Below are 50,580 nucleotides of genomic sequence, written 5' to 3'. Positions count from 1 at the left end.
CGACGCCGTGCGAGCGCTGGGCTGGTATCGGCAGTTCCGTGAAATTGTCCTGATGTTCGCCATCATCAACATAGAACCACTGTGTGAACCGCTGTAACCGTGACTCAGCATCTATTCAACAGAGCAGGACGAACGGGCGTCGACAGTGGCTGTTTTCGGCACCCGTCCCCAACGATGCGATCGGCTACTTTCTGAATCGGCTCTCGGAGACCGGTGTCGACCCCGAATCCTACACCGTGATCGGAAGCCTCGAAAGCGCGATGACGCCCGGTGGCAAGGCGCTCCAAACTCGGTTTGCGGGCGATTTCGACCCGCTCACCACGCCCGAACTCCTCTCGAAGGTGACCGACATGAGCCAGGATCCGAGTTCGTTTCTGTCGATGATCTTTTTGAGTGCGGTTATCGCCGCCGCCGGACTGCTCATGAGTTCGCCGGCGGTCGTCGTCGGCTCGATGGTGATTGCACCCATCGTCGGACCCGTACTGACCGCGACCGTCGGTGGCGCACTCGGCGACCGTCGGATGGTGCTCGACAGCCTCCGTCTCCAGGCGCTCGGGCTCGTGGTCGCCGTTGTCGGGTCGACGCTGTTTTCGGCTGCACTGGTTCTCGGTGGGTTTCTGCCCGATCGGTTGGCGATCACGAGTCTCGATCTGATCACTATCCGACTCGCCCCGGGGGTTCTCTCGGCGGCCATCGGCCTCGCGGCGGGCGCGGCCGGCGCCTTTGGACTGACGACCAAGGGGCCGACCTCGCTGATCGGTGTGATGATCGCCGCCGCGTTGATTCCGGCGGCCGCAACCACCGGCATCGCGATCGTCTGGTGGGAGCCTCGGGTCGCTGTTGGCTCGGCACTGTTGTTGGTGATCACGATGGTGCTGATCAATCTCGGTGCGTTCGTTGTGTTGTTGGCGATGGGCTACCGACCCGACGAGTCGGGGTGGCTGTTCGCGTCGGCCTCGCGTCGACAAAAACTCGCCGTCATCACGACGGTGGTTGCTCTCGTACTGGTTGTCGGCACTGCCGGGGCTGCGACCGCCCAGCAGATCAGCCTCGATAGGGAGATATCCGACGAGGTCAACGCGCTCACGACCGAACCAGAGTACCGTTCGCTCGATACTGTCTCGGTTCGTACGGAGTACGGCGGTGACGCGCTGTTCAGCGAGCCCGAAACCGTGACGGTCCGGTTTTCGTACACCGGGAGCGGGTCACCACCCGTCGTAGCCGACTCGCTCGAAGCCCGAATTGACGAGGTGACCGGCGAGCAGGTGACAGTCCGCATCGTGTTCACCGAGTACAGCTCGTCGGCTAACTCGACCAATGCAACGGCGAATCAGTCGACGCCGGTGGTCTCGTCGGCTGCTGGGCAGCCACTGGTTCACGCTGACAGGTAGGCGCATGCGAACAACAACCAGCCCGTCGACCCCATCGAAACCGTTTTGATGAAACCTTGCGGACAGTCAGTATGCCGACGGAACCCACCACGGGATATGACCCCACACTGGGGCGGAAGTTCATTTTTGTAACGGGAGGTGTAATGTCCGGGCTCGGAAAGGGAATTACGGCCGCGAGTACGGGCCGACTACTGGCCAACGCGGGCTTCGATGTCACTGCGGTCAAAGTCGACCCCTACCTCAACGTCGACGCCGGGACGATGAATCCCTACGAGCACGGCGAAGTGTACGTCCTCAAGGACGGCGGCGAGGTCGACCTGGATCTGGGGAACTACGAGCGGTTCCTCGGGATCGACATGACCTCCGACCACAACGTCACGACGGGCAAAACCTACCAGAGCGTGATCGACGCCGAGCGCGCGGGCGACTATCTGGGTAAAACGGTCCAAATCATCCCCCACGTAACGGATGACATCAAACGGCGCATCCGTGAGGCCGCCGAAGGAACGGATGTCTGTATCGTCGAGATCGGCGGCACCGTCGGCGACATCGAGTCGATGCCCTTCTTGGAGTCGCTCCGCCAGTTCGCCAGCGAGGAGGACGACGAGGACCTACTGTTCATGCACGTTACTTTGGTCCCCTACTCGATGAACGGCGAGCAGAAGACCAAACCCACCCAACACAGCGTCAAGGAGCTCCGCTCGATCGGCCTCCAACCCGACATCCTCGTGGGGCGCTCCGAGGACAAACTCGATCCGGCAACGAAAACCAAGATCGCCCGTTTCTGCGATGTCTCTACCGATGCGGTGTTCTCCAACCCCGATGTCCCGGATGTCTACCACGTCCCGCTGATGGTCGAAGACGAAGGCCTCGACGAGTACGTGATGGACCGACTCGGCATCGCCGAGGGCGCGCTTCCGAAAGCCGAGCGTTCCCAGCGTTGGCGGGAACTCGTCACGCGAGAACGCGAGGGAACGGTCACCGTCGCACTCGTCGGCAAATACGGCCTCGAAGACGCCTATATGTCGATCCACGAGGCACTGAAACACGCCGGGATCGAACAGGAAGTCGACGTTGATGTTCTGTGGGTCGACTCCGACCAGATGCACGACGAACACACCGAGCGGCTCGAAGCCGCAGACGGGATCATCGTCCCCGGTGGGTTCGGCTCCCGTGGGACCGACGGCAAGATCGAAGCCGTCCGCTACGCCCGCGAGAACGATATCCCCTTCCTTGGGCTCTGTCTCGGGTTCCAGATGGCGGTCATCGAACAGGCCCGCAACGTGCTGGGTCTCGACGGTGCCAACTCCGCAGAAATCGACGACGAGACGCCCCATCCCGTCATCGATATTCTGCCCGAACAAAAGGAGATCGACGACATGGGCGGGACGATGCGGCTCGGCGCACACGAAACCCAAATCGAGTCCGGCACGCTCGCCGAAGCGGTCTACGAGACGGATTCCTGCACTGAGCGCCACCGCCACCGGTACGAGGTCAACCCCGAGTATATTGATCAGCTTGAGTCCGGACACCTACAGTTTTCGGGCAAAGCGGGCCGACGGATGGAGATTCTCGAACTCGAGGACCATCCATTCTTCTTCGGCACGCAGTTCCACCCCGAGTTCCGCTCGCGGCCCGACCGCGCGAGCCCGCCCTTTGTCGGCTTTCTGAAGGCCGTCATCGACCGTAGCGACTCTGATTCCACCCCCGAAACGAAATCTGAAGACGAGGTGACTATTTAAATGGTAAACCCGACCGAATTCATCGACGAGGCAGTCGAATCGATTCGAGACCAGATCGGCGACGAAAACGCGATTATCGCCCTTTCGGGTGGTGTCGACTCCTCTGTCGCCGCCACCCTCGCGTACCGAGCCATCGGCGACCAACTGACACCAGTGTACGTCGACACCGGCCTTATGCGCAAGGGCGAAACCGACCAGCTTCGAGAGACCTTCTCGTTCATGGACAGCCTCGAAATCGTCGACGCCAGCGAGCGCTTTTTCGAGGGACTTGCAGGCATCACCGACCCCGAAGAGAAACGAAAGGCCATCGGCGAGCAGTTCATCCGCGAGTTCGAACGCGAGGCCAAAGAGACGGACGCCCAGTATCTCGTCCAGGGGACCATCTATCCCGACCGAATCGAGTCCGAAGGAAACATCAAATCCCACCACAACGTCGGTGGCCTGCCCGAGCGCGTCGACTTCGAGGGAATCGTCGAACCGGTCCGCGACCTCTACAAGGACGAGGTCCGCGAGGTCGCCCGCGCGCTCGACCTCGAAGAGATCATCTCCGAGCGAATGCCGTTTCCTGGCCCTGGGCTTGCCGTCCGCGTCATCGGCGAGGTCACACCGGAGAAAGTCGCGGTCGCCCGCGAATCCTGTCACGTCGTCGAAGAAGAGTTGGAGGAGTACGAGCCGTGGCAGGCGTTTGCTGCGGTCATCGGCAAGGCCACGGGCGTGAAAGGCGACAACCGGGTTCACGGCTGGGTCGTCGCCGTGCGGTCGGTCGAAAGCCGTGACGGGATGACCGCCCGCGCCCAGGAGATCGACTGGTCGACCCTCCAGCGCATCCAGAGCCGGATCACTGGTGAAAACGAGAACGTCGCCCGCGTCGTCTACGACGTTACACACAAGCCCCCAGCGACCATCGAGTACGAGTAATGAGCGAGATCGCAATCGTCGCCGGAGCCGACCCCGAGGGACTCGGCGACGCACTCGAAGCTGAGGGTGTCGACGTCGTGCGGATCACCGGCGTCGTCTCCTTGAAGACGCTCAGAGAGGCCGGGATCGACGAGGTCGACTTGCTGGTTCTCACTGATGTCGGCGAGGCGAGCGGGATTCCGGTCGCCAAGGAACGCCACCCCGACGTGCGGGTGGTCGTCTACAGCCGCGAGTCGCTGCCGGAGTTCGCCAAAGGCCAGACCGATCTGGCGGTCGACCCCGCGCTCTTGGATGTGAGCGTCGTCGCCGAGGAACTGGCTACTGAGAACTAGTCGAAGCGGGTATTCGACATACTAGACTGTTTACGTTTCAATCGTCGAGTGGTGTGTCTCCCAAAAATAGCGAGTCTCTCGGCCACCGAACGTTGCTTGCCCAGCATCGCGGAACGCTTTGCTTCCCCCTCCGTCCTACTGACGCGGTCGGCGTATTCGGCAGTCGAAACTCGACTTACCACGGGTCGACCGAAGAGTTATCAGAAAATACTGCCGGAGACTACTCTGAGTATATAAAAGCATCGACGTTTTCGGATGCAATCCAGCGCAAACCGGCTCCACTACTGTTCCGATTGATGTAGTATCCACCAGTATGATAGCTCGTAATGAACAGACGTACGATCACGATACTTGTCCTGATGGGTTGTTTGCTCATGGCGATTCCCGCCATGGCAACGACTGTCGGGGCACAGACAGCAGACGACACCGACTCCGACGACGAGCCGTTCGCATTCGATGCGACCCTCGACAACGAGACGGTGACCGTCTCAGTAACAGACAACGATACCGCCGTTGAGAACGCGTCGGTCGCCGTCAACGAAACTGACGCGGGCACGACCGACGACAACGGCACCCTCCAGTTCGATCTCGACAACCGCTCGGCGGTCGAGATCGGGGTTACAGTCGACAACACCACTCAATCGGCGACCTACGACGTCGTCGACGGTGAACTCGTCGCACAGGACGACAGCGACGAGAACGAAACCACCGAACCCGACTTCGAGTCCGATGCGACACTCGACAACGAGACGGTGACCGTCTCAGTAACAGACAACGATACCGCCGTTGAGAACGCGACGGTCGCGGTCAACGGAAGCGATGTGGGCACCACTGACGCAAACGGAACCCTCCAGTTCCCCCTCGAGAACCGGTCAGCAGTCGAGATTGCAGTGACAGTCGACGGCACTACACAGACGACGACCTACGAGGTTGTCGGCGGTGAGCTCGTCACCCAAGAGAGCACCGAGGACGCACAGGAGGTCCCCGACGAGGCGGCTGACCAGGTCTCGTCGATCCAGAAAATCATCTCAGCGTTCCGGAACGGCGAGTTCGAGAAGCTCGGTCCGACTGTCTCGGAGGCCGCTGGCGGCGGTCCGCCGGACAATGCGGGCAACGGCTCGGATAACGCACCGGACAACGCTGGTGAGGGGCAGGGCAATGCCTCAGCGGACGCCGGTAACGGCTCCGGCAACGCGCCGGACGATGCAGGCAACGGCTCGGATAACGCACCGGAGGACACGGGCAACGGGCAAGATGACGCGGACAACGAAGGAGACGATAGCGGGTCCAACAGTGACTCTGACCGCGGCGGAAACGGCGGCCAGGGTAACGGCGGCTCCGGTAGCAGTGGCGGCCAGGGCAACGGGCAGGGCGCTGGCGGCCGATAAGTAGTCTCGTTGATACACTGATACAGGATCATCGGGCAGTCAGACACGGCACCCCACGATTCGGTATCGTTTCGATACCGGTCGTATACGCTTTTTTCGTCTTCGTTGAATGGCTCGTTTCGAGGGAGTCGGGGCAACCGCCTCCCCAAGCCAAACAGCTAAGTGAATGACACACGTTATCACGAACCAGTATGGCCTCAGCACAGACCACTGACGACGAGTTGTTCGACCAGTTCCTTTCGGCGAACGGACACCAGACGGCACCGGCGGGCTGGGACCACTCGTATAACAAAAAACAGTGTCCCGAGTGTGGGGGGATTCACGACGACACCGCACAGCAGTGTAGCGTCTGTGGCTGGTTCCCGGATCGGTAGTCAAGCGAGAGTCGACCGCCTGGCAACTGACGACAGGTGGGCAGTTTTTTCCCATCGAGGGGCTCGCACCACTAGTTTTCGCGGCTGGAAGTCATGCGGTTTATGAGGTCGGGGCACATGGAAGTGGTACAATGAGTACCACGGATGTCGAGATCACCCGGCTGTTCGGCGGTCCCGGCAGCGGGAAGACGACGGCGCTGCTCGACCGCGTCGAGACCATTCTCGAAGACGACACTGTCGACACCCGCGACATTCTGGTCGTCTCCTACACCCGCGCTGCCGCGGCCGAGATCCGCGAACGGCTCGCCGAGCGACTCGATACGACCCCTCGCGAGCTCAAGGGCAACGTCTGTACGATGCACGCCAAGGCCTACGAGCTGCTCAACCTTTCGCGCGGCGACGTCGTCGGCGAAAACGACAAAGAGGAGTTCTGTGAGGAGTTCGGCCTTGAGTACGAAGACGAGTACCAAAGCGGCGGCCGCCGCACCGCGCGCTCGACGACAATCGGTAACAAGGTCATCTCGACGAGCCAGTGGCTCCAGCGCACCCGCCGCGAAGTCGCCGACTGGTACGACGTCCCCTTCCAGTGGAACGTCGAGGAGGTCCGACTCCCACCCGAAATCGATCCCAACGCCCAGGAAGGCAACAAGTACACCCCGACGTGGACCGCCGACGACGACCGCGTCGACATCCCCGAGGCGATCCGCGCGTGGCGCGCCTACAAGGGCGAACACGAGCTAGTGGGTTTCGCGGACATGCTCGAACGCGTCAAACAGCGTTCGCTGTTGCCGAGCGTCGACTATCTCGTGATCGACGAATTTCAGGATATCACGACCCTCCAGTACGACGTCTTCGAGGAGTGGAAACCACAGATGAAGCAGGTCCTCATCGCAGGCGACGACGACCAGGTCGTCTATGCGTGGCAGGGTGCGGACCCCAACCTCCTGCTCGACGCCGACCGAGACGAGGATGTCGTTTTGCCGAACTCCTACCGCCTGCCCTCCCGGATTCTAAACGTTGTCAACAAGGAGATACGCCACATCGAAAAACGGCAGGAAAAGGACCTCAAACCCCGCAAAGAGGGAGGTAACGTCGAAGGTGTCGAGAACGCCTCGATGCTCGAACTCGTCCGGAACGTCCGCTATACGATCCAAGAAGACGACGGCAGCGTGATGGTGCTGTTCCGCGCCAGATACCAACTGTTCCAGTTCATCGAGGAGTTCATCGACGAGGGGATTCCGTTTAAAGCTCTCACCGACCAGCGGCTGTGGACTGACCGGCTGGTCGACTACGTTCGGGCTATCGAGGCCTACAACGCCGACGAGGATCTCACCCTGCTGCAGGGTCGACGCTTGGCTGATATGCTCCAGACCTCGGCGTTCGGCTCGAACGACCGCGACGAGTTCTACGATTTCCTCGACGAGAAAGAAGAAGTCGCCGACACCGAAGACCTCACGCAAATACCGCTTTCGCCCGAGGAAGTCAAGAACTTCGCGCCGTTCATTCCCGGTCCCAACGCCGCCAGCGACATGGTTCGAAAGGTGACGAGCTTCCAGCGCAAATCGATTAACGCCTACTTCGGCGGCGACTACCACGGACAGGACCCGAACCTCGTCCGTGTCGGAACGATCCACTCGGCGAAGGGTCGTGAGGCCGACCATGTCTTCGTCGGCACCGATCTCACCGAGAAGGTCGTCGAGCAGATGGCCGCTACCGTCACCGGCCACGAGGAAACCGACATTGACGAAACGGCAGTCGACGACGAGGAGTTCACCAAGCGGACAAACCCGGTTCCCCTGCTCACCGACAACGAGCGCCGCGTGTTCTATGTCGGGATGAGCCGAGCCCGCGAGCGGCTCGTGCTGCTCGAAAACCTGATCGACGGCGCGCCTACAGTGCCGATCAGCGTTTTGCTCCACAACGAGATCCGGGAGGAACCCGTCGACGACCTGCTCGCGACGGCCCAAGAGGCCGACCCGGACGAGGCGCCCGAACCCGAGCCGTGACTGAACCGCCGCCCGTTGTCTCACCGCCGTCGGTCGTCTCTCCATCACCCGAATCGGCGTTCCCGTCGGGGCTGTCGAGGGTCTTGCACGCGGTCGAGGAGACGAGGGCGGTCGGTTTCGTCCACGTCGGCGATCGGAACGACGCCGACCGGCGGTATCTCACGCGCGTCGACGGTCCCGACCGCGAGACGGCGGTCGTGGTCCTGCCGGGCGACGAGGGGCGACCGCCGGAGGCCGTTTACTGCGTGCCGACCGACACCATCGAAGTGGCAGCCGCATTCGAACGTGAGTCGACCGATGGACTCGCTCGGGGCGTCGACGGCCGGGATCCGGCCACACCGGTCGGTCGACACGTTCAGACGGTTCTCGCTGAGCGAATTGGGAAGCCAGTAGAGGGTGGGACGCTTCTCGTCCCGCGGGATCTCCCACACGATACGGCCGTTTTCTGCGAGCAGGCAGGCTACGTACTATCGTCGACGCCCGCGGTCACGACCGCCCGCGCGGCCAAGACGCCAGCCGAACGCGACTGTCTCCGCGCGGTGCAGCGAGCAGCCACCGCCGGGATAGCCCGCGGCGAGGCCGTGTTGGCCGCCAGCCAGCCGACCGACGGCGCGCTGGTCGTCGACGGACGGCCGCTCACCGCCGACCGATTAGTCCGGCTGATAAACGCCGAACTCGCGTCGACCGGCGTCTCGGCCGCGGGAAACACACGCGTTGCGGTTGGTAGCGTCGAGAACAGTATCAAGCCGTCGACGCCGCTCGAAGCTGGCGAGCCGATCGTCCTCACCGTTCGACCGCGTGGGCCGCGCGGCTATCACGGCTTGCTCACGCGGACACTCGTCGTCGACGGCGAGGGGGGGTGGGAGCGACGCGCGTACATCGCGGCTGAAGCTGGGCTGGCGGCCGCCGAGCGCCACACCGAAGCCGGAGTCGACGTCTCGGCCGTCCGTGGTGAGGCGCTGGCCGAACTCGGTGCATATGGGTTCGCGGTTGCTCCGGATACTGAAGAGTCGACACGGGCGACCGCAAGGATTCACGGCACGGGGCTCGCGACCTACGAGCCACCGGCTCCCGGACGCGAAAAACTCCGGTCGGGGTCGACTATCGTCGTCGAGACAGGCGTCGATGACCCGTCGCGGGGGATGGTGCGGCTCGGAGCCGTCTTCGTGGTTACTGACGACGGCACCGAGCGCCTGGATTCGTATCCACTGTCGATGACGCCGGTCGACCGGCACGACGGATGAAAAGTCACTGATCGACCGCCGCGAACTGGAGGGCTTCGCGGATGTGGTATCTCGTCTGGCTGTTCTCGGCGGTCTTTAGAGCTTCATGGAGCTGTTTTTCGACCGGCGAGACGTCTCGCATTGGGGGACTCATCTACCGAAAACTTGTTATGGAAAAATAAATTTATTACGATTGTCAGATATAGGGGCCGGAGCGTTTTAGGGTTTCTCCGAGCGTGTCTGATCTCCATCGGCCGCTGCAGCGTTATCGCGAGACAGCCCCGGGAGCAGCCCGTTAAATGCTTTTTTCAGGTAAGTTTGCGGATCCATTAAATAGTGTGGCACTACGACCATAGCGACACCGACGCCGATCAAGGTGAGGCCCATTATAGGATCGCCGGCCAACAGCTTGCCAACGCCGAAGTTCGCTACAGGGAGGGCGAATATCAGCGTCGTTGCGAGGCTGATCATATCGATGATCCCGAGGCGCATTGACCGTCAGTATTTCATTACAACATAAAAACCCGACGTCACGAGTCACAACCGCTTTTTGTCCTGATCGTCTCTGTCAAGTATGTTCACGGGGATCGTTGAAACCACGGGTGCGGTGGTCGGCGTCGACAGCACCACCGAGGGCCGCAGGCTCCGTCTTCGGGCTGCGGGCCTTGCGGACCTCCACCACGGCCAGTCGATCAGTGTCAGCGGTGTCTGTCTCACCGTCGAAGCGTTCGGAACCGTCGAAGCCGACGACGATCGCTGGTTCGAGGTCTTTCTCGCCAGCGAGACCGTCGACAAAACCTATCTCGGTGATCTGTCGGTCGGCGACAGCGTCAACATCGAGCGCGCGATGGCCGCCGACGGCCGCTTCGACGGCCACGTCGTTCAGGGCCACGTCGATACGGTCACCGAACTCACTGCTGTCGAACAGGTGGGCGACGACTGGCGCTTTGGGTTCGAGCTTCCGGCGGGCTACGAGCAGTATATCGTCGACAAGGGCTCGATCTGTCTCGATGGCATCTCGCTGACGGTTGCCGCGCTCGACCGCGAGACAGGCACATTTGAGGTGGCGGTCATCCCGACGACCTACGACCTGACAACGCTCGGCGCGAAGGAAGTCGGCGATCCGGTTCACGTAGAGGTCGACGTGATCGCCAAGTACGTCGAGAATATGCTCGAGGGATACGTCGACTGAATCTGCATTCGGCCAGCCGACGTCTGACCGAGTGCGCGCTGACCGATGAATTGATTCTGCCCTCTGTCGGCCAATAAACCGGTCCAGTGATCTGACCGTGTTGGGTGTCGACCACGGAATACGTGCCCGGCATTCGTGTTTGGATACTATCATGTAGTGGTATGATCGATTCGATCGAATCCTTCTTTTATCGGTATATGTACGGGGAGTGGGAGTCGTTGACACGCTGTCTGTGGATCTCCATGCACGGCTCGATCCTGTTGACAACCGCGCTGGTCGGCTACAGTTTCGCTCGTGGCGAGTATCTGTTGACGGCGCTGTGTCTCCCGGTGCCGCTCGTCTACGTTTATAAGCGATACGAGAAGGCCAAGACGTATCGCGTCCAATCGGAAACCCGAGTCTAAGACAGCCTGTCGCACGGAACGGGCGCGTTAAGTTTCTGGACACCCATCGTCACGTATGTACCGGGCCGTCGCCTTCGAACCACTCGTTTCGCTCGCCTTCCATCGATCACAATGAGCAAGGAGTACATCACTGTCCGCGGCGCGGAGGAACACAACCTCAAAGACGTCGACGTCGAGATCCCACGAGAGGCCTTTACAGTCGTCACCGGCCTTTCTGGATCGGGCAAGTCCTCGCTCGCGTTCGACACCATCTACGCCGAAGGCCAGCGGCGCTACATCGAGTCATTGTCGGCGTACGCCCGCAATTTCTTAGGGCAGATGGACAAGCCGAAAGTCGAGGCTGTCGAGGGACTCTCGCCGGCGATCTCGATCGACCAGAAGAACGCGGCCAACAACCCGCGGTCGACGGTCGGGACGGTAACCGAACTCCACGACTACCTTCGGCTGCTGTACGCGCGGATCGGCACGCAGTACGATCCGATCACCGGCGAGGAGGTCGGCGAGCAGAGCGCCCAGCAGATGGTTAGCCAACTCCTCACGTTCCCCGAAGGCACGCGGGCGATGATCGCCGCACCGGTCGTTCGCGACCAGAAGGGCGCGTTCGAGGACCTGTTTGACGAACTGGTAGCCGACGGCTACTCCAGGGTCGAAGTCGACGGCGAGCAGTTCGATCTCACGGTCGAGAAACCCGAACTCGACAAGAACTTCGACCACACGATCGACGTGATCGTCGACCGCGTCAAACTCTCGGCCGACGCCCGCTCGCGGATCACCGACAGCGTCGAAACGGTCCTCGAAGAGGCCGACGGCGTCCTCAAGTTGATCGTCCCTGATCCGCCCGAAGACGCGCCGCTCGGCTCGAACTCACGGTCGACCGGCGATCTCGCTGGCGAGGGTGATGATCGGTTAGTCGTCGAACTCTCCGAGACCCTCGGCAATCCGAACAGTGACTTCCAGTTCTCTGAGATCGAAACCCGGTCGTTTTCGTTCAACAGTCCGCACGGAGCCTGCCCCGTCTGTGAGGGGATCGGCCAGGCCAAGGAGGTCGACGAAGACCTCATTATTCAGGATCCCTCCAAACCCCTGAAAGACGTCTTCGAGGCCTGGAGCTACAACCGCTCGTACTACCGAACACGAATCGACTCGGTTGTCGCACACTTCGGCGTCAGTGTCCAGACGCCGTGGGAAGAACTCGACGACGAGATTCAGCGACAGTTCCTCTACGGAACCGACCGACAGGTGGTCTTCGAGCGCACCACGCGAAACGGCACCCGCCGCAAACAAAAGCGGTTCGAGGGCGTCATTCCGAACCTCGACCGTCGACACGTCGAGACCGACTCGAAAGGCACGCGCGAGCACATCGAGAAGTACATGGCGGTCACCGAGTGTCCGGCCTGTGAGGGCACGCGGCTCAAAGAACAGTCCCGCCACGTGCTCGTCGACGGCACCTCGATCACCGAGGTCAACCGGCTGTCGATTGGGGATGCGCGTCGACACTTCGAAGGGCTCGAAGCGAACCTCTCGGAACGCGAACGGACGATTGCCACCGAGATTCTCAAAGAGATTAGGGCTCGCCTGGGTTTCATGGAGGAGGTCGGCCTCGAATACCTGACGCTCGACCGCGAGGCCGCCACCCTGTCGGGCGGCGAGAGCCAGCGAATCCGACTCGCAACGCAGGTCGGATCCGGGCTGGTAGGTGTTCTCTACGTCCTAGACGAGCCCTCGATCGGGCTTCACCAGCGCGATAACGACCGACTACTTAACACGCTTGAGGGGCTGCGCGACCTCGGCAATACGCTGATCGTCGTCGAACACGACGAGGAGACGATGCGTCGGGCCGACAACGTGATCGACATGGGGCCGGGGCCGGGCAAACGCGGCGGCGAGATCGTCGTCCAAGGCGAGTTCGACGAGATCTGCGCGGCTGACGACTCAATCACTGGCGACTATCTGTCAGGACGGACCGATATTCCTGTCCCCCAGGAGCGACGCGAGGCCGACGGCGAACTCGTGATCCGTGGCGCACGCCAGCACAACCTCGCAGACCTCGACGTGCCGATCCCACTGGGCGTCTTTACGGCTGTCACCGGGGTTTCGGGCTCTGGAAAGTCGACGCTGATGCACGACATTCTTTATAAATCGCTCGCGCGACAGATGAACGACAACACCAGCGTCGACCCTGGTGAGCACGACACGCTTGAGGGACTCGACAAGGTCGAAACCGTCCGACTGATCGACCAGAGCCCCATCGGCCGCACGCCGCGGTCGAACCCCGCGACCTACACGGGCGTCTTCGACTACATTCGGGAGCTGTTCGCCGAAACCAAACTCTCGAAACAGCGCGGCTACAAGAAGGGCCGTTTTTCATTTAACGTCAAAGGCGGCCGATGTGAGGCCTGTGGTGGACAGGGAACGGTCAAAATCGAGATGAACTTCCTGTCGGACGTGCACGTTCCTTGCGAGGAGTGTGGCGGCTCGCGATACAACGACGAAACGTTGGATGTGACCTACAAGGACAAGACGATTGCTGACGTCCTGGAGATGGAGGTCACCGAGGCCTACGACTTCTTCGAGGCCAACTCCCAGCTCCGTCGACGCCTGAAACTCCTGAAGGACGTGGGGCTGGGCTACATGTCGCTCGGCCAGCCGTCGACCACCCTTTCGGGCGGCGAGGCCCAACGTGTGAAGTTGGCCGAAGAGTTGGGCAAAAAACAGACTGGCGACACCCTCTACCTGCTCGACGAGCCGACAACTGGGCTCCACAAGGCCGACGAGCGCAAACTGATCGAGGTGCTCCAGCGGCTCGTGGATAACGGCAACAGCGTAGTGGTCGTCGAACACGAACTCGATCTCGTCAAAAACGCTGACCACATCATCGACCTCGGCCCCGAGGGCGGCGAGGGTGGCGGTCGAGTCGTCGCCAGCGGAACCCCCGAAGCGGTCGCCCGAACTGAGGAATCCTACACGGGTCGGTATCTCAGGGATTACCTGCCCGACGTCGACATTGAGGGGCCGCGATCGGATCGCCGCAAGCCCGCGAAAGTCATCAGCGACGACTGAAATCGCGACGTGCGTAAGGGGGAGGTTTTAGCCCCCCTATCCCGACTGTGTACGCGGCAATGGAGATGTTCTATCTGTCGACGGGACAGTCGGCTGAGATGATGTATACGTCCGTGGTGAGTGTGTCCGAGGCGCTCGTCGAGTCAGCGACCGGCTGGCCGGGAGTCGGGATCATCTTCGCCTACTCGTTTCTGATCGCGTTCGCGCTTCCGGGCCCGAGCGAGGTCGTTCTCGTCGCACCGTTAGATTTCGGGTTCGGGCCTGTCGGACAGATCACGAGTATCATGCTGATCAGTGCGAGCGGCAAGGCTGCTGGGAGTCTGTTTGCGTTCCATATCGGCCAGGAGGTCAAACAGTCGGGGCCGGTCACTCGTTGGCTACGACGCTCGCGGTGGAGCATCCTCGAATGGTCGGAAAAACGATCTATCCACATCGCCCAACAGTACGGCTACGCCGGTCTCGCCGTTGCGCTGTCGGTCCCCTTCTTTCCGGATACGATCTCGATCTACGCCTTTGCGGTTCTCGAACGCGACTACGTGAAGTTCGCCATTGCGACCTTTCTCGGCAGTATCGGTCGACTGGTCGTGACAGTCGGCCTTGTTGGCGGTTTTCTGTCGGTGTTGTAAGCGCCTCGCGGCTCGTGGTTGGACTGCCATGCAGTTTTTCTATACCACACGTCGAAGGCCTCGTATGGTCACCTGCTATCTCGCCATGCGCAAGACCCTCCTCGTCGTCGACGGCGGTGACTCCCCGACCCTCGACACCCACCTCACGGACCATCGCCTCAACTGCCTCGCGGTCGACGCTGATGCACCTGATCGTCTCTTCGTCGGCACGGCCGACGCCGGACTCCTCCGCAGCGTCGACGGCGGCACGACCTTCGAGCGCGTCGGAGTCGACGACATCGGCCCCGAACTGATCACCGCGGCGGCAATCGGCACCCGGAGCCCCGACGAAATCTGGATCGGCACTGAACCCAGCCGCGTCTATCGGTCGACCGACGCGGGCGAGACGTGGACGGAAAAACCAGGCCTCACCGACCTCCAGTCGGCCTCGGAGTGGTCGTTTCCGCCGCGGCCACACACCCATCACGTCCGGTGGATCGAACCCGACCCCTACGACCGCGGGCATCTCTACGTCAGCATTGAGGCGGGCGCACTCGTCCAGAGCCACGACGGCGGCGAGACCTGGGAGGACCGCCGACCCACTGCTCGGCGGGACGTCCACTCGATGACGACCCATCCCGAGGTACCGGGCTACGCGTGGGCCGCCGCTGGCGACGGCTACGCCGAGACGCGCGACGGCGGGTCGACGTGGGCCAAACCACAGGAGGGCCTCGATCATCGCTACTGCTGGGGCGTCGCCGTCGACGCCGACGATCCGGCCTGCGTCCTCGTTTCGGCGGCCCACGGTGCGCGGTCGGCCCACTCCCCCGAGGCGGCCGACTCGTACGTCTACCGTCGACGCGACGGCGGCCGGTGGCAACGGCTCGACGGCCGTGGCCTGCCGATGGGCGAGGGCGTCGTCCGGGCCGCGCTGGCCCGCGGTCACGCTGCTGGCGAGTTTTATGCGGCGACTAACCGCGGACTCTACCGGACCGCCGATCAGGGCAGTTCGTGGACCGCGGTCGACGTTCCGTGGGGCGACTCGCTGACTGACCAGCCGCCACAGGACATTGCGGTCGTCCAGCAGTAGGAACTGACAAACTATATACGAAATCGTCCGTATCTACGGGTATGTACGATTTCGTCGTCGTCGGGGTCGGCCCTGCCGGGGCGCGCTTTGCCCGCCGTGCGGCCGAATCCGGCTTCGATGTGCTCGCCCTCGAAAAGGGGACCGTCGGCGAGCCGCTGGCCTGCTCGGGCCACGTCAGCACCGACATCTGGAACTACGTCCCCGACGAGGCCCGCGACGACCTCTTTCAGAACCGCGTCTACGGCGCGAACTTCTACACCGGTGGCCCCGACAGCGACGCCCACCTGTTCTACAAGACCGAGGAGGTCTCGAACGTCATCGATCGCGTCGACCTCGACCGCACGCTCGCCGACTGCGCCCGCCGCGCCGGAGCCGACGTGCGGGAGGGTCACACCGTCACCGCGGTCGACGAACACCGCGACCACGTAACCGTCACCGCGAGCGTCGCGGGCCAGCAAGGAACCACCGAGTTCGAGGCGAAGATGGTTGCGGGCTGCGACGGCCCCGTCTCGCGGGTCCGGGGGGCGGTCGGCCTCCCCGAACCGGGCGAGAAACTCCACGGCGTGCTGGCGTTTACCGACGAGCCGGACCACGGCGACCACGTCGACGTCCACCTCACGGTCCCGCGATTTTTCGCGTGGCGCATTCCCCGCGGCGACGCTGGGGTGGAGTACGGCCTGGCCGCGCCGCCGGGCGACGACGTGACCGCGCTGTTCGACCGCCTCACTGCCCAGTACGGCGTCGAGACCGACCGGTTCTGCTCGGGGGCGATCCCCATCGGCCCGCCAGAGTCGGTGACGACCGACCGCGTCTTCCTCATCGGTGATGCGGCCGCCCAGACCAAACCGTTCACCGGCGGCGGGATCTTGTATGGGATGACCGCTGCGGACTGTGCGGCCCGCCATATCGATCCCGACCGGCCCGACTCGCTTTCGATCTACGAGTCGGCGTGGCGACAGCAGCTGTCGACCGAGATCAGAATGGGCCACCTCGTCCGGCGGGCCTACTCGCTGCCCGAGCCGATCCAGCGCGTCGGCCTCCGGGCGCTGTCGGGCGAAATCGGCGTCCACATGGATCGGCCCTCGTCGTTCTTCTCGAAGAGCCACCTCACGCGGTTGTTTTCCTGATCAGGACTCGGAGCCCGCCGACTCCGATACTGACGGCAGCCGAACGGTGACGATGCTGCCGCGGGGGTCGGCCTCCGCGTAGTCGAGATCGCCGCCAGCGGTGTCAACGGCCCAGCGGACGAGTCACAGCCCGATGCCGATCGCGTGGTCGGTCGGTGTCTCGGTCGTGTCGGCGAACGCCTGCCGTTCGGATTCCGGGATTCCGGGGCCATCGTCGACGATCTCGACTGCGATCTCGCCGTCGGACTTCTCGACTGTAACGCTGACCTCGGGCTCGGGCTGCTCGGAGTGGCTGACGGCGTTTTCAAGCAGTTCGGCCAGGGCGAACCGGACCGAACAGCCCGACTGCACGTCGACTTGACCCGGCAGGTCGCACGTGAAGACGGCCGCCGGGTAGTTTGCGGCGAGGTCGTCGACGCAGTCCCGAACGATGCCGACGAGATCGGCCCGTGTTCGCGTTCCGGCGTCATCGTCGAGTGCCGCCCGGAACCGCCGCGTTTTCTCGCTGACCGCCAGCAAGTCCTCGGCGGTCCGGCAGATCGTACTCGCATGGAGCGGGACGGCCTCGGTTGCGGCCCCTTCGACGAGCGTCTCAGCGTGGCCCAGAATGACGTTGAGCCGGTTGCGGAGGTTGTGCCGCAGCACGCGGTCGAGTACCGCAAGTTCGTTCTGCTGGACGCGTTCGGCGCTGACGTCACGCTGGAAGCCCAGAAAGTGGGTCAGCTCGCCGTCCTGGTGGACCGGCGAGATGTTGAGGGCGTTGTACCATTCGGTGCCGTCGGATCGTTGATTGATGAGTTCGACCGATATCGGCTCGCCCGCCGCGATCGCCTCGCGAATCTCGGCGACGGTGTCGGGATCGCTCCGAGGTGACTGGGCGAACCGCGGGTTCCGGCCGACCATCGATTCGAGATCCTGCCCGGTCATCCGCTCGAACTCCCGGTTGACGTAGACGAGGGGGTTGTCCACGGCTCTGGCGTCGGTGATCGTGATGCCGACGGTCGCCTCGTCCATCGCCGTCCGGTAGAGTTCGAGTTGCGCCTCGCGTTCGTTCCGCTCGGTCATATCCCGGCAGACGAGTTCGACCGACCCGTCGTCGCCAGTGACCGTCCCCGCGGCCTCGATTGCGCGCGCCTCGCCGTCGACCGCGAGTTCGAGGTCGACGAACCCGGCCGAGCCGAGCCACCGGGCCGTCTCGATGAGGTCGGCCGCGGCCACCCGATCGCTCGGCGTGACCCGATCGAGAAACGACTGGCCCAAAAGCGGGTAACCGGAGGCAAACAGGGCGCTGGCCGCGGAGTTCGCATACCGAATCTCGCCGTCACTTCCGACGACTACCACCGCCTCCGGCAGCAGTTCGAGCAGGCGTTCGTGGTGGGCTTTCGACCGTGCCAGCTGTTTCGACTGCCGCCGAATCCCAAACAGCACGTCTAATCGGCGGCCGAGTTCGGCTTTGCGGACCGGCGGCTCGATCACGTCGGTGACCAGCGGCCCCATGACCTCGGGCACCGCAGCACGGACCGCTGGCGAAGCCGAAAAAAGCAAACAGGGCAGCGACAGCGGCCGCTCGGCTGTGATGCGTTTGAGCAGCCCATCGCCGACGGCCTCCAGCGTCGACTGATCGATGATACAGCAGTCGAACGGTACCGTCAGTAGCTCCTCGGGGTCGACCGTCTCGACAGTCACACCATCGCGTGAGCCGAGCCAGTCGACTAGTAGCTCGCGGTCCCGATCCGCGCAGATCGAACAGACGACGTGGAGCCCGATCACGTCTTCGTCGCCTCCGTGGCTGCGGTAGCGGCTCGCTCCGGGAGCTTATCACTCATGGTCCGTTGGTGAGACGTCGGGGGCTCCCGAGAGGATGCTCCGCAGCCCGGTCAGTTTCTCGCCGACGGCGATGCCTTCGTGGGTGATCTCGAAGTGCCGGAGGCTGCGCTCGAAGTCGCTGGCCCGTTTTTTGAGCACGCCGACGGCCTTACGCAGCCCGCCGTCGACCTCGTCGGGTCGGTCACCGTCGAACAGCTCGCCGCCTGGCGTGAGATCGAGAAATTCGATGACCGAAACGTCGAACCCCAGCCGACCCGCGTTGTCGACGATCGTCTCGGGGTCCTCCTCGAAGCTGAGATACAACGCGGTTTCGTCGTCCTTGTTGCCCGCAAGCAGGTAGTGGAGGCCGAAGATGGTCTTGCCAGTGCCCGGACCGCCACAGAGGTGGTACGACCGCTCGCCGAGCACCCCGCCGTGGAGGACCGAATCCAACCCGGAAACCCTCAGCAAGAGCCGAGGTTCGTTGTCCATAGCCCCGCATAGACTACGATTATGTATTAACTTATCCCTAATCTGTCGTATTCGGTGCAGGATACGTCGGCCGCCGCAGCGAGTCAGCGCTTTTATTTATAAACGGAAGGTCGACCGCCTCGGCGTCGACTGTCTCGTCGGCCGTCCCCTCGGCCGGTTCGACGCCTAATCCGTCGAGTTCAGTATCGAACGTCACGAACGCGAGTGCGATGGGTTCGCCGAGCGAGGGACTGTCGACCGCTCGCGTTACGGTGCCGATCTCCTCGGCGTCGGCGGTGACAGTCGCCTCGGCGTCGACCAGCGATTCGGTCTGCAGGCCGACCAGCCGCGAACTTGGCCGCCCACGGTTGTCGACTTTCGAGACGACCTCCTGGCCGACGTAACAGCCTTTCTCGAAGTCGAGAGCGTGTCGGAGGCCGACGGTGTTCGGAACCTGTCCGCGGAGCTCGCTTTTAAATAGTGGCGTCCCCGCTTCGAGCGTCAGCGACTCGAAGGTTCGGTAGCCGAAGGGGGCGGCGTTGAGCCCGCGATTGAGCAGCGTATCCATCACGTTCTGGGCGTCGACGGCTCCACAGATCACCTCGTAGCCCTCCTCGCCAGTGGGATTGTCGCTGGCGATCACTGTCACACCCGAGTCAGCCATCGAGCCACGCTCGAAGGTGAGTTCGGGTTCGGGCGCGCCCGCGTGGTTCAGCACGGAGGCGATCTTCTCGGTCGCCATCGGCCCGTGGACGCCGAAGACGCCGAACGTCTCGCTTGCGTCGGTGATCTCGACATCTTGAATGAACACCTTCGACTGCCAATCGTCGACGATCGATGCGGCCTCGGTGGGCGGGGCGAAAAGAAGCAGGCGCTCGCCAGCGTTGTATATATACAGGTCCGACTGGATTCGGCCCTGTGGATCGAGCAGGAGGGCGTAACAGCCGTGGCCATCCGTCTCGGGAACTCGGTTCGAGACGATGTTGTCGACGTACGCCACGCGATCTTCGCCCTCAATGGCGACGATGCCGTACCCCATTTCGATCACGCCGACGCCGTTTCGCACGGCTCGGTGAGCAACCGCCGGTCGACCGTAGTGGTCGACGACCTCGCGGTTGCCGTCGGTGATGAACGTCGCCCCAAGGTCGGTGTGACTGTCTCCGACGAGTGTCATTACTGATTCAACGTTGCCGTTAAGTAAAACAGCGACGCCTCACGGTGTGGTCGAACTGGCTACAGCCCGAGCTTCTCGCGGAGAATATCGACGAGCGATCGGTCGTCGTCGGGGACGGGATCGGTGTCGACGACGTGGTCGGCCGGCTGGATGCGAACCGACCCGCCGTGGTTGTCGACCGAAATGAGTCCGTCGGCTTTGAGCGTCGACAGCGCGTGCTCGATCCGGTCGATATCGCGGTCGACGACCGCCCGGAGTTCGAGGACGGTCATTCCCTCGTCGGCACGCTCGACGAGCGCGTCGAGAACCTCGACCTCGACGGCAGGCCGATCCCGAAACTCGGGCTTGGCTCCCATGGGTACATGTAGAAACGGTACGGATTTACGTCTACCGGAGCCAGCGGTCAGGAGCGTCAGACGGACGGCAGACAGAGGGAGTAGCTTTTAGTCTCGTACATCGGAATGTGGCCTAATGGGATTCCGGTGTCTGCTCAGCCACGATTTCGGCGAGCCCGAACTCGAACGCGAACGCGAAGAACAAGGAAACGAAGTCGTCATCACGGTCAACGAGGTCAAAACCTGCATACGCTGCGGCGAACGGCGGATCGTCAGCGAGAACACGGAGGTCACCTCGATGGACCAACTCACCGCGACGGCGACCGCCGCCGAGCCATCCGGCAGCGCCGACAGGGCCGCGCCCGGCAGCGCACAAGCGACAGGTGTCGACGCCGACCAGCCAGCAACCGCCGCCAACGCGTCGTCGACCGCAGCCGACCAGTCAGCGAGCGCCGCTGGCTCAAGCGCCAGCGTGACTATCGACGACTCGGTAACGACGACCGACGATGCCGAACTGCTGACCGACGAGACCGATGAAGCCGACGGTACCAGCGAACCCGACACCGCCGAAACGCTCGGCGCGGCCCAGCCCGCCAACATGACCGTCGACGACGTGGAGGCCGCCGCGGCGACGCCGGCCGAGCCTGTCGAGGCCGCCGAAGACGACGGGCTGATTCTCCCGAACGAACCCAGAGACGAGCCGGATTCGAGTGATGCTGGGGCCACTGACGCCGACGAGTCGACCGACCGTGAGCCCGGCGAGTGGCCCGAATATGATGCCGAGGAGGTCGCTGACGAGGGAAGCGACCACTCGTGGCCATCGGTGCGAGACGACGATGACGAAGGGTTTGCGGCCGAAGAGCCCACCGAAGGCGGCCCTGACGATATGACGTTCGGCGGCGGCTTCACCCCGGAGATCACCAACACTGAGCGCTCGACAGCCAGCGGCGAGGAGGTCGAACTCTCGTTTACTCGTGCTGAACAACCCTCGGTCGACTTCGAGCCGACGGTCGACGATATCCAAACCGAGTTCTACTGCCCCGAATGCGGGCTTTCGCGGCAGGCTGGCAACTCCTCGATGCGGGCTGGCGACATCTGTCCGAACTGCAAACGAGGCTACATTTCCGAGCGCCCGATTTAACTGTTCAGCTACCTATCAGATCTAAACGACGAAACAGGTAAAGCATCGCCTCGCCAACCCCTGGGCGATGAAGGAGTACAAGATGCGTCGCGGCGAGCATCTCGACGACCGCGTCCCCGACCTCAAGTCGACGATCGAATCGTATTTTGGACCGGTAACCGGAACCGAAACCAGAGACGGCCACGAGCTGTACGCGATCGACGAACCCACCAACCCCGTGTTCGACCGGATTCTCGTTGGTGCGGCCGAATACAGTAGCAAGAAAGACCAGTTGATCGTTCACTTCGAAGAACGACCCGCTGAGGAGGTTATCGCAGCCGGTGAGGCCGATGCGGCCGCCGAAGCGGTCTCACTGAAAAACGAATTTCTGCTTGAGGCGACCGGACGCGATGCGAAGTCCCGCCGCAAGTCGATGAAACGTACTGTCGAAGACGACGCGCCCGACTACTGAACCGGTAGCTGTCGACCGTACCCTGTTGGCAGAGTGACGTATCAGTCACTGTTGTGCGAACACTATTCACTGGTGAGTAAAAGCGGCTCAATTAAGTGCTATCGCCCTCCCTATTTGCGTGATGGCCTACTACGTGGGCGTCGATCTCGGGGCAACGAACGTCCGAGCGGTCGTCGCGGATGAGTCGGCGACGATCCTCGGCGCTGCCCGCGGGTCGACGCCGCGCGGACCGACTGGCATTGCGATCACCGAAGCGATCCTGGATCTCATCCGTGAGGCGGCCGCCGAGGTCGGCATCGATCCCTCGGTGGCGACTGCCTGCGGCATCGGCTCGATCGGGCCGCTCGATTTGGCCGCGGGCGCGGTCGAAGACCCTGCCAACCTCCCCGATTCGATCGACCGGATCCCGCTGACCGGGCCGATCTCGAAACTGCTGGCGACCGACGAGGTCTACCTCCACAACGACACGATCGCGGGCGTCATCGGCGAGCGGTTCCACTCCGAGCGCAATCCCGACGACATGGTGTATCTGACGATGTCTTCGGGGATCGGCGCAGGCATCTGTGTCGACGGCCACGTCATCGGCGGCTGGGACGGCAACGCGGGCGAGGTCGGCCACATGACATTGGATCCGCAAGGAATCATGACCTGCGGCTGCGGCCACGACGGCCACTGGGAGGCCTACTGCTCGGGCAACAACATCCCCAAATACGCCACCCGCCTCCACGACGAGGACCCGATCAACACCGCCCTCTCACTCGAAGACCCGGAGTTTTCGGCGGTCGACGTGTTCGAACACGCTGGTGACGACACGTTTGCCGACCACGTAATCGAGCAGGTCACCCACTGGAACGCGATGGGCGTCGCCAACATCGTCCACGCCTACGCCCCCCTGGTGATCAGCGTCGGCGGGGCGGTCGCACTCAACAATCCCGAGCTGGTGGTCAAGCCACTGCGCGAGCGACTCGACGAAATGGTGATGTCGAACATCCCCGAGGTCAGGCTGACCGCCCACGGCGACGACGTCGTCGTCATGGGCGCGGTCGCCAGCGCACTCACCGATGGTACGGGTGATCGTTCGCGGCTCTGAGTTGGCGCGCCGCTGCGGCCGGTCGCGGTGCTAACGCGGATGATCGTTTGTGATCGATTCGCATACGAACCACAACTTTCCCATACTTGCGGCTCGAAGGATACCTAATGAGCGACGAGAGCCAACCGAACGGAGCAAGCCTGAAATCACGGGTCGAAAAATGGGTGGTCAAACAGATGCCGATCATCCAGATGCACGGCGGCACGAGCGTGGTTCGGGAGGCCGATCCCGAAAGCGGGCTCGTCGTCATCGAACTCGGCGGCACCTGTTCGGGCTGTGGGATCTCGAACATCACCGCACAGAACATCCAGCGGGACCTCTACTACGAGTTCGAAGAGATCGAAGACGTCCAGATCAAGGTCCCCTCGACCGGCGATACGGGCGCTGACACGGTCGAGGGCGGCCGCGGCGGCGATCTCCAGTTCTCCAACGAGTCGGCCGGTCACTTCTGAGGCCCGTCTCTCTGGGTCTCTATATTTTCGGCGTTGTTCGAACGGAAAACCCCTTGTCTCCGGCCCCCAGAGTCTGCGTATGAGCGCGACCTCACCCGAACAGACGGCCGCCGAGATCGTCGTCGTCGACTACGGCCTCGGCAACCTCCGCAGCGTCACCCGCGGCCTCGAACGCGCCGGCGCGGGCGTCACGATCTCCGAAGACCCTGAGACGTTCGCCGACGCCGACGGCATCGTTCTCCCCGGTGTCGGCGCGTTCCGCGAGGGGATGGACAACGCTGGCCCCTACCGCGAGGCACTGGCCGAGGCCGCCGAGCGCGGCCAGCCCATCTTCGGTATCTGTCTCGGCATGCAGATGTTGCTCGGTTCGAGCGAGGAGGCCGAACACGCCGGCGAGGGCGATGTAGAGGGGCTGAACTTCATTCCGGGAACCAACGTCCGGTTCGACGTCGACCGCAAGGTCCCGCACATGGGCTGGAACGAACTCGACGTCCAGCGCGACCACCCGATCGTCGAGGGCGTGGATGGCGAGTACGCCTATTTCGTTCACTCCTACTATGCCGATCCGGACGACGAAAACACGGTCGTCGCCACCGCCGACTACGGCGTCGACTTCCCGGCGGTCATTGCCAACGACGAGGGAACCGTCTTCGGCACGCAGTTCCACCCTGAAAAAAGCGGCGAGACCGGCCTGCGGATCCTGCGAAACTTCGTCGACCTCTGCGCCGAGTAGTCGCCTATATCCACCCCTAATACTCCTTTTTTCGCTACACTGTAGCAGTCAGTTTCTGGTACGTTCAGCAAACCGGCCACACGTCTCTTTATTAGGGCGGTCGACCCACTCCCATGGTCGACTCCCAGCAGACGACCACTACAGGTCACACGCCGAAAGCCGTACGTCGGCGCGGGCTGCTCGCGGCGGGCGTTTTCGGTTTCGGCTTCAGCGGCCTCGTCGACGTGCTCGTCCTCCACCACATCCTCCAGTGGCACCACCTCGTCTCCGGGATGTATCCGATGAATACACTCAACGGCCTCCGAATCAACGTCTTCGCCGACGGTCTGTTTTCGCTCGCTATGCTGCTCATCGCGGGCGTTGGTGCTGGTCTGCTGTGGCGCGCCGAGCGGCGGACGGCCGCGCCGCTGGCGGTTCGACCCGTCGCTGGAGCGGCCGTGATCGGTCTCGGCGTTTTTGATCTCTTCGACGCCGTCGTCGACCACGCGCTGTTGGGTCTCCACCAACCGGTTGGCCCCGGCGGCGAGCCGTTCTCGCTTGGCGGCCAGTACAACCCCCACTGGATCGTGATCAGTCTGCTGTTCATCATCGCTGGCTACTACCTCTACAGCACGGCAGTTACGCGTCGACAGACCGATCCGGACGAACGGGTCTGATCACCACGATGGTTCTTTCACACGCCAGCGTTGCTGTCGGGTTGGTGGGTTCCACGCTCGCGCTACACGAAGCCTCAGCAGCACAGCCCGTCCCACACTGGGTCGTACTCCTCGCGGTCGTTCCAGCCCTCTGGCTCTGTATCGGTGGGGCCGTGGTCGCGGTCGACCGACTGCTCGACTGGATCGAACACGACACAAGTGATGAATCAGCCGCAGAAACGCGTTAGTCGAAGCGGACGCCCAGATCGTGCAGGCCGCTGTTGTTCATCGCGACGTTGATAAGCAGTGGCGTCACCGACTCGACCTCGGCGGCATTGGCGACCCCGCCCGCGTCCAGCGCGCGCAGGCCGTCAATGTCCTCGGCGAGCGATTTGACCGTCGACTTCGCCGACTCGTCGTCGCTTATCAGCAGGGTGTCGATCCGTAACTCCGCATCGAGATCGGTCAGCCGTCCGGCCGCGAGGTTGTGGAACGCGCCGACCACGGGGACGCCGTCGGGCGCGGCGTCGACCGCGAGTTTCGTCACGCTGCCCGCGCCGGGGCGGTGGTAGTGAAAGCCGTCCTCGTCGCGTTTCATCCCCGTCGCGGGGGTGATGAGGATGTCACCCTCCGCAAGCGACCCCTCGACCGCCTCGATGGTGTCGGCGATGTGGTAGGCCGGAACCGCCAGCACGACCACGTCGGCCCGGTCGGCGGCCATCGCGTTTTCGAACCCCGTGATCTTGATGTCGACGCCGCGGCTCTCGATTTCGGCCTCGTACTCGTCGGCTTTCGCGCGTGCCTTTTCTGGGTCACGCGAGCCGATCACGATGTCGTGGTCGCTGTGGAACGCCCATCGGAGCGCAAGTCCTTCGCCGATGTCGCCAGTGCCGCCAAGGAGTGCGATTCGCATAGAAAACAGTGGGGATGGTTCAGCCCTAAGACTTGCGTGTGCGGCGAACCGACCCGGTATCGATGGGGGCGGTAGTCGGTGACTAATTCAAATACTCCGGCAGTTCGTTGATCGATTCGAGCACCGCCGTAGCCCCAGCTTTGTGGAACTTCTCGCGTCCCGACTCGCCGGTCAGTCCGCCGGTCAACACGCCGATCCCGTCGTACGTCGACCCATCGTCTTCGGCGTCGGCGTTGACAGCCGTCTCGATGTCGTCCAGTGTGTCGCCGACGAACACGACGGCCTCGGAATCGAAGCGCTCAGCGAGCGTCATGAGTGCGTGGGGGTGTGGCTTGCCCTGCTCCCAGTTGTCCATGGTAAACCGATGGGCGTCGTCGACCGCCAATCCAACCCGATCGAGCGCGATCGTCGCCTCGGCGGCCGGTCGACCCGTCACCACACCCACCTCGTAGCGCTCGGTCAGCACATTGAGTGTTTCGGGGTCGACGATCACCGGCTCGTCGTGGATGTAACCCGGCGTCTCGAACGGTGGTTCTTCGCCTTCGAGTTCGCCGTAGAGGTCGGCACCGAGGTAGAGCGCCTGAAACACCCGGCGGAGTTCGTCGGGGTCCCACTCGTCGACGACCTGCTCGAACGCCGCGTTGGGGAGGTCGGCCGCCAGCGTGGCCTCTGCGCCCTCCAACCCGCCGCCGTGGTGGGCGATATCCTCGGCGAACGTCTCGAACGACCCGTTGTAGCCCGCCTGCTTCGCAAGGACGTAGAGCGCGACCGCGTCGGTCACGAGCCAGTCGTTGTTGAAGCCGCCGGCGTCCTTCAGCGCCTGGATGGCTTCGCGGTCGACCGTCTTGCCGTACATCCGGTCGACCGATTCGATCACTGCCCGGCGGTAGGAGTCGGCGACGTCGACCAGCACTCCGTCGATATCGAGTACGACCGTATCTACGTCCATCACTGACCTCGAAACGGGGCACTGAAAAAAACGTACCGAGTCGGTGGTGTTCGTCGGGGGTCGACAATCGCGAGACGGAACGCTTGTCCGGCGTGAGACTTAATAATAGCCCCTTCATATCGGATGCTATGCTCGTCGATATCGTGCCGATAGGGGATGTTCCCGCGCAAGTAAAGCGGGAGTCCTCGGCCGGCCTGCGCTCGGTCTACGGCTGTGACGTGCGGGTCCAAGACAGCCAGCCGATCCCCGACGGCGCGTTCGACCCCAACCGGAACCAACACCGCGCGGAGGACCTCATCGAACTCGTCAGCCGGGTTGGAACCGGAGAGAAAAACATCGGCATCACCGCCAATGACCTCTACTACCGCCGCCGCAACTACGTCTTTGGACTGGCCTATCTGAACGGAAACGGCTCGGTGATCTCGACGTACCGCCTCCAGACCTCCTCGGACGGCGGCATCTCGACCAAGCCCGCAACCGAAGTGTTCGCCGACCGCGTCCGCAAAGAGGTCGTCCACGAGATCGGCCACACCATCGGCCTCGAACACTGCGACAACTCCAAATGCGTCATGAGTTTTTCGCCCACCGTTCGCGAAGTCGACGTCAAAGAGGAGAACCTCTGTGGCACCTGTAGTCGACTCGTTCACTGAGCATCGTCACTTAGTTTTTTGAGCGTTGTTACCCGGTTCGGTTTCGGTCACGCTCCGTGTGTGTTCGATCACATGCTCTCGATCCCCCGATACCTAACCATGTAGGGTAACCACTCTTATTCATAGACTACCTGCCTACAGATACAGGGAGCATCACCGGTGTTCGTCCCCCTCACTGTTGGTGATCTCTTTGCTCCCCTTACCACGTCGGTACCCCCTGCCGGTGTGGTCCGCGGTTTTCGAAACCGAACGGCACTCTCGTGTCCTCTGATCGCTGATCTCATGTCTCCAGTGAACTACCCCGCCCTGCTCGGCCTGACGGCCTCGCTGAGGACGGGGCTTCCTGTTTCCACGACGCGCTTTGCAGGAACCGAATTGGTTCCCGTAGGGAGCGCAGTCTCCACAGGCATTGAATCGGGGTGAACCACTCCTACTTGATCGAGTCCGCGTGAAAGGATGTTGTAGGCGGCGTTGAGGTCGCGATCCGCTTCGAACCCGCATGAAGGACACGAGTGTTCGCGGACCCACAGCGGCTTGTCGGTCGAAACACCGCACTTCGAACACTTTTTCGTCGTTCCTCGCGGATCGACGGCGGCGAAGTGCGTGCCTTCGCGTTCGCACTTGTACTCCACCATCCGCAGGAACGTTCCCCACGCCGCCCCCGCTCGGTTCCGACTGTTGGACGGCAGTTCCATCAACCCCTTGGCGTCGAGGTCTTCGACCGCTACAAGGTCGTATTCCCGAGCGTAGTACGCCGAGAGCTTGTGAAGGAAGTCCCGACGCTTTCGCTTCAAGTCAGCTTGGCGTTGGGCCACTACGCGCTGTTGCTTCTCGTAGTTCGCCGATCCGTGTTCCTTCCGCGAGAGGTCGCGTTGTCCACGCTCCAACCGCTCGCGTTCCTCGGAGAGGTCGGGACCTTTAACGGCAGTTCCGTCGCTGTCGTGGGCGTACTTCAGGATACCCACGTCGATCCCGACGCATTTCTCGGGGTTCTCGGGCTTCGGTGGCGCGTCGTTCTCGGTTTCGATGCCGAGGACGGCGAACCATTCGCCCGTTGACTCCTGTTTGACAACGACCTCCTTGATCATGGCATCGTCGGGAACCTTGCGGTGGTAGACTATCGGAATGTCACCGATCTTAGAAAGAGAGAGTACAGGCCGACCGCTCGTGTTGTTGAGCTTGAAGCCGGTTTGACTGTACGTGATCGAGCGATATTCCTGCGGAGCCTTCCACCGTAGTTCGCCGACACGGTAGCCGTTGTCTTTCCGCCCCTTCAGCGTCGAGAGATTGTCGTACAACCGCTGAACGACTTTCTGAAGCACCTTCGAGTGAACGTCCTTTAGATCGGACCACTCGCGTTTGAGGTCGGGAAGGAGAGACTGTTCGGAGTAGGCGGAGGTTCCGTCTACTCGGTTGAGTCGGTGAAGGAAGTGGTTGTAGACCTGTCGGCAGGTATCGACGTCCACGCCAACCGCTCGTGGAGTTTGTCGGACGGTTTGAGCCGATACCTGTAGTTGTAGCGCATACCTACTCATCGGATGGATCGGTGACGCGAACGACCTTGACGGTCGCACCGGCCCACGCTTTCGGGACGTAGACGTGCGCGCCGTTGCCGGATCGTTTGGCTTCTGTTTCGAGGACTTCGTGTCCTTCGACCTCGTACCGATCCATTAAGAGTATCTACCTCGTAGATACACAAAAAGCTACTGATAGCGTGGGCCTGTGGGCCAGCAGTATCGCATTGATGAAAGACGATGACGGCGCTGTATCCCCTCCCTACGACCTCGCTTCGCTCCGTCGTTGAGGAAGGGGCCTTAGCGCCTGCGGTTAGGTAACCCAGCAGCCGTTCTTTCTTCTTTATATACTTCCTCTCTCCTCTGACGGGCGTGTTGACACCACGTTCAGGGACTGGCGGTCGAAGGGAGGTCGACGTTCGGTCGAACTCCGGTCGACGTCACTCCGTAATTAGGCCGTTGTGGAGCCGAAGGGTTCGTTCAATCAGGGTTTCGGCATCGGTGGCGACCAGAATCACGCTGGGCTGTCGACCATCGCCTTCGTGGTCGATCATGGCCACTGGCCGGGATTCTGTCTCGCTGTCGACAGCCACGACTGGTCCTTCCAGCGTCGACAGCGCGGATTCGATGCTCTCGTCGAACCGACAGCTGATCGCGAACCGAAGCTCCGGGTGCGTTTCGCGAGCCGCCAACAACCGGATCGCCAGCGCGGTCGATCCGCCCGACCGGACGCCCGCCGTGGGTCGAAGCCCGATTCGGGCCCGGTGGATTCGCCCGTCGACGCCAACGACTTCGGCGGGCGTCTCGGCGTACCGTGTCGCACCGACGACTTCCATCCCCTCGTCGGCAACAAGGGGTTCGACGTGTCGGTCGACCAGCCGAGCGACGATCTCGTCGACTGCCTCGCTCACCGCCACTCGGTCGGCCCGCTCGCGGAGGTCGACCATGTGGTGGACCGATCCCGGCCCCGTCCCAACGTCAAGTCCGTAGCGGACGGCGCGCTCCATGAACGCTACGCCGCTGCCGACCGCCGCCGCCAGCGGTTCGCCACCAGCGAGTCGCGCTGCGATCGCGCTCGACAGCGTACAGCCCGAGCCGTGGGTCGCGTCAGTTTTGACCCGCGGGTGGCTGAACTGCTCGGTTCGTGTCCCGCCGTCTTCGCGCACGACGAGCGTGTCGACCACCTCGTCGCCCTCCAGGTGGCCACCCTTGACGAGCGCGGCGTCAGTCCCCTGGTCGACCAACATCTCGGCGGCGGCCTCGGCGGCGGCCGCGTCGTCGATCTCCATGTCGGTCAGAATCTCGGCCTCGTCGACGTTCGGCGTGACGAGCGTCGATCGGGCGATCAACTCGTTGTACGCATCCTCGGCATCCTCGCTCAGCAGTCGGTCGCCGGTCGCCGCGACCATCACGGGGTCGACAACGACGGGGCCTGAAAAGCCAGCCAGACAATCGACGACCGTCTCGATCACGGGTGCGGTCGCCAACATCCCGGTTTTGATCGCGCCGACATCGAAATCCTCGTCGACCGCCCGAAACTGGGCGGTGATATGATCGGACGGAAGCACGTTCACGTCGTGGACGCCTGCCGTGTTCTGGGCCGTCGTGGCCGTGATGACGGAGGTGCCGAAGACGCCGTGGGCTTCCATCGTCTTCAGGTCGGCCTGGATGCCCGCCCCGCCGCCCGAGTCGCTGCCGGCGATCGTCAGCGCGACCGGCGGCGACACCGGGGCGTACTGTCGACTCATCGGCTGGACCCTCCGGCGGTGTGGTCGAACACCACTGTCGACGGTTGTACTGCACTGATCATAGACGTCCTACTCGCCCACTCCGTTAAGATGTATTGACTGATCGATACTGCTAGGTGGATCGATACTGCTAGGTGGATCGATACTGCTCGGTGTCGAGCCTCGTGGGTGAGGACGGTTCGTCACGCGCCGTCGTCTTTCTTTTAAACCCGACTGTCGACAACTCAGACACAAACCGAGTTTTATGTCGACGCCTGCTGTGGTGGTGGTATGATGCCTGTCGTCAGTGAGTCCGGATGAACAGGATTGCAGGCGGGATACTCGGCGGTGCGACCGGGATTGCGGTGATGTCGCTCGTCTTTCTCATGCTGGAGGTCGAAACCAGAGAGGAGGTCCAGGCGTTCGATGCGGTCGCTCGCTACGTCGGGATGCCCGGAAACACCGTTCTCGGATTTATCATCTTTGCGGCCGTCGGCACGCTCATCTGGCCCCTGTTGTTCGTCGCCATCGAACCCTCGCTTCCGTTCGACGACTCGGCGTCGAACGGCATGATCCTGGGTGCGGCCCTCTGGATCGCGTTCATCGTCCTCGGTCGTGGCGAGCTGACCGGCCCGTTGTTGGTTGTTTTCGCAGGCTTTACGCTGTTGGCTCATCTCGCCTACGGCTTTTTGGTCGGCTCGCTGTACGATCGGTTCGGCGAGTCGACCAGCTCGACGCCCACCCGTTCGCAGGACGCCGAGGTCGACGGCAATCCACCCTGAACCGCTCGGTCGCTGGAGCGCGAGTATATAAATAGGTTTACGCGTTCGACTCGGACCGACCCATCGCCCAGTCGGCGAGTTCGTCGCCGTAGCGATGGAGTAGGAGTGGGATTACGATACCGAGCGGCGACCATCGGTAGGCGAGCACTGCCAACCCAATGAGGAACAACCCAACGCGTTTGTTACCCCGGAGCAGGGCCCGAACACCGTTGGCTGCCACCGTCACGACGCTGAACCGTTGGGACCATTTCGAGCCAAGCAGCCGTTTGAGGACCATACAGTCCGAACGGGTCGAACGCTCAAAAAGCCCGTGTCGGTCGACACTGACTATCGAGGTTCGAGGACGCCACCAATCGACACAGACTATCGGGGTTCGAGGATGCCACCGGTCAACCCCTCCCAGATGACCCGGTAGTCGAGCACCGCTAACACCGCGCTGGCGTCGGTCAGCCCGTGTTCTTCGATGATTGTCTCCGCATCTGCAAACGACATCCCGGCCGAAAGCTCCGCGTCAATCGCCGACAATACGTCGGGCCGGACCACCCACTGACCGACCCGCTCGTGGTCCGGAAACGTTCGACCGTCGAGCAGGTCGACCGAGACACCGTACTCGCTGGCGAGCGCAGCCAACTCGATCACGTCGGCCTCCGGGTGGAGTTCGTCGGGCAACTCGGCGGCGGCTTCGTCGACGAGGTCGGCTTCGTACTCCCGAAGCACGTCGACCACGTCCTTGAGGCGCACCGAGCCGGTGTAGGCGATTGCGCGATGATCGGTCGCTTGGATCTTCTCGCCGACGCCCAGCGAGTCGTCGACCGCGACGATGAGGTCGACGTCCTCGAGGCCGTCCAACTGCGCGAGTTTCTTCTCGACGTACTCGGGCGTCCAAAACCCCATCACCTCGAAGTAGACCCGAAACGGTGCGTACCGGTAGTCGAAGGCGAAATCGGGGATCATCACGCTCGTCCCCGTTTCGAGGAGGTCCGGCTCCCGAACGAGGTCCCAGTCGAGATCGAGCGCCGAAAACCGGGCGGCAAACTCGCGTTCGACGCCGCTGTCGTAGCTCGGCTCGGCGATGGGGTCGACGCCGGGCACCGACACATCGCGCTGGGTCAGTACGAGCGCTCGCTCGGTGCCGCGGTCGTCGACTGTCGCTCGGAGCTCCCACTCGCGGGTCGTCGCGACCGACCGAAGCAGGCGGGCGAAGGCGGTGCCGTACCGCCGCGTTCGGCGAAAGAGCCGGTCGGGGCCGGTGACGACGACGGTTCGCTGTGTGAGCCCCTCGGAGTCGGCGCGTTCGATCTCGTACATCAGTCGAAGCCGTTTGACCGCCGAAATCAGTCGACGGGGATCGTCGCTCGTGAGTCGGACCTCGGTGGCGTCGAACAGCGCAGTCTGGGCCAGCGAGAGGTTGTACTGCTCGATCAGGCTTTCGGGGCTCCAGCGGGGGTCGAACGCCGTCAGCCGCTGGTTGCAGTCGCGGTCGGCGTACAACGATTCCTCGACGGCGTCGATGCCGACCGCGAGTCGGTCGGCCGCGCGGGCAATTGCCCGTTCGCGTTCGTCAGGGGTGGCGACACCCACGGCCTCGGCGGCTTCGAACACGCGTCGACGGCTGCGTTCGGGCGGCAGCGGCGCGACCGTCTCGAAGGTGGCCTCACGGTCAAGCAGGGCGGCGAACCCGCGGACGAGTTTGAAATCGGACTCGGCGCGTTCGATCGACTCGACAGCGGCGTCGACTTCACGCCGGGGGCGGTCGACGTGCTCCCGATAGGTCTCGATCAGTCGCGCAGCGAGCGGTCGGTGCTCGGAGCCGACGAACTCCGGGCGGTAGCTGCCGCCCCGACGCGAGACACGGAGGAGGTCTTTCGTCAGCACGGCGGTTCGTACTCCGTCGACTTTTAAAAAGCCCCCGAGCCGTGCGTGTACCGCTTCAGCTCACCGTCGACGCGCGGCCACCCGTTCCTCGGCGGTTTCGGCGCTCACGAGTTCGTAGAGGAGTGCCCGACCGCCGTCGTCTTTGGGCCGCAAGATGCGCCCGAGGCGCTGGGTGAACTCGCGTTCGCTGCCGCTGCCCGAGAGCACGACTGCCACGTTGGCCTCGGGCACGTCGACGCCCTCGTCGAGCACGTTGGCCGCGACGATCCGGCTGTACGTTCCCTCGCGGAACCGCTGGAGAATCTCTCGACGCTCGGCCGCGCTCGTCTCGTTGGTGATCGCCGGAAGCAAGAACCGCTCCGAAAGCCGGTAGACGAGTTCGGTGTGCGCTGTAAAAACGATGATTCGGTCGTCGCGGTGCCGATCGAGAATTCGCGCAAGCTGGTGGCGCTTGTTTTCGGCGTTCATCATCAGCTCGCGGGCACGCTGTTTGGCAAGCAGCGCCTCGCGGGCGGCGGGATCGTTGCCGGAGCGTTTGACCAACTGGAGGTAGTCGCTACCGCTCGAAAAGGAGATGTTCGATCGACGGACGTAGTCGACGAACGTCCCTTGGGCGTCGTCGTACTCGGCACGCTCTTTGGGCGTGAGTTCGACCTCGATCCGGCGGATCTCGTAGGGTGCGAGGTGGTCGCCAGCGAGGTCGTCGACGGCGATTTCGTACACCTTCGGTCCGACGAGCTCGCTGATCGCTTCGTGGGCTCCATCGGGTCGTTCGAACGTGGCCGTGAGGCCGAGGCGATCGGGGGCGGCTATAAGCCGGGCGATATCCTGGTAGCCCTCCGCGCCAAGGTGGTGGACCTCGTCGAAAACGACGAGCCCGAACCGGCCGCCGAGTTCGTCGGCCCGCAGGTAGGCCGAATCGTATGTCGATACCGTCAGGTCTTCGACGCGCTGCTCGCCACCGCCGAGTCGACCGATCGGTTCGTCGAACTCGGTTTCGAGTTCGCGCTGCCACTGCTCCAGAAGGTCGATCGTTGGGACGACGATGAGCGTAGGCGTCCCGACGTGGGCAATCGCGGCGAGCGCGATCACTGTTTTTCCGGCTCCAGTCGGAAGTTGGAGGACGCCCCGACGACCGTTGTCGAGCCATGCATCGAGCGCCGCCTGTTGGTACTCGCGAAGTTCGTAGCCCGTCGACAGTGCAAGTGACTCCGTGGGACGGACCTGGTCGTCGACGTCGGCATCGAGTTCACGGAGCACGCCGCGGAGCTGAGCATATAAATGCGCTGGCGCACGGGCCGTCCCGCTTCGGGGGTCGTGATCGACGCCCGGCAGCCCCGCTATCGGTGGATCGCTCTCGCGGTCGCTCTCGATTCGCAGGGTGCCCTCGTCGAACTCGATCCGAACGGTCACGCTCGGGAGTCGACCGGCGGGCGATAAAGGCACTCCGGCTCTGGCTCTCACTGACTCGACGGGCGTCGACCACCCGAGGTAGCCACACCTTTACTCGTGCTCTGAGAAGACCGTCCATGCGCATTCTCGTTGTCGGTGCGAGCGGATTCGTTGGGCGACGGCTGGTCGGTCGACTCGCCACACTCGGTCACGATGTCGTCGCGTTCTCGCGCTCGGCCAGCCGACTCTCGCTTCCGGAGTCGGTCGATGTGTTCGAGGGCGACCTCAACGATCCGGAGTCGCTGGTCGACCTCTGTGCGGACATCGACGTGGCCTACTACCTGGTTCACTCGCTGACCGCGGCGGATTTCATCGCCCGCGACCGGACGTACGCCGAACGCTTCCGCGAGATCGCCTCGGCCGCAGGCGTCGACCGCGTTATCTATCTGAGCGGCATCAGTGGCGACGGTTCGAACCTCTCGCCACATCTCGCCTCCCGACGCGAGGTCGAGTCGGTTCTCGAAGAGGGGAGCTACGACCTGACCGTCTTGCGGGCAGCAGTCATCATCGGCACAGAGAGCGCGAGTTTCCGAATCCTGGACGATCTCACTGATCGGCTGCCGGTCATGCTGGTCCCGCAGTGGGTGACAACGCCGTGTCAACCGATCGGCATCGACGACGCCATCAGCTACCTCGTCGGGGTGTTGGACGTCGCGTCGACTCGCGGCGAGACGTACGATATCGGCGGGCCGTCGGTCTGGAACTACAAGTCGCTCTTGGAGCTCACTGCACGCGAGAAAGGAAAACGGGTGTTTGTGCTTCCAGTGCCGGTGATGACGCCCAAGCTCTCGTCGTACTGGCTTCGGCTGACGACCGAGGTCTCGTTCGAAATCGCGCGTGCGCTGGCCGAAAGCATGCGGAACCCGGTGACGGTCTCGCCCGCGTCGGATCTGCAGTCGGTCGTTGCGATCACACAGACACCGATCGAGACCGCGGTCCGAAACGCGCTGGTCGACGCCTGAGCCCTACGGGAATCTGAACGACTCGAGGTGTGTCTCGGCGTCGGGATCGAGCCTGAACGTACCGTGGATGTCGGCGGGGGCCTCGCCGTGGACGACGCGTCCGAAGGGGTCAGCGATTTTCGGATACAGGCTCTCGATCCCGCTGGCGATCGGACCGGCGATGCCGCGGGCGTCGAGTGCGCGCCTGACGGCCGTTTCGCCGACGTGGACCGCGTTGTCCTCGATCAGCGCGAACACAAACGGTCGACTCCCGAACTGCGCTTCGAGAAACGCTTGGATCGGTTCGGACTCCCACGGCACGGCAACGACGTCGGCCATCCCGTAGGTCAACACGTCGACTGCGGTTCGAAACGCCTCTTTGCGACCGTCGTAGACGAGAACCGACAGTGGACGACTCACGTCGACTGGTAGAACACCGACAGGGGTGATTCTTTCGGCCTGCTGAAGTGTCGTATTTTCTGCCTATTGAAGTGTCGCATTTTCGGCCTGTTGGAGAGTCGCACGCTGTTGGTTGCGCTGTAGGTCAGCCACGACATACCCAGCTGGCACACGGTTTTATACCATCTTCACATTATAAAATGGTAGATGCAGTATCGATCGGTTATCGGTGGTGGTATGGTGGTAACTGGCGTCTTGCTTGGAACCATCCAAGCGCTCCAGTTCGCGTTCTTTGCGGCGGATACGGCGACGCTGGTGTTCAACACCCTCCCGTTCGCGCTGGTTTCTGCGGCGATTGTTTATATAGGCGTCCACATCGTCCGTCGCGACCAGTACGGCGAGTATGCGGCGCTCATCATCTCGTGGGCAGTCGCCAGCGGAGTCGGCTTCGTCGCCGTGTTCGTTCTGACGACAGGCACCAGCGACCAGCCGGGGACAGTGCTCCTGTTCGGCGCGGTCGACGCCGGAACGGCTGGCGGGCTTGCGGGTGTGCTCATCGGCCTCTACGACGCCCGAAGCCGCCGCCAGCTCGAAACCGTCGAGCGTTTCGCCACCAAACTCGACGGGCTCAACAAGTACGGTAAGGTGCTCAACCAGTCGACGACGCTCGAATCGGTGAGCGCGCTGTGTATCGAGGTCGTCGAGTTCATCATCGAGGGCGACGGGGCCGTGTTCGTCTGTCAGGACGCTGAGGGGGTTCGGACGATCGACAGCACGCTTGCCGAAATCCACTCGGAGACTGCAGTCCGCAAGGCCACCAACGCGATGGCTGACCGAGATCAGCTTCGTACCGTCACCGAAGGCGAGGGGTTCGCCGCGATCCGAAACGACGAGGCTGGCTCGACGCTGGCGATCCGGATTCCGTTCGGCGAGTCGACGGTGATCCTGTTTGCAGTGTATCACGATCTCGTCGATCCTGCCGACGAAACGGTCGATCTTCTCGAAATCCTGGCTTCACACGTCGCGACGGCACTCTCGCGAGTCGATTCCATGGAGCCTGATTCACACCTAGATTTCGCTGACTGAGCCACTGAGTGAGGGCCATTCGTCTCGGTTTATCGATCGCTCGTTGCGGTCGACGACGAGTCCGTCCCTGCTCGTCGTTCATGTCTACTGGAGTTTCAGGTTCTCTGACCGAGGTTTTAGTCTACTGGCGAACAGCCTCTTCAGCATGGCTCGCTCGTTCGTCGAAATCGACGTCTTGCTCCCGCTGGCGAGCGAGGAGGACGCCCGGTCGACGTGTGCGGCCGTCCAGCCGTATCTCGATGGAAAGGACTGTCGCGTTCGCGTGATCCACGTCGTCACGTCGCGGAAACGAACTGCTGACACGACGGCCGTTGAAGCCACCGCCGAGGAGCTGTTTTCGGTTGCTGCCGACTGCTTCGAGACGGTCGACATTCCAGTGACAACCGAAATCCGGTACGGCAAGTCGGTCGTCAAAACGATTCTCGAAGCCGCCGACGAGTACGATGTCGCCTCAATCATCCTCACGCCGCGTGAGAAATCTCTCCTGCGAACCCTCCGGTCGAGAAACATCCTCCAGACGCTCGCCACGCAGGTCAAACAGCCGCTGATCGTTATTCCGGCGGTCGACGAACAAACCGAGCACTGAGTGGCAGCCGACTGCGTGGACCGCAGTTCGAGACGCATCACCTAACGGCACCCAAACAGGTATTGGGACGAGCCGAAACGTGGGTAGTATGAAAACCCGTCAGAAACACAAACTCGCCGACACCGCCCAGCAGATCGTTGGGGGCTTTTTGCTGTCCGGGCCGTTCATCGTGACCGAAGAGGTGTGGATGCTCGCACGGAACATGACCGTGTTCCATAGCCTGTTTCTCGTGGCTGCGGTCATGGTAATCGGCTACGTCGGGCTGTACGGTGCCGACAACGACCGAAACCCGAACTACGAGGCCGCGGTGCTCGGTATCCCCGTCCGGTTTATCTCAGTGCTCGTCGTCGCGTTCGGTTCGGTGGCGGTGCTCGAGGTTGCCATCACTGCGCCGGATGTCTTTCTCAGCGATCTCGAACCCCCGGCGCGCCACTACGTCACCGTCCAGACGATCAGCGTCGCCGCCGTGTTCAGCGTTGTCGGCGCAGTGACGACCGACTCGTTGTTCTGAGACCGCTTTGGGATCCCTCTGGCCGCCGCTCTGGACGTCGACGCTATTTAAAAAGAACCGCGAACCGCAGTGGCCGTTAGTCGTCGGCGAGCGTGCCAGCTTCCGTTTCGAGTGAGTCGACCGCGACCGAGCCCGTGAGTTCGGTGTGTGGGTACGGCATGTCGACGCCCTCAGCGTCGAAGCGGTTTTTCACGGTCTCGACGAGTTTGGTCTTGACGCCGCCAGCACCCGTTTGTTTGGGGTTGATCCAGACGCGGCCGTTGAGGACGACTGCCGAGTCACCGAGTGCGGTGACCGGGGCCGTCGGTGCGGGGTCGGTGAGAACGCCCTCGATCGCTGCTGCTTCCTCGATGATGATCTGGCGGGCCAACTCGATATCAGCGCCGTAATCGATGCCGAAGTCGAAGGTGATCCGGCGCGTGTCGTTTGCGACCGTGTTTTTGACGACCGCGTTCGCCAGATCGCCGTTCGGCACGGTGAGTTGCTCGTTGTCCCAGGTATCGAGCTTCGAAACGCGAAGGTCGATCTCGCGGACGGTGCCGGACTGACCGTTCCATTCGATGGCGTCGCCGACCGTGAACGGTTTGTCTTTCAGGATGAACACGCCCGCGACGAAGTTCTCGATGATGTCGCTGGCCGCAAACGCTAGTCCCAGTGCGAGCGCACCGGAGATCGTCGCGAACGCGGTGAGAATCGCCGGAAAGCCCGCGACAGTCGCAGCGACTGCTACTGCGCCGAACAGTGCGATCACGCCCGCAATGCTCGATCCCAGGCTGACGACCGCCGAGGAGAACTTCCGCGCGTTGAGCGCCCGTTTGGTCGCCCTAACGAGAACTGACTTCCCGACCCGGTAGAGAATCACGAACGTCAGAACGAACGTGAGTATGGTGATTGCGAACGAGACCAACAGCCCGCCGTACTGCATTACCAGTCCGTCGATGCTCGTCGGAACTAGTTGCAACAACAGTTCAGATACCATAACTATACCAAACACTGATACGGCATAAATCTGTGTGCATTGGGTCGACCGAAACTGGGCTACACGACGGCCCTATGCGCCGAGTTCTTCGCCGACGAGCTCGGTCGCCTGCCGGATCGCCCGCACCGAACTCAGATACCCCGCACCGACGCTGGCTTTGAGTGCCTTCGCTGGCGCGCCGGTGACGATTTTCGGGCCGACCTGTGCGACCGCCCCATCGCCAACCGAGACGATCCACCCCGGCGCGTCGAACCGGAACTGGTCCAATCGCGGCTCGAACCCCTCGCGGCCAGCGAGCTCCCAGCCGACGAGTCGGCTGATGTTTTTCGCTGCGACGCTGGCCGACCGGATCGCCGCTGACGCGCTGGCGGGGACCGCTTCGCCGTCTGCGTCGACGATTTTCGCTGCGTCACCCAGTGCGAACGTCGAGTCGGTCAGTCTGAGGTCGGCCCGGACGACCGGCCGGTCGCCAGCCATCACGTCCGAGCCGCCGATACCGCCGGTCCAGACGAACAGATCGTAGTCGATCAACCGCCGCTCGCCGGTCGATTCGTGGCGCGTCTCGATCGTCGATTCGGTGGCTTCGACGACGGCGGTCCCGGTCCGAACGTCGATCTCTCGATCCGTGAGTTCGTCGGCGACCGCCTGCTGGAAGGCTTTTGGGAACGCCGGGGCGACCGAGTCGAGCGCTTCGAGCACGATCACCTCGATGCGGTCGGCGGCGTCCTCCTCGCGGGCGAGCGTTGCCAACTCGCCGGCGACCTGCACGCCCGAGAGGCCAGCCCCACCGACGACGAACGTCGATTCCTCGCCGCTATCGATGGCATCGAGCGCCGCTCGACGAACCGCTTCGGCGTCGTCGACCGATTTGAGCGCCAGGCCGTGAGCCTCGACACCAGGAAGACTATAAAAGGCCGTTTCGGCTCCTACACAGATTCCGGCGTAGTCGTAGTCGATCGTCTCGCCGGAGTTGAGGAGTACTCGATTGGTGTCGGTATCGACGTCGTCGATTCGGCCGGTGACGAGGTCGACCCGATCGAACAGCGAGTCGAGGGGGATCTGGATGGTGTCGGTGATCGACGGTCGCCTGATGATGCGGTGAACCTCGTGTTGGACGAGGTGGTGGGTGGATTCGTCGACGAGTGTGAGCCGAACGTTCGAAGGCAGCGAGGCTTCGAGCTTGCGAGCGAGCGTCACACCGGCGTATCCCGCACCGAGAACAACGACGTGCATACGCGCTATTGGTTCGCCAGCCGAAAGAACGTGCCGCCCGGGCAGTCGGGTTATCAACCTCGGCTACCGGCTAGCGTCGACGGCTTCGATCCGAACCGGATCACCGGCCCCGAGACCGAACGCCTCGTCGCCACGGCCCCGGTTGACGTCACATTCGACGTAGCCGTGACTGCCGACCGTCAAGAGTGGTTCGCCGCTATCGACGCGCTCGAACGTGTCGACGACGGGTGTCGACTGGCCGTTTATCTGCGCGTGTTCGATTCCATCCACCCAGTCGCCCGGCACGTTCGTGATGACGTTGCCGAACTCGTCGACGACCAACACCTCGCCGCGGATAGTCTCACCGTTGCGGCTGGGGCGCGGAAACTGGAGGTCGACACAGGCGTCGAGATCAATCGGCGAAAGCATGTCGACCTCGTCGGTTCGGTCGACGCCGAACGCGTGGATATCGGCCGCAGCGGGCGCAAACACGTCTCGGCCATGGAACGTCATCGAGGCGGGATCGTCGACGGTGATCTCGTAGGCCTCGATTGGGGCCGACTGATTCGCACTGAGTCGACGAGCGACCGGTCGTAGCAGGCCGTTGTCGGGGCCGACGAGTGCGTGGTCGCCCACACGGAACGCGATTGCCCGCCGGTCGGTCCCGACGCCCGGGTCGACGACCGCGAGGTGGACCGCTGGCGGGAAGTGGGGAATCGTTTCCCGCAGCCAGAATCCGGCTGCACGAGGGTTCTGTCGGGGTAGGCGGTGGCTAACGTCGACCAGTTGGGCGTCGGTTCGCGAGCAGATCACGCCCTTCATCGCGGCGGGGTACGGCGAGCCGAAGTCGGAGGCGAGGGTGATCATTCGACGGTTTTGACCGACGCGCCATCCGAATCGGTGACCTGTTGGATTCGCTTGACCCCGTTGCACTCTCGGATTACGTCTACTGCGGGGTCGGGGATCAGCGACTCCCAGTCGCCGCCAGCGATCATCCGTTCTCTGAGTTCGGTGCCTTCGAGCACCTCTCGGTGGAACATCGGCGACTGTCTGACCTCGACGCCCGCCTCCTCGAACAGTCGAATCACGAGCGGGTTGTTCGAAAACGCAACGTCGAACGCTGGCGACATGCTCTCGACGTGGCTCACCCACACCGAGTTGCGTTCGAGGTCCTCGATCGGGACCACGTAGGTGGGGATGTCGAACTCGGCGACCGATTTGGTGACCATCATCACCCGCTCGCCGGCGGTAAACGGGTTCCGTCGGCTGTGGGAGTCGCCCGCGCTCCCGATGCCGAGAACCAACTCGTCGACCTGTGTCGCGATCTCTTCGACCATGTGGTGGTGGCCGTCGTGATAGGGCTGAAATCGACCGATGTAGAACCCTCGCATACAACCGCCTACCACGGCTCGATTTATAAAGTCGGCGAGTTTTCGAAATCGTGGTGAAACACGGATAGAGGTCATCTATGCGGTGAATTTCGCATCGTGGCAGAGTGGGTGAATGGGAGAAAGTATATCAATCGCCAGTCCGTCTTTTCTGACAGCGAAAGAGTTCTATGAGTAACCACACGGACCCTGACGACGGCCCACCCGATTCAACGGTGAGCGAAGAGACTTCTTCCGAGGCCGATCAGCCGGTCGAAGACGGGCAGGCTGTCGACGAGTGGCACGCAGTCACCGATCGAGAGTCAGCTGACGACGACCAGCTAACGGTCGAAGAGCAGTCCACCGACGACGAGTCGACACCGACAGAATCCGATCAGTCGATCGAGGATGATACGCCGACAGACGAGGACGGCTCCCGAGAGTCGGTCCCATCGGAGACGGCTCTCGTTGACGAGCAACTGTTCGAGTCGGACCAGGTTTCGAACGGTCCGCGCTCGCGCGGAAACACACCCTCGGAGATCGATGGCGACGAACCGCCGACGATGGACGAACTCGGTAGCGAGGTCGAAGTCGACGCGCCGATCGCCGACGACGTCGGCGAGGACGACCTGCTCGGCGGGCTGCTGATCGACAGCAGCGACGACGTCGAAGTGCCCGATCGACTCGTCGACCAAGTTATCGGCCAGGAACACGCCCGCGACGTCATTATCAAGGCGGCCAAACAGCGCCGGCACGTCATGATGATCGGCTCGCCCGGTACCGGCAAGTCGATGCTAGCGAAGGCGATGACCGAACTCCTCCCCAAAGAGGAGCTTCAGGACGTTCTCGTCTATCACAATCCGGACGACGGCAACAAGCCACGGGTGCGAACAGTGCCAGCGGGCAAAGGCGAACAGATCGTCGACGCCCACAAGGAAGAAGCCCGCAAGCGCAACCAGATGCGGACGTTCCTGATGTGGATCATCATCGCCGTGGTGTTGGGCTACGCGCTCATCATTGCCAACCAGATCCTGCTCGGCATTCTGGCGGCCGGGATTATCTACGTCGCCTTCCGATACGCCTCGCGGGGCAGCGACGCGATGGTCCCTAATCTCTTGGTCAACAACGCCGACACCACCACGGCACCGTTCCGCGATGCGACCGGTGGCCACGCTGGCGCACTGTTGGGCGACGTTCGACACGACCCGTTCCAGTCGGGTGGGATGGAGACTCCCTCGCATGACCGCGTCGAACCCGGCGCGATCCACAAGGCCAACAAAGGGGTGCTGTTCATCGACGAGATCAACACCCTCGATATTCGTTCCCAACAGCACCTGATGACGGCGATTCAGGAGGGCGAGTTCTCGATCACCGGTCAGAGCGAACGCTCCTCGGGTGCGATGGTCCAGACCGAGCCCGTTCCCACCGATTTCATCATGATCGCCGCAGGGAACCTCGACGCGATGGAGAACATGCACCCCGCGCTGCGCTCGCGTATCAAGGGCTACGGTTACGAGGTGTACATGGAGGACACCATCGAGGACACTCCCGAGATGCGCCGCAAGTTCGTCCGGTTCGTGGCCCAAGAGGTCGCCAACGACGGTCGACTGCCGCCGTTCGAAGACGAGGCCATCGAGGAGGTCATTCTCGAAGCTCGTCGCCGGGCAGGCCGGAAGGGTCATCTCACCCTTCACTTCCGGAACCTCGGCGGATTGGTCCGTGTGGCTGGCGACATCGCCCGCGCCGAGAACGCCGACTACACCACCCGAGAGCACGTCCTGCAGGCCAAAGAGCGCTCGCGGTCGATCGAACAACAGCTGGCCGACGAGTTCATCGAGCGCCGCAAGGATTACGAACTCCAGGTTTCGGACGGCTACCAGGTCGGCCGAGTCAATGGGCTGGCCGTAATGGGCGAGGATTCGGGGATCATGCTGCCGGTGATGGCTGAAGTGACGCCCTCACAGGGTCCCGGTCAGGTGATCGCCACCGGCCAACTCAAGGAGATGGCCGAAGAGTCCGTCCAGAACGTTTCGGCCATTATAAAGAAGTTCTCGGATCAGAACCTGGCCGAAAAAGACGTCCACATCCAGTTCGTCCAGACCGGCCAGTCGGGCGTCGACGGCGATTCGGCGTCGATCACGGTCGCGACGGCCGTGATTTCAGCGCTCGAAGACGTTGGCGTCAGCCAGTCGCTGGCGATGACCGGCTCGCTGTCGGTCCGTGGCGACGTACTGCCGGTCGGTGGGGTAACCCACAAGATCGAGGCGGCCGCCAAGGCCGGCTGCAAGCGGGTCATCATCCCCGCGGCGAACGAACAGGACGTGATGATCGAAGACGAATACAAAGAAATGATCGAGATCATCCCCGTCAGCCACATCAGCGAAGTGCTCGATGTTGCACTTGAAGGCGAAGCTGACAAGGACTCGTTGGTCGCACGGTTGAAATCGATCACCGGCTCGGCACTCAAAGACGGGAGCGTCGCCGGTCCGTCCAGTCCGAGCCCACAGTAACTGCCATCGTCTCCGTATGGCAGACTGGGTGGGGTTTTCCGGCGTTGTCGGTGTGGTTCTTTGTTTGCTGCTCGTGTTGGCACGTGCATCCGAATCGCTTCTGAGCGATGTAGATACCGAGTCACGTGATCCGGGCTCTCGGTCGGCTCCAGTGACACACCGCGAGCCAGCACCCGAGCCTGAAACTGAACCAACGTCTCCAGTAGTGCCCGAAAACACCACGGAGCAGCCCGCAGATCCGGCGACTGAAGCTACAGACACTGACAGCACACCGAAGGCGCTATTCGAGCCATCGGAGTCGACAGACGACACGCCAATCGAGCTGTCGACACCTGCACTGCTGGCAAACGTCGCGCTTTCGCAGGGTATATTCGCCGTTTTTCTGGTGGTGATGGCGTGGTATATGGAGATCCCGAGTCGGGCATTCGGGCTCGGGCCGACAAGCCTGACACTCCGGGCGGTGACCGCTGGAATCGCCGTCGGCGGTGTGTTCTATCTCGTCACCGAGATGGCGGCTGTAGTGGGTCGACGCTGGGGATTTGAGCCGTCGACCGCGCTGCGTGAAACGCTGGCTCCCGAGACGACCGCCGGCTGGGTCGGGCTCCTGGTTGTTGTCTTGCCCGTAATCGCTGGCTTCGAAGAACTGCTGTTTCGGGGTGCACTGATCGGTGTTGTCCATGCTGGATTCGGGATCTCGCCGTGGGTTTTGGCAGTGGGTTCGTCGATTGTTTTCGGACTCGGCCACGGTGCACAGGGTCGACTGGGTATCTTCGTGACGGGCCTGCTCGGTATGGGACTGGCCACCGTTTTCGTGCTTACCGACAACCTCGTTGTCGTCATTGTCGCCCACTACCTGCTCAACGCCGCCGAGTTCGTTGTTCACGAATACGACCTCCGTGGGTAGGTGATTCTCAGTGGTGGTAATTTGAGCCGGAGCTTCATTATCAGTGGTCGACACGATAGGCACATGGATACTGAGGGGCTCTTCGCCGTCGACCCCGATGACATTCCGCTGTTGGCGGCGACGTTCGCCATCGCTGTCGGCTGTGTGCTCGTCATCACGGATATCGGCCGGGGCCATCCGCTGGTCGCCCTGCTGGTCATTGGCGGCACCATCGCCTTTGTCGGCCTGACGGTCCGGCGCGTAGCGGAGGTGGATCTTACCGTTAGCGTGGCCGGCGTGAGTATGGTGCTGGGGGCCGCGTTGGTCAGTATCGACGTTCCGTCTGTGGCAGGGTTCGACGGGCCGATCGGTGCCGCGCTTTTTCTGTTCGGCGCGATTAGACTCTCGGAGTACGTCGACGAGTAGCTAGTTTTCGAGTCGCCGGAGCGCCGCGGCGATCCGTGGTGGGGTCGCCCCTTGACCGTCGCGAACACGGTGGTCGGGCAAAAAGAGTGGGAGCGGGTTCTCGCGAAGGGCGTCTCGAACCGTTCGGAGCGAGTCGTCGGCGCTCGGATCGAGACCAGCCAGCCGCGCGAGCCGCGAGACCGTCACCGTCTCGCCGGGCCGAACGGAGTCGAGCGCTTCGAGAACCGCCCGCTGGTCGGTCGGCACCGTGAGGCCGATGTCGGTGTCATCGATTGCAGTCAGGTCGCCGTCGAGATACCGGTCGACTGCATCGAGCAGTTCGTGGTCGGTCTCTGCGTCTTCGGGAACCACCTCGGGAAACGAGACACTGATCGCCTGCCCGCTTGCCACGCCCAACTGCACTGCGCAGCCGAGAGAGTCGAATCGCCGCGCGAAAATACCTGCGGGAGTCATTATACCACAGTCGAGGGTCCGAGTGGTTTCAAGCGTTCTGTCTCGGGGCGCAAGTATTATGAACACATACGTACATCAGTGTACATAGATGAACGATACTGCGTATGAGTTGGCACCAGCAGTCCGGGAGATTCTGGCCTCGGCAGCCGAGCGGTCGGGCGGCGAGCGTCGGCTCTCGGTCGACCCGCGGTCGCTGGCCGAGGCGTTCGCGGCCGCCGAACGGCAGGGTCGCGTACCGGTTATCGCGGAAGTAAAACCAACGAGCCCGACGACCGATCGAACGAACAGCGACGATCCGGTCGAGCTCGCCCGAGCGATGGTCGACGGCGGCGCGGCCGCGCTGTCGGTACTCACCGAGCCGGATCATTTCGGCGGTTCGGTCGAGAATATCGAACGAATCCGCGCGGCGGTCGACGTTCCGGTGCTTCGCAAGGATTTCGTCCTGCGCGAGGCCCAACTCGATACGGTCGAAAGCGACGTGATTTTGCTGATCGCCCGGTTTGTCGGCGATGACCTCGAACCCCTCCTTCGGGCGGCTGAGGATCGAGGGTTCCAGCCGCTGGTCGAGGTCCACACAGAAGACGAACTCGCAGCGGCAGTAGCGGCGGGCGCGTCGACAATCGGAATCAACAACCGCGATCTGGGCCAGTTGGAGGTCGACCTCGCGACGTTCGAGAAACTGGCTCCGAAGGTGCCCGACGACGTGACGCTAATCGCTGAGAGTGGGGTGTCGACGGTCGAGGACGTCCACCGAATGCGGGAGGCGGGCGCGGACGGTCTCCTCATCGGAACTGCCATCATGGACGGCGATCCACAAACGAACACCGAGCGGTTTACACGAGTACACAATGAGCACTGACGGCAAATTCGGCAACTACGGTGGACAGTACGTACCCGAGGCACTGATGCCCGCAATCGAGGAGTTAGACGACGCCTACCAGCGGTATGTGTTGGCTAACGAAGATGGATTCATGGACGAGTTCCGCCAGCGGCTGGCGGATTTCGGCGGTCGACCCACCCCGCTTCAGCACGCGGGTCGGCTCTCCGAACGCTATGATCTCGACGTCTACCTCAAACGCGAAGACCTGCTCCACGGCGGCGCACACAAACTGAACAACGCGCTTGGACAGGTTCTTTTGGCCAAGTACATGGGCAAAGACCGTATCATCGCCGAGACCGGCGCGGGCCAACACGGTACCGCGACTGCGATGGCGGCGGCGCATCTCGATATACCCTGTACGATCTATATGGGCGAACGCGACATCAACCGCCAGCGGCCCAACGTGTTCCGGATGAAGCTCAACGGCTCGGACGTCAAACCCGTGACCGCAGGCCGCGGAACCCTGAAAGAGGCTATTTCGGAGACGATGCGCGACTGGGCCGCTACTGTCGAGTCGACCCACTACGTCATCGGATCGGTCGTCGGCCCCCACCCATTCCCGGCGATGGTCCGGGACTTCCAAGCCGTCATTTCGGAGGAGGCCCGCGAGCAGGCCCGCAAGAAGCTCGGGGGGCTGCCGGATTCGGTCGTCGCGTGTGCTGGCGGCGGCTCGAACACGATGGGGACATTTGCCAACTTCGTCGACGACGAATCGGTCGACCTCATTGCCGTCGAAGCAGGCGGCTCTTCGCTCGCAGTCGACGAGGAGACCGGGGTTGCGCCCAACTCTGCCTCACTTTCGACTGGCGACGAGGGTGTGCTTCACGGTGCGCGGACGAAACTGCTCCAAGACACATTCGGTCAAATCATGGAGTCCCACAGTATTTCGTCGGGACTCGATTACGCCGGTGTTGGCCCGGAACTCGCCTATCTCGTCGACACCGATCGCGTGAGACCAGTAACCGTCGACGACGACGCGGCGCTCGAAGGCTTCCATCGACTCTCCCAGACCGAAGGAATCATTCCGGCCCTCGAAACCGCCCACGCCTTCGGGTATCTCGAAGACAACCACGAGGAGCTCTCAGGTGCGGTGATCGTCAACGTCTCCGGACGCGGCGACAAGGACCTTCAGTCGGCAATCGAAGAAACCGAGGCGCGCGAGATTCCGAACGCGCCCGATATGTCGATGTTCTCGGAGGGGATTTAAATGGCCAACAGCGAGATCGAGGCTGCCTTCGCTGACGGTCCCGCGTTCATCCCGTATCTCGCGGTCGGCGACCCGACCTACGAGGCCTCGAAGGAGTACGTAGAGGCGCTGGCCCGCGGCGGTGCGGACATCATCGAACTTGGGTTGCCTTTTTCGGAGCCGATTGCCGAAGGGCCGACAATTCAGGGGGCGGTCGTCCGTGCGCTCAAAGGCGGGATGACGCCGGAGCGGTTCTTTGAGTTCGTCGAGGAGCTGGACGTCGACGTTCCACTCGTCTGTATGACATATTATAACCTCATTTACCAATATGGTCGATCACGTGGGGGCGAGGCTGGCCCCGAAGCCTTCGTCGAGCGCGCCGCCGAAGCCGGTATCTCCGGGTTTGTCGTGCCGGACCTTCCGGCCGAGGAGGCCGACCCGCTTCGGGAGGTCTGTGACAGATACGGACTCGACTTGGTCTTCATCGTCGCCCCAACCACCGAGGGCGAGCGACTCGAAGGGATGATGGAGCGCGTCTCGGGCTACGTCTATGTCCAAGCACGGCTCGGAACCACTGGCGCGAAAACCGACGTGTCGGATCAGACGACCCAAAGTCTCGACCGGCTTGCCGCGTGGGACGTGCCGAAAGCAGTGGGATTCGGGATCTCGTCGGGCGATCAAGCCGCCAGAATCGTCGACACCGGGGCTGACGGGATTATCGTCGGCAGCGCGCTCGTCGACATCGTCGCCGAGGGGGCCGCCACCAACGAGTCAGTCGAAGAGACCGCTGCCAAACTGGAAGCGAAAGCCCACGAACTCGCTGACGGAACACAACAGCAAGCTGACTAGTCAACGTCGACTGATTACTTTTCGGTGTTCGGTGGTCTCGGAGTCGCAAGCTACATAGCCCACGACTGACAGAGAGTGACACAACAACCATGTCTGCAGGACTCAGCGCACGACTCGAACGGGTATCGACAGAAGGTCGCTACCTGATCGTCCCGATGGACCACGGCATCACGATCGGCGCGGTCGCGGGGCTCAAAGACCTCGAAAGCACCGTCGACGGAATTACCCGCGGCGGTGCCGATGCGGTGCTCACCCAGAAGGGACTGGCCCGGCGTGTCCATCCGAACAAAAACGGCAGCGGCTACATCGTCCACATGAACGGCTCGACGGCGATCGGCCCGGACGAAAACGACAAGCGCGTGACCTGCGGCATCGAGGAGGCGATCCGCGCGGGCGCTGATGCGCTGTCGTTCCACATCAACGTCGGTTCGAACTACGAGCCGAGCCAGATCGAAGATCTCGCCGAGCTTACCGGCGACGCCGACCGCTACGGGATTCCCGTGTTGGCGATGGCTTACGCACGCGGACCGGGGATCGAGGGCGACGAACCGGAATACTTGGGCCACGCCGTCCGACTCGCCGAAGAACTGGGTGCAGACATCGTCAAAACCGGATACAGCGGCGATGCCGACAGCTTCCAGCACGTCTGTGAGTCGACGTCTCTGCCTATCGTCATCGCCGGTGGCGCTCGGGGCACCGACAAAGAGACCGTCGAGATGGTCCGCGGCGCGATGGACGCTGGCGCGGCGGGCGTCTCGATGGGTCGGTCGATCTTCCAGCACGAAGAGCCCGAAGCGATCACGCGTGCGGTGGCGGCAGTTATCCACGACGATTTGGATGCCGAAGACGCGCTCGCGGCCGCCGGGCTGACAGTCGAAGCCTAACGGATTGGTAGCCGCTGTTTACCTGAATTGAGGCGCTAAGGCCCCTTCCTCAACGAACGAGCGAAGCGAGTGAGTAGGGAGGGCATACAAAGCCGCACAGTTCTCAAACACATTCGTCGCTCGGCCCACAGGCCCACGCAATCGCAACTCTTATTTGTGTATTGTGTGCTGTGGCAACGCGCAAGAACATCTCTATCCGAGACGATCAAGCCGAGTGGGTTGAGGAGAACCACCTCAATCTTTCGTCGTTCGTCCAAGAGAAACTTGACGAACTCATCGAAGAACGCTCGTAGATGAATTACAACTACAGGTATCGACTCCGACCGTCCGACGCTCTCGCAGAACAGTTAGCGTGGACTGTCGATACCTGTAGGCAGGTCTACAACCACTTCCTTCACCGACTCAACCGCACCGACGACACCTCAG

General features: G+C 62.6%; 55 protein-coding genes and 2 pseudogenes. 37 read left to right on the top strand and 20 right to left on the bottom strand.

The window, feature by feature from the left end; all coding sequences use genetic code 11:
• From O2S87_RS07970 to O2S87_RS07930, 9 genes and pseudogenes are all read left to right on the top strand, one after another.
• Nucleotides 1-97, top strand: a pseudogene (locus O2S87_RS07970) (IS5/IS1182 family transposase); the annotation flags it as partial.
• Nucleotides 84-1,391 carry a DUF389 domain-containing protein gene (locus O2S87_RS07965; protein ID WP_475408265.1) on the top strand — a complete coding sequence of 436 codons (1,308 nt, stop codon included), beginning with the start codon at nt 84-86 and terminating at the stop codon, nt 1,389-1,391. The pseudogene O2S87_RS07970 and the gene O2S87_RS07965, both read left to right, overlap by 14 nt.
• Before the next feature lie 71 nt (nt 1,392-1,462).
• Nucleotides 1,463-3,133 (top strand): CTP synthase, encoded by a 1,671-nt coding sequence (locus tag O2S87_RS07960; RefSeq protein WP_475408264.1) that lies wholly within the window; start codon nt 1,463-1,465, stop codon nt 3,131-3,133.
• Entirely contained in the window at nt 3,134-4,051 is a 918-nt protein-coding gene (gene guaA / locus O2S87_RS07955; protein ID WP_475408263.1) for a glutamine-hydrolyzing GMP synthase, read from the top strand.
• Nucleotides 4,051-4,383, top strand: a complete 333-nt coding sequence (locus O2S87_RS07950; protein ID WP_475408262.1) for a DUF7126 family protein — start codon at nt 4,051-4,053, stop codon at nt 4,381-4,383. Before guaA ends, O2S87_RS07950 begins: the two co-directional genes overlap by 1 nt.
• A 326-nt stretch (nt 4,384-4,709) precedes the next feature.
• Nucleotides 4,710-5,771, top strand: a complete 1,062-nt coding sequence (locus O2S87_RS07945; protein ID WP_475408261.1) for a hypothetical protein — start codon at nt 4,710-4,712, stop codon at nt 5,769-5,771.
• 191 nt (nt 5,772-5,962) lie between these two features.
• Complete coding sequence (locus O2S87_RS07940) at nt 5,963-6,145, top strand: HVO_0416 family zinc finger protein (RefSeq protein ID WP_475408260.1); 183 nt, start codon at nt 5,963-5,965, stop codon at nt 6,143-6,145.
• Nucleotides 6,146-6,276: 131 nt separating this feature from the next.
• The gene (locus O2S87_RS07935) at nt 6,277-8,151 is read left to right on the top strand and encodes a UvrD-helicase domain-containing protein (RefSeq protein WP_475408259.1); all 1,875 of its coding nucleotides are present in this window, start codon (nt 6,277-6,279) and stop codon (nt 8,149-8,151) included.
• Nucleotides 8,148-9,395, top strand: a complete 1,248-nt coding sequence (locus O2S87_RS07930) for a M24 family metallopeptidase (RefSeq protein WP_475408258.1) — start codon at nt 8,148-8,150, stop codon at nt 9,393-9,395. The genes O2S87_RS07935 and O2S87_RS07930 overlap by 4 nt, the downstream gene beginning before the upstream one ends.
• Nucleotides 9,396-9,399: 4 nt before the next feature.
• Here O2S87_RS07930 and O2S87_RS07925 read toward each other — a convergent pair whose 3' ends face one another.
• Nucleotides 9,400-9,528, bottom strand: a complete 129-nt coding sequence (locus O2S87_RS07925; RefSeq protein WP_475408257.1) for a hypothetical protein — start codon at nt 9,526-9,528, stop codon at nt 9,400-9,402.
• A 65-nt stretch (nt 9,529-9,593) separates the two neighbouring features.
• Nucleotides 9,594-9,866 (bottom strand): DUF7533 family protein, encoded by a 273-nt coding sequence (locus O2S87_RS07920; RefSeq protein WP_475408256.1) that lies wholly within the window; start codon nt 9,864-9,866, stop codon nt 9,594-9,596.
• Between the two features lie 82 nt (nt 9,867-9,948).
• Here O2S87_RS07920 and O2S87_RS07915 point away from each other — a divergent pair, with 82 nt between their 5' ends.
• From O2S87_RS07915 to O2S87_RS07890, 6 genes are all read left to right on the top strand, one after another.
• Nucleotides 9,949-10,566 (top strand): riboflavin synthase, encoded by a 618-nt coding sequence (locus tag O2S87_RS07915; protein WP_475408255.1) that lies wholly within the window; start codon nt 9,949-9,951, stop codon nt 10,564-10,566.
• 161 nt (nt 10,567-10,727) lie between these two features.
• Nucleotides 10,728-10,970, top strand: a complete 243-nt coding sequence (locus O2S87_RS07910; protein WP_475408254.1) for a hypothetical protein — start codon at nt 10,728-10,730, stop codon at nt 10,968-10,970.
• A 111-nt stretch (nt 10,971-11,081) separates the two neighbouring features.
• Nucleotides 11,082-14,030: an excinuclease ABC subunit UvrA gene (gene uvrA / locus O2S87_RS07905; RefSeq protein ID WP_475408253.1), complete on the top strand. Its 2,949-nt coding sequence runs from the start codon at nt 11,082-11,084 to the stop codon at nt 14,028-14,030.
• A gap of 98 nt (nt 14,031-14,128) precedes the next feature.
• Entirely contained in the window at nt 14,129-14,656 is a 528-nt protein-coding gene (locus O2S87_RS07900) for a YqaA family protein (RefSeq protein WP_475408267.1), read from the top strand.
• Nucleotides 14,657-14,720: 64 nt separating this feature from the next.
• Nucleotides 14,721-15,725 carry a WD40/YVTN/BNR-like repeat-containing protein gene (locus O2S87_RS07895; protein WP_475408252.1) on the top strand — a complete coding sequence of 335 codons (1,005 nt, stop codon included), beginning with the start codon at nt 14,721-14,723 and terminating at the stop codon, nt 15,723-15,725.
• 41 nt (nt 15,726-15,766) lie between these two features.
• Nucleotides 15,767-16,852, top strand: coding sequence for a geranylgeranyl reductase family protein (locus O2S87_RS07890; RefSeq protein WP_475408251.1), 1,086 nt, complete (start codon nt 15,767-15,769; stop codon nt 16,850-16,852).
• 123 nt (nt 16,853-16,975) lie between these two features.
• Here the strand turns inward: O2S87_RS07890 and O2S87_RS07885 are convergent, their stop codons facing one another.
• Genes O2S87_RS07885 through O2S87_RS07870 form a run of 4 tightly spaced genes read right to left on the bottom strand, consistent with a single transcriptional unit; the run spans nt 16,976 to nt 20,659 of the window.
• Nucleotides 16,976-18,622, bottom strand: coding sequence for a PAS domain S-box protein (locus O2S87_RS07885; protein ID WP_475408250.1), 1,647 nt, complete (start codon nt 18,620-18,622; stop codon nt 16,976-16,978).
• Between the two features lie 48 nt (nt 18,623-18,670).
• Nucleotides 18,671-19,150 (bottom strand): RAD55 family ATPase, encoded by a 480-nt coding sequence (locus tag O2S87_RS07880; RefSeq protein ID WP_475408249.1) that lies wholly within the window; start codon nt 19,148-19,150, stop codon nt 18,671-18,673.
• A gap of 37 nt (nt 19,151-19,187) precedes the next feature.
• Complete coding sequence (gene ygfZ / locus O2S87_RS07875; RefSeq protein ID WP_475408248.1) at nt 19,188-20,303, bottom strand: CAF17-like 4Fe-4S cluster assembly/insertion protein YgfZ; 1,116 nt, start codon at nt 20,301-20,303, stop codon at nt 19,188-19,190.
• A 59-nt stretch (nt 20,304-20,362) separates the two neighbouring features.
• Nucleotides 20,363-20,659, bottom strand: a complete 297-nt coding sequence (locus O2S87_RS07870) for a DUF6432 family protein (RefSeq protein ID WP_475408247.1) — start codon at nt 20,657-20,659, stop codon at nt 20,363-20,365.
• Nucleotides 20,660-20,774: 115 nt separating this feature from the next.
• Here O2S87_RS07870 and O2S87_RS07865 point away from each other — a divergent pair, with 115 nt between their 5' ends.
• The 7 genes from O2S87_RS07865 (at nt 20,775) to O2S87_RS07835 (ending at nt 25,388) form a co-directional block, all read left to right on the top strand.
• Complete coding sequence (locus O2S87_RS07865) at nt 20,775-21,779, top strand: DUF7093 family protein (RefSeq protein WP_475408246.1); 1,005 nt, start codon at nt 20,775-20,777, stop codon at nt 21,777-21,779.
• Between the two features lie 67 nt (nt 21,780-21,846).
• Entirely contained in the window at nt 21,847-22,230 is a 384-nt protein-coding gene (locus O2S87_RS07860) for a DUF5611 family protein (protein WP_475408245.1), read from the top strand.
• A 121-nt stretch (nt 22,231-22,351) separates the two neighbouring features.
• Nucleotides 22,352-23,320: an ROK family protein gene (locus tag O2S87_RS07855; RefSeq protein WP_475408244.1), complete on the top strand. Its 969-nt coding sequence runs from the start codon at nt 22,352-22,354 to the stop codon at nt 23,318-23,320.
• Between the two features lie 107 nt (nt 23,321-23,427).
• Nucleotides 23,428-23,772 (top strand): NifU family protein, encoded by a 345-nt coding sequence (locus O2S87_RS07850; protein ID WP_475408243.1) that lies wholly within the window; start codon nt 23,428-23,430, stop codon nt 23,770-23,772.
• Nucleotides 23,773-23,851: 79 nt separating this feature from the next.
• Entirely contained in the window at nt 23,852-24,505 is a 654-nt protein-coding gene (hisH, locus tag O2S87_RS07845) for an imidazole glycerol phosphate synthase subunit HisH (RefSeq protein ID WP_475408242.1), read from the top strand.
• A gap of 113 nt (nt 24,506-24,618) precedes the next feature.
• Complete coding sequence (locus tag O2S87_RS07840) at nt 24,619-25,161, top strand: DUF2243 domain-containing protein (protein WP_475408241.1); 543 nt, start codon at nt 24,619-24,621, stop codon at nt 25,159-25,161.
• A gap of 8 nt (nt 25,162-25,169) precedes the next feature.
• The gene (locus O2S87_RS07835; protein ID WP_475408240.1) at nt 25,170-25,388 is read left to right on the top strand and encodes a hypothetical protein; all 219 of its coding nucleotides are present in this window, start codon (nt 25,170-25,172) and stop codon (nt 25,386-25,388) included.
• Here the strand turns inward: O2S87_RS07835 and npdG are convergent.
• Nucleotides 25,385-26,053 (bottom strand): NADPH-dependent F420 reductase, encoded by a 669-nt coding sequence (npdG, locus tag O2S87_RS07830; protein ID WP_475408239.1) that lies wholly within the window; start codon nt 26,051-26,053, stop codon nt 25,385-25,387. The genes O2S87_RS07835 and npdG overlap by 4 nt on opposite strands.
• An 82-nt stretch (nt 26,054-26,135) precedes the next feature.
• Complete coding sequence (locus O2S87_RS07825) at nt 26,136-27,002, bottom strand: TIGR01548 family HAD-type hydrolase (RefSeq protein WP_475408238.1); 867 nt, start codon at nt 27,000-27,002, stop codon at nt 26,136-26,138.
• Nucleotides 27,003-27,130: 128 nt separating this feature from the next.
• On the opposite strand from O2S87_RS07825, the gene O2S87_RS07820 reads away from it, so the two are divergent.
• Nucleotides 27,131-27,652: an archaemetzincin family Zn-dependent metalloprotease gene (locus tag O2S87_RS07820; protein ID WP_475408237.1), complete on the top strand. Its 522-nt coding sequence runs from the start codon at nt 27,131-27,133 to the stop codon at nt 27,650-27,652.
• 296 nt (nt 27,653-27,948) lie between these two features.
• On the opposite strand, the pseudogene O2S87_RS07815 reads toward O2S87_RS07820, so the two are convergent.
• The 3 genes and pseudogenes from O2S87_RS07815 to thiD all read right to left on the bottom strand — a co-directional run bounded on the left by O2S87_RS07815 (nt 27,949) and on the right by thiD (nt 30,914).
• A pseudogene (locus O2S87_RS07815) lies at nt 27,949-29,177 on the bottom strand (RNA-guided endonuclease InsQ/TnpB family protein).
• Nucleotides 29,178-29,179: 2 nt separating this feature from the next.
• Nucleotides 29,180-29,323 (bottom strand): DUF2080 family transposase-associated protein, encoded by a 144-nt coding sequence (locus O2S87_RS07810; RefSeq protein WP_373673232.1) that lies wholly within the window; start codon nt 29,321-29,323, stop codon nt 29,180-29,182.
• A 283-nt stretch (nt 29,324-29,606) separates the two neighbouring features.
• Complete coding sequence (gene thiD / locus O2S87_RS07805; RefSeq protein ID WP_475408236.1) at nt 29,607-30,914, bottom strand: bifunctional hydroxymethylpyrimidine kinase/phosphomethylpyrimidine kinase; 1,308 nt, start codon at nt 30,912-30,914, stop codon at nt 29,607-29,609.
• A 296-nt stretch (nt 30,915-31,210) separates the two neighbouring features.
• Between thiD and O2S87_RS07800 the strand changes: the two genes are divergently transcribed.
• Nucleotides 31,211-31,675, top strand: a complete 465-nt coding sequence (locus tag O2S87_RS07800) for a DUF6789 family protein (protein ID WP_475408235.1) — start codon at nt 31,211-31,213, stop codon at nt 31,673-31,675.
• A gap of 37 nt (nt 31,676-31,712) precedes the next feature.
• Here the strand turns inward: O2S87_RS07800 and O2S87_RS07795 are convergent, their stop codons facing one another.
• From O2S87_RS07795 to O2S87_RS07785, 3 genes are all read right to left on the bottom strand, one after another.
• A complete protein-coding gene (locus O2S87_RS07795; RefSeq protein ID WP_475408234.1) occupies nt 31,713-31,952 on the bottom strand; it encodes a hypothetical protein in 240 nt (79 codons plus the stop codon).
• A gap of 86 nt (nt 31,953-32,038) precedes the next feature.
• Complete coding sequence (locus tag O2S87_RS07790; RefSeq protein ID WP_475408233.1) at nt 32,039-33,550, bottom strand: DUF790 family protein; 1,512 nt, start codon at nt 33,548-33,550, stop codon at nt 32,039-32,041.
• 60 nt (nt 33,551-33,610) lie between these two features.
• Nucleotides 33,611-34,963 (bottom strand): DEAD/DEAH box helicase family protein, encoded by a 1,353-nt coding sequence (locus tag O2S87_RS07785; protein WP_475408232.1) that lies wholly within the window; start codon nt 34,961-34,963, stop codon nt 33,611-33,613.
• 116 nt (nt 34,964-35,079) lie between these two features.
• Here O2S87_RS07785 and O2S87_RS07780 point away from each other — a divergent pair, with 116 nt between their 5' ends.
• Complete coding sequence (locus O2S87_RS07780; RefSeq protein ID WP_475408231.1) at nt 35,080-35,964, top strand: NAD(P)H-binding protein; 885 nt, start codon at nt 35,080-35,082, stop codon at nt 35,962-35,964.
• A 3-nt stretch (nt 35,965-35,967) separates the two neighbouring features.
• Here O2S87_RS07780 and O2S87_RS07775 read toward each other — a convergent pair whose 3' ends face one another.
• Nucleotides 35,968-36,363, bottom strand: coding sequence for a hypothetical protein (locus O2S87_RS07775; RefSeq protein ID WP_475408230.1), 396 nt, complete (start codon nt 36,361-36,363; stop codon nt 35,968-35,970).
• Nucleotides 36,364-36,549: 186 nt separating this feature from the next.
• Here O2S87_RS07775 and O2S87_RS07770 point away from each other — a divergent pair, with 186 nt between their 5' ends.
• The 3 genes from O2S87_RS07770 (at nt 36,550) to O2S87_RS07760 (ending at nt 38,525) form a co-directional block, all read left to right on the top strand.
• Nucleotides 36,550-37,428 carry a hypothetical protein gene (locus tag O2S87_RS07770; RefSeq protein WP_475408229.1) on the top strand — a complete coding sequence of 293 codons (879 nt, stop codon included), beginning with the start codon at nt 36,550-36,552 and terminating at the stop codon, nt 37,426-37,428.
• Nucleotides 37,429-37,573: 145 nt separating this feature from the next.
• Entirely contained in the window at nt 37,574-38,014 is a 441-nt protein-coding gene (locus O2S87_RS07765) for a universal stress protein (RefSeq protein WP_475408228.1), read from the top strand.
• Between the two features lie 88 nt (nt 38,015-38,102).
• Nucleotides 38,103-38,525, top strand: coding sequence for a DUF2391 family protein (locus tag O2S87_RS07760; RefSeq protein WP_475408227.1), 423 nt, complete (start codon nt 38,103-38,105; stop codon nt 38,523-38,525).
• A gap of 76 nt (nt 38,526-38,601) precedes the next feature.
• On the opposite strand, the gene O2S87_RS07755 is transcribed toward O2S87_RS07760, so the two are convergent.
• From O2S87_RS07755 to O2S87_RS07740, 4 genes are all read right to left on the bottom strand, one after another.
• A complete protein-coding gene (locus O2S87_RS07755; RefSeq protein WP_475408226.1) occupies nt 38,602-39,504 on the bottom strand; it encodes a mechanosensitive ion channel family protein in 903 nt (300 codons plus the stop codon).
• Nucleotides 39,505-39,576: 72 nt separating this feature from the next.
• Nucleotides 39,577-40,737, bottom strand: coding sequence for an NAD(P)/FAD-dependent oxidoreductase (locus O2S87_RS07750; RefSeq protein WP_475408225.1), 1,161 nt, complete (start codon nt 40,735-40,737; stop codon nt 39,577-39,579).
• A gap of 63 nt (nt 40,738-40,800) precedes the next feature.
• A complete protein-coding gene (locus O2S87_RS07745; protein WP_475408224.1) occupies nt 40,801-41,583 on the bottom strand; it encodes an SAM hydrolase/SAM-dependent halogenase family protein in 783 nt (260 codons plus the stop codon).
• Nucleotides 41,580-42,107, bottom strand: coding sequence for a nicotinamide-nucleotide adenylyltransferase (locus O2S87_RS07740; protein ID WP_475408223.1), 528 nt, complete (start codon nt 42,105-42,107; stop codon nt 41,580-41,582). Before O2S87_RS07740 ends, O2S87_RS07745 begins: the two co-directional genes overlap by 4 nt.
• Nucleotides 42,108-42,274: 167 nt before the next feature.
• Here O2S87_RS07740 and lonB point away from each other — a divergent pair, with 167 nt between their 5' ends.
• From lonB to O2S87_RS07725, 3 genes are all read left to right on the top strand, one after another.
• A complete protein-coding gene (gene lonB, locus O2S87_RS07735) occupies nt 42,275-44,593 on the top strand; it encodes an ATP-dependent protease LonB (RefSeq protein ID WP_475408222.1) in 2,319 nt (772 codons plus the stop codon).
• 16 nt (nt 44,594-44,609) lie between these two features.
• Nucleotides 44,610-45,497 carry a lysostaphin resistance A-like protein gene (locus tag O2S87_RS07730; RefSeq protein ID WP_475408221.1) on the top strand — a complete coding sequence of 296 codons (888 nt, stop codon included), beginning with the start codon at nt 44,610-44,612 and terminating at the stop codon, nt 45,495-45,497.
• Between the two features lie 63 nt (nt 45,498-45,560).
• Complete coding sequence (locus O2S87_RS07725) at nt 45,561-45,902, top strand: hypothetical protein (protein ID WP_475408220.1); 342 nt, start codon at nt 45,561-45,563, stop codon at nt 45,900-45,902.
• On the opposite strand, the gene O2S87_RS07720 is transcribed toward O2S87_RS07725, so the two are convergent.
• A complete protein-coding gene (locus tag O2S87_RS07720) occupies nt 45,903-46,355 on the bottom strand; it encodes an MGMT family protein (protein WP_475408219.1) in 453 nt (150 codons plus the stop codon). It lies immediately after the preceding gene.
• An 88-nt stretch (nt 46,356-46,443) separates the two neighbouring features.
• Here O2S87_RS07720 and trpC point away from each other — a divergent pair, with 88 nt between their 5' ends.
• The 6 genes from trpC to O2S87_RS07690 form a co-directional block, all read left to right on the top strand.
• Entirely contained in the window at nt 46,444-47,214 is a 771-nt protein-coding gene (trpC, locus tag O2S87_RS07715; protein WP_475408218.1) for an indole-3-glycerol phosphate synthase, read from the top strand.
• On the top strand, nt 47,204-48,442 hold the full coding sequence (gene trpB, locus O2S87_RS07710) for a tryptophan synthase subunit beta (protein WP_475408217.1): 1,239 nt from the start codon (nt 47,204-47,206) through the stop codon (nt 48,440-48,442). The genes trpC and trpB overlap by 11 nt, the downstream gene beginning before the upstream one ends.
• Entirely contained in the window at nt 48,443-49,270 is an 828-nt protein-coding gene (gene trpA / locus O2S87_RS07705) for a tryptophan synthase subunit alpha (protein ID WP_475408216.1), read from the top strand.
• 89 nt (nt 49,271-49,359) lie between these two features.
• Nucleotides 49,360-50,154, top strand: a complete 795-nt coding sequence (locus tag O2S87_RS07700; RefSeq protein ID WP_475408215.1) for a 2-amino-3,7-dideoxy-D-threo-hept-6-ulosonate synthase — start codon at nt 49,360-49,362, stop codon at nt 50,152-50,154.
• A gap of 170 nt (nt 50,155-50,324) precedes the next feature.
• On the top strand, nt 50,325-50,447 hold the full coding sequence (locus tag O2S87_RS07695; RefSeq protein ID WP_004975901.1) for a hypothetical protein: 123 nt from the start codon (nt 50,325-50,327) through the stop codon (nt 50,445-50,447).
• A partial coding sequence (locus O2S87_RS07690; RefSeq protein WP_475408266.1) for a helix-turn-helix domain-containing protein occupies nt 50,448-50,580 on the top strand: 133 nt, incomplete at its 3' end.

It is taken from the genome of Halohasta sp. A2 (genome assembly GCF_056175805.1).
This window is presented reverse-complemented; position numbering and strand designations above follow the sequence as displayed.

What these genes read in the sequence shown, in the direction of transcription:
- trpA (WP_475408216.1), top strand. Translation starts at nt 48,443, where the DNA reads ATGGCCAACAGCGAGATCGAGGCTGCCTTCGCTGACGGTCCCGCGTTC.
- O2S87_RS07860 (WP_475408245.1), top strand. Translation starts at nt 21,847, where the DNA reads ATGAAGGAGTACAAGATGCGTCGCGGCGAGCATCTCGACGACCGCGTC.
- O2S87_RS07740 (WP_475408223.1), bottom strand. Translation starts at nt 42,107, where the DNA reads ATGCGAGGGTTCTACATCGGTCGATTTCAGCCCTATCACGACGGCCAC.
- O2S87_RS07750 (WP_475408225.1), bottom strand. Translation starts at nt 40,737, where the DNA reads ATGCACGTCGTTGTTCTCGGTGCGGGATACGCCGGTGTGACGCTCGCT.
- O2S87_RS07900 (WP_475408267.1), top strand. Translation starts at nt 14,129, where the DNA reads ATGATGTATACGTCCGTGGTGAGTGTGTCCGAGGCGCTCGTCGAGTCA.
- O2S87_RS07840 (WP_475408241.1), top strand. Translation starts at nt 24,619, where the DNA reads ATGGTCGACTCCCAGCAGACGACCACTACAGGTCACACGCCGAAAGCC.
- O2S87_RS07850 (WP_475408243.1), top strand. Translation starts at nt 23,428, where the DNA reads ATGAGCGACGAGAGCCAACCGAACGGAGCAAGCCTGAAATCACGGGTC.
- O2S87_RS07895 (WP_475408252.1), top strand. Translation starts at nt 14,721, where the DNA reads ATGGTCACCTGCTATCTCGCCATGCGCAAGACCCTCCTCGTCGTCGAC.
- O2S87_RS07880 (WP_475408249.1), bottom strand. Translation starts at nt 19,150, where the DNA reads ATGGACAACGAACCTCGGCTCTTGCTGAGGGTTTCCGGGTTGGATTCG.
- lonB (WP_475408222.1), top strand. Translation starts at nt 42,275, where the DNA reads ATGAGTAACCACACGGACCCTGACGACGGCCCACCCGATTCAACGGTG.
- uvrA (WP_475408253.1), top strand. Translation starts at nt 11,082, where the DNA reads ATGAGCAAGGAGTACATCACTGTCCGCGGCGCGGAGGAACACAACCTC.
- O2S87_RS07760 (WP_475408227.1), top strand. Translation starts at nt 38,103, where the DNA reads ATGAAAACCCGTCAGAAACACAAACTCGCCGACACCGCCCAGCAGATC.
- trpB (WP_475408217.1), top strand. Translation starts at nt 47,204, where the DNA reads ATGAGCACTGACGGCAAATTCGGCAACTACGGTGGACAGTACGTACCC.
- O2S87_RS07810 (WP_373673232.1), bottom strand. Translation starts at nt 29,323, where the DNA reads ATGGATCGGTACGAGGTCGAAGGACACGAAGTCCTCGAAACAGAAGCC.
- O2S87_RS07940 (WP_475408260.1), top strand. Translation starts at nt 5,963, where the DNA reads ATGGCCTCAGCACAGACCACTGACGACGAGTTGTTCGACCAGTTCCTT.
- O2S87_RS07755 (WP_475408226.1), bottom strand. Translation starts at nt 39,504, where the DNA reads ATGGTATCTGAACTGTTGTTGCAACTAGTTCCGACGAGCATCGACGGA.
- O2S87_RS07915 (WP_475408255.1), top strand. Translation starts at nt 9,949, where the DNA reads ATGTTCACGGGGATCGTTGAAACCACGGGTGCGGTGGTCGGCGTCGAC.
- O2S87_RS07795 (WP_475408234.1), bottom strand. Translation starts at nt 31,952, where the DNA reads ATGGTCCTCAAACGGCTGCTTGGCTCGAAATGGTCCCAACGGTTCAGC.
- hisH (WP_475408242.1), top strand. Translation starts at nt 23,852, where the DNA reads ATGAGCGCGACCTCACCCGAACAGACGGCCGCCGAGATCGTCGTCGTC.
- O2S87_RS07935 (WP_475408259.1), top strand. Translation starts at nt 6,277, where the DNA reads ATGAGTACCACGGATGTCGAGATCACCCGGCTGTTCGGCGGTCCCGGC.
- O2S87_RS07835 (WP_475408240.1), top strand. Translation starts at nt 25,170, where the DNA reads ATGGTTCTTTCACACGCCAGCGTTGCTGTCGGGTTGGTGGGTTCCACG.
- O2S87_RS07920 (WP_475408256.1), bottom strand. Translation starts at nt 9,866, where the DNA reads ATGCGCCTCGGGATCATCGATATGATCAGCCTCGCAACGACGCTGATA.
- ygfZ (WP_475408248.1), bottom strand. Translation starts at nt 20,303, where the DNA reads ATGACACTCGTCGGAGACAGTCACACCGACCTTGGGGCGACGTTCATC.
- O2S87_RS07765 (WP_475408228.1), top strand. Translation starts at nt 37,574, where the DNA reads ATGGCTCGCTCGTTCGTCGAAATCGACGTCTTGCTCCCGCTGGCGAGC.
- O2S87_RS07925 (WP_475408257.1), bottom strand. Translation starts at nt 9,528, where the DNA reads ATGAGTCCCCCAATGCGAGACGTCTCGCCGGTCGAAAAACAGCTCCAT.
- guaA (WP_475408263.1), top strand. Translation starts at nt 3,134, where the DNA reads ATGGTAAACCCGACCGAATTCATCGACGAGGCAGTCGAATCGATTCGA.
- O2S87_RS07945 (WP_475408261.1), top strand. Translation starts at nt 4,710, where the DNA reads ATGAACAGACGTACGATCACGATACTTGTCCTGATGGGTTGTTTGCTC.
- thiD (WP_475408236.1), bottom strand. Translation starts at nt 30,914, where the DNA reads ATGAGTCGACAGTACGCCCCGGTGTCGCCGCCGGTCGCGCTGACGATC.
- npdG (WP_475408239.1), bottom strand. Translation starts at nt 26,053, where the DNA reads ATGCGAATCGCACTCCTTGGCGGCACTGGCGACATCGGCGAAGGACTT.
- O2S87_RS07910 (WP_475408254.1), top strand. Translation starts at nt 10,728, where the DNA reads ATGATCGATTCGATCGAATCCTTCTTTTATCGGTATATGTACGGGGAG.
- O2S87_RS07855 (WP_475408244.1), top strand. Translation starts at nt 22,352, where the DNA reads ATGGCCTACTACGTGGGCGTCGATCTCGGGGCAACGAACGTCCGAGCG.
- O2S87_RS07870 (WP_475408247.1), bottom strand. Translation starts at nt 20,659, where the DNA reads ATGGGAGCCAAGCCCGAGTTTCGGGATCGGCCTGCCGTCGAGGTCGAG.
- O2S87_RS07820 (WP_475408237.1), top strand. Translation starts at nt 27,131, where the DNA reads ATGCTCGTCGATATCGTGCCGATAGGGGATGTTCCCGCGCAAGTAAAG.
- O2S87_RS07800 (WP_475408235.1), top strand. Translation starts at nt 31,211, where the DNA reads ATGAACAGGATTGCAGGCGGGATACTCGGCGGTGCGACCGGGATTGCG.
- O2S87_RS07725 (WP_475408220.1), top strand. Translation starts at nt 45,561, where the DNA reads ATGGATACTGAGGGGCTCTTCGCCGTCGACCCCGATGACATTCCGCTG.
- trpC (WP_475408218.1), top strand. Translation starts at nt 46,444, where the DNA reads ATGAACGATACTGCGTATGAGTTGGCACCAGCAGTCCGGGAGATTCTG.
- O2S87_RS07700 (WP_475408215.1), top strand. Translation starts at nt 49,360, where the DNA reads ATGTCTGCAGGACTCAGCGCACGACTCGAACGGGTATCGACAGAAGGT.
- O2S87_RS07770 (WP_475408229.1), top strand. Translation starts at nt 36,550, where the DNA reads ATGCAGTATCGATCGGTTATCGGTGGTGGTATGGTGGTAACTGGCGTC.
- O2S87_RS07950 (WP_475408262.1), top strand. Translation starts at nt 4,051, where the DNA reads ATGAGCGAGATCGCAATCGTCGCCGGAGCCGACCCCGAGGGACTCGGC.
- O2S87_RS07865 (WP_475408246.1), top strand. Translation starts at nt 20,775, where the DNA reads ATGGGATTCCGGTGTCTGCTCAGCCACGATTTCGGCGAGCCCGAACTC.
- O2S87_RS07745 (WP_475408224.1), bottom strand. Translation starts at nt 41,583, where the DNA reads ATGATCACCCTCGCCTCCGACTTCGGCTCGCCGTACCCCGCCGCGATG.
- O2S87_RS07720 (WP_475408219.1), bottom strand. Translation starts at nt 46,355, where the DNA reads ATGACTCCCGCAGGTATTTTCGCGCGGCGATTCGACTCTCTCGGCTGC.
- O2S87_RS07960 (WP_475408264.1), top strand. Translation starts at nt 1,463, where the DNA reads ATGCCGACGGAACCCACCACGGGATATGACCCCACACTGGGGCGGAAG.
- O2S87_RS07730 (WP_475408221.1), top strand. Translation starts at nt 44,610, where the DNA reads ATGGCAGACTGGGTGGGGTTTTCCGGCGTTGTCGGTGTGGTTCTTTGT.
- O2S87_RS07780 (WP_475408231.1), top strand. Translation starts at nt 35,080, where the DNA reads ATGCGCATTCTCGTTGTCGGTGCGAGCGGATTCGTTGGGCGACGGCTG.
- O2S87_RS07825 (WP_475408238.1), bottom strand. Translation starts at nt 27,002, where the DNA reads ATGGACGTAGATACGGTCGTACTCGATATCGACGGAGTGCTGGTCGAC.
- O2S87_RS07890 (WP_475408251.1), top strand. Translation starts at nt 15,767, where the DNA reads ATGTACGATTTCGTCGTCGTCGGGGTCGGCCCTGCCGGGGCGCGCTTT.